The sequence below is a fragment of the Rhodococcus sp. NPDC003382 genome, from assembly GCF_053589135.1.
Genome location: NZ_JBSFRH010000048.1, coordinates 1 through 49,885, shown reverse-complemented (window position 1 = coordinate 49,885; position 49,885 = coordinate 1). Strand labels below are relative to the sequence as shown.

The following is a 49,885-nucleotide window of genomic DNA, read 5'->3' as shown; positions in this document are numbered from 1 at the left end:
GCCAAGCCCGACACGAACGAGGTGAACGCCCCTGACCCCAACCCCCGAAACACCCACGAGGCGGGGACTTTCACCTGGCCAAGAGCGGGGACATCACGATGGCCGTTGACAGCCCCTTGCCCGGTGGTCGCCGCGCCCGGTCCACCAGGCCACGCCGACCGACCGAGGAACCCGCTCCCCAGCGACCCGGAACGACCCCGCGAGCACCACAAAACCGCATTTCAGGCCATAAAAAGCAGTGACACAGGTCACCCGAAAAACATCAAAAAAACATCAAAAAAGCACCAAAACAGATGTAAACTAAGATCATGAGCAACGGAGAGAACAACCCCGCCCCGACCACCCTCAACCTCGGCGAACTCGTCGCCAGCATCCCGGCGATGCTCGGCATGATCCCCAATAACTCGATCGTCATTGCCGCCATCACCATCACTGGCCGCGTCGGAGCCGTCGCCCGCGTCGACCACGACCCCGCCACCGTCATCAGCGCCGTCGACAAGCTCAAGCAGACCGTCCAGGCCGACGCCGTGAACGTCGCACTCGTCAGCGCTCACCCCGACGGCGACACCGCCGAGGACACGCTGCTCGTCGCCACCCGCCGCGCGCACGCACTCGGCCTGGAGGTTCCCATCGCGACCGTCATCAGCGAGTACACCGCCGGAGCGTTCTACTTCGACTTTCCCAGCGCCACGAGCGGATACCTCACCGACCCGCACACCAGCGCCATCGCCACCGAACGTGCCGTCGAAGGACGCGCACCCATCGCCGCCAGCCGCGACGCCCTCGCCGCCGAACTCGCCGTCATCGACAACACCCCCGCACTGTTCGCACGCCAGTGGGAAGCACGCCACACCCGCGTCGAAGCGCCCCAGGCCACCGACGCCGAAAACCTCGACACCTACCGCACCGCCATCCGCGACCGCCGCGCCCTCACCGCCACCGAAGCCGCAGCCCTCGCCGTCACCCTCGCCGACAACCCCAAGGCCCGCGATATCGCCCTCTACTTTTCCCAGCGCGACGGAGCCGAGGCCATCCTCACCGACGCCGCCCGCCACACCGCCGGTTACGCGCGCTTCGCGATCCTGTCCATCCTCGCGACCGTCACCTACGCCCACGGAGACGGAGCCCGCGCCGGAGTCGCGATCGAAGCTATCGAGTCCGAAGCCGCCCACGAGACCCAGATCCCCAAGCTCGCCACACTCATGCGTCAGGTCCTCGACCACGCGATGCACCCCGACGGCATGGCGAGCATCCTCGACTCAGGTCGCAAAATCCTGCCCGACTTCGGACTCACCGACGAGGACTAGCCCCACCCACACACCAAGGCCCCGCACCACCCGGTGCGGGGCCTTGCCCAATCTCATATCCACAACTCGGCATCACGCCGTGCGCGGATCGCCGCCCATCGGGGCATCGAGCCCCTCGGTCGGCCACTCCCGTGGCTCCGGTACAAACGCCTCGACCCGCCGGTGGCCTGTCGCAACGCTGCGCGACAGACCGACTCGGACGACGACGCCGCGCCGTGGCGTGGCGTGTCGAACCCGTCGGTCGCGGGCCGGTCGGATCAGATGTCCCAGCCGTCCTTCGACACCACCACATCGACTCCCGAGGGCTTGGGAACGTCGAGAACCGGGATGCCGGCCACCGCAGCTTCGAGTGCCATGTCCGACACCGGCATCACGTCGAGCACCGCATCGAGCAACGCCGACTCCACTGCGCTCCGCTGCATGACATACCCCTCACCTCAGTGACCGCGCTGCCGGACGCAGCACGGTCGGCTTCAACATCCATGTTCGCCGATCCAGAATCCTGGCATTGGTTTCGACCTTGCGCGCTTACAGCATCCGCTGTCGGCTAGTTTCTCTCCCTCGCGAGGCCATTGGGTGAGCCAGCGAGGGGAATCCTGTTCTAACGAAGCTTCGGGGGCCAGCCAGGACTGGGGACAATCGAGCTCCAGATGTTCAGAATCTTCCACCCGCCTGGCCCGTACTTCAACAAGAACGGGATGTAGGGATCACCGTTGCCTTGGATCAGACTGCCGGTCTTCCCTCTCCTGTCGTATAGCCAGAGTTCTTCCACGTCGGCAGTGACGGGGCGGTCATGTCCCCCTACTGCCCAATCGTTGGTACTCAGGTCCGGCCAAGCATCGAGCCCCTTCATCTGCACTCGCTCGAACGACGACCACAACGGATGCGAGTCATCCAGGTTGGCCAGAGCCTCGGCAACTTCGTCGGGATCGAATCCTTCCGAGCGCACAACATCCAGAATCGGGTGTAGCCAGTTCTGCGCCAGGCAGAGCCGCAGGACCGGATCTGCAAACGAGAGTGCCGTCTTGAAGGAGCGGTTCTTCCAGATCTCCTTGTTGAACGCAAATAGGACGTCCCGAGGATCTGACGTGGGGTCGGTGAGATCCATAAACCCTCCGAGGTCTTTTGTCTGAATCATCGTGCTGACGATGTTCCTAGCACGGCCGACGGACAAACCTTTGAGATGTCGCGCGATAACGCGCCCAGGCGACCAGTCCCGGAGAATAGGCGCCGAACCGATCTGACGATCTGACGCTGACTTGTCTGACAGGCATCCGCTGTGCGGGCTCGAACGACGCAAGCGTCCGCCGCAAGGGATACGGCCGGGCGCTCTGTAGCAATCCTTGCAGTGGAAGAAGTAGGTTCGCTCAACACATCACCGGTCTTCCACCGCGCGCCGTTGCCGATCTCTACACGGTCGAGACGGACACCGCATCCAACGATGGCTCAGTCTCCGATTTCGATTGCTCCGGCGCGGACAAATCCGAATCTCCGTCGGCTCCATCCTCGGTCAGCTTCACCAACCGCCGCACGGTCACCGCGTCGAGCCCGACGAGCTCCGCGATCGACGCCGAGCTTTCGCCCCGGCCGACAACCAGTGCTAGCGACTTACCTGCAGCCAGTTCCGCGGCGTGCTTCTTCTTCTCGAAGTCATCGGTAGCTTTGGCGATCGCCGCGTCGCGTCGCGTCGCCGCCTTGTCGACCTTTTCGAGTGAGGCCAAGGCACGCTCGAGATCGCGCTGATTGTCACTGATCCGCTTGAGCAGTTCCGCCCGTCGCTCCGACAGCTTCGACCGTGCCTGACTCCGAGCCGAGACCACCTTCGATTCGGCGCTCACTGCTTCCCCCGATTCGCTCACCCGACCAACCTTCCAACGACGGCAATATCCAAGATCGTAACCGAGCAAGCCGACAGTCAGCCGCAGCGACGCAAGCCCGCGAGCACAGCTCGCGGGCTTCGCCACCACACACCTCACCTAGCGAAGCGTGAATGCAGGCAGATAAGCGGGACACACCTCTTGCAGTTTTACTGACACTCGGGAATCTTGCTCCCAAACTGCGCGTTCGCACCGCTACGATCGAGCCCGTGATGACCCTCCACGTCCTGCACGCCGCGGACGGCTATGAGTACCTGACACGTCAGGTAGCTACGGCCGACCGCGAGCGTGAACGTGGAGCAGAACTGACCGACTACTACACCGCCCATGGCACACCGCCCGGTGAATGGTTCGGCTCAGGAGTCGCCGGTTTGAATGAGGTTCTCGACGACCTTCACGTCGAGAATGCCGATCGAATCACCGTCGGTGATGTCGTCACCGAGGCGCAGATGAAGGCGCTGTTCGGCGAAGGATTGCACCCGAATGCCGACGCGATGATCGACGAACTCATCGACCGCGGAGTCCCATCTGACGACGCAATTCGTCTCGCCCGACTCGGCCGCAAGTTCCCGACATTCAAGAACAATGTCGAACTGTTCGACCGGCACGCCGCCGAAATCGCCGAGTACACCGACACCCACGGACACGTCCCGAGCAAGGAACAGTCCGACGCGATTCTCGACCGTATTGCCGGTGGCATGTTCCAGGACAAGCACGGCCGGCCGGTGGCAAACGAGGCCGAACTGCGGAACTGGATCGCCCACGAAAAGGGCAAAGTTCGCCACCCCGTCGCCGGTCATGACCTGGTATTCACACCACCCAAGAGCGTGTCGAGTCTGTGGGCACTGGCACCGAACGAGACGCGCATCGAGATCGAGCGGATCGTCGATGCCACCGTGAAAGACACCCTCCGGTGGCTCGAGGAGAACGCCTGCTTTACCCGTGTCGGTCGCAACGGAGAGGAGCAGATCGACACCAATGGCTTCGTCGCCACGCTCTACAAGCACTTCGATTCCCGCTGCGGTGACCCCAATCTGCACACCCACGCGGTCGTGTCGATCAAGACCCAGGCCGCCGAAGACGGCAAGTGGCGCGCCGTCGATGGCTCGACGCTGTTCCGCTTCGCCGTCGCCGCCTCGCAGCGCTTCAACGCCGAAGTGATGCAGCGCCTCAGCACCGAACTCGGCCTCGAGCTGACCACCCGCGAAGTCGAACAGGGTAAGCAGCCCATCGTCGAGCTAGCCGTGATTCCACAAGAGATGCTCGAGATGTTCAGTTCCCGCCGCACCGAGATCGAGGTCCGCCGCGACGAACTCGTGGCCGAATACCGCGCCAAGTACCAGCGGATGCCCGACGCCAAGACGATGTATCGGCTCTACCAGCAGGCCACCCTGGACACCCGCGAAGGCAAGGCAGACCCGAAGTCCCTTGCCGAAATGCGCGCCGGGTGGCGCGAGAAGGCCGCTGACATCCTCGGCGGCCGCGAGGCCGTCGACTACCTGATCCGCGATGCCTTCGCCGCCGATCACACCCCGCAGCCACAGCACCGCAGCCTCGACGACGATGCCCGAGCAGTGATCACCAAGCTCGAATCCAAGCGATCCCGCTGGCAGCTTCCGCACGTCATCTCCGCTGTCCAGGCGCACCTCGGTGGCGAACAATTCCCCAGCATCGACGCGTACCGCACCGCCGTGGACCGGCTCACCGACCGAGTATTGGAGTTGTCGGTGACCACCCCGCGGGCTGAACTACCTGCCATCCCGAGGCGCCTGCGCCGCCGCAATGGAGACTTCATCCTGTCTCACCACGGCAGCCACAAGCACAGCTCGCAGCGCATCCTCGACGCCGAAACGATGCTGGTCTCGGGCACCAGCGAGCCCACCGTGTTCACCGCCCGCACCGCCACGATCCACGAGGTCTACGAGGCGATGTGCGCCGAAACCGGCCGCAGTCTCAACGCCGGACAACGCACCCTGACCGAACACTTCCTGCAATCCGGCGCGCTGCTGGCCGTCGGTGTCGGGCCGGCCGGTACCGGAAAGACCACCAGCATGAAGGCCGTCGTGCAGGCATGGCAGGCCGAAGGCCACAACGTCATCGCCCTTGCACCGTCCGCCGTCGCCGCCGAAACACTCGGTGAAGAAGTCGATGTCACCGGTCTGACCCTGGCCTCACTGACCTACCCGTGGCGCGGTGTCATCGGCGGACGGCCCGGAACCCTCCCGCCGGGAATCGACATCACACCGGGCACGATGCTGCTCGTCGACGAAGCCTCCCTTGCCTCGACTCTCGACCTCGCCGCCGTCGTACAGATCGCCAAAGAGCGAGGCGCAATCGTCCGATTGCTCGGTGACCCGGCCCAGCTCGACGCCGTGGAAACCGGCGGAATGCTGCGCTATCTGGCCGAGCACACCGATGCCCCCGAACTCAGAACCGTGGTCCGGTTCGGCGACGACAACGCCCAGGCCGACAACTCCCTACTGCTGCGATCCGGAGATTCTGCAGGACTGGATCTGATCTACGAACGCGATCTGGTCCGCGAGGGAACCCGAGAAGAAATGATCGGCCAGGCCGTCGAGAACTACCTCCACGACCTCGCCGACGGCAAAGAATCCATCGTCATGCTGCCCACCCGCGAGGACGTCAAGGCGGCGAACATCCAAGTCCAGGCCGTGCGCCGCCGCCACGGAATCAGCGACGAATCCGCCACCGTCAGCCTCGCCGACGAACTCACCGCCGGTCGCGGAGACATCGTTCTCACCCGCAGCAACCGCCGCGATCTGAACCCCTCCGGCGGGAAGAAGGCCGGATCGTTCGTGCGAAACGGTGACCTGTGGGAAGTGCTCGACGTGCTGCCCGAACGCGGCGCGCTTACCGTCCGGCACCTCGAACACGGCGGCATCCTCACCTTGCCGGCCGACTACATCAACGCCCATGTGCAGCTCGGTTACGCCTCGACCGTGCACCGCGCCCAGGGCGTCACCGTCGACACCGCCCACGCCGTCATCACCCCCGACATGGACCGCTCCGGCCTGTATGTGGCCGTCACTCGTGCCCGCACCGACAACCGCTTCTACGTCCCGGTCGACGTGCCCGTCGGCCTCGACACCGAGCGTTCGCACCTGGCAGACAAGAACGTCTCCACCGGCCGGATGCTCCTCGAGACCGTCGTCGCCACCGACAACAGTCACCGCACCGCCACCGAAGAACTCGCCGACCAAGCCGCCCACGCCACCGACCCAGAGCGGCTGCGCGAGGCATATCTGGTCGCACAACGCCGCCTGCGCGACGACGCGCTCGAAGCCGAGATGCGCCGCACCCTGCCCGAGAACATCGCTGCCCCCATCGAGGGCACCGGAGGCTGGGCGCAGCTGCGCCAGGTTCTCGCCGACGCCCACGACCACGGTCGCAGCGCCCGCACCGTCCTCGGCTACGCCCTTGCTGAAGGCTCGCTCACCGGAGCAAAGGACATGGGAGCGGTTCTCGCCCACCGCGTCCGCGCCATCGTCGGCCAGTTCACCGAGGATCCGGTGTTGCCGCCGCTGCCGATCCGTAGCCCACTCGACACCGACGCGGAGATGTACGACTTCGCGGTCGAGTGCGCCCGCCGCTACACCGAGGCCACCGACCGCGCCGCGGCCGCCGACACCGGCATCGGTGAAGTCATCCGCCGCTACCGCGACACCTGCGCACTGCTCGAAACGCAGCGGGTCCGCACCCTGGCCAGCGCCGCATTCGGAGAAGAACTCGGTGCCCGCATCGCCGAGGAAGCCTCCACCCGCCTGCTCGCCCGCCAGCTCCACCGCGCCGCCGAAGTCGGTGTTGACCCGATCAATCTGCTCACCTGGCACCGTGATCGCCTGGCCGAGAACGACGTCGAGGTCACCGCCGCTGCCCTGCGGACCGACATGGCGAAGCCGCTGACCGAACTGATCGCCCGACGTAATACCGAATGGCTCGAACAGCACCAGGAGACGATCGCCGAGCACCTGCCGACGCTGGCATTGCAGACCCACGACGAACGCGCCCTGACTACTGCCAGCCGCATCGCGCATATCCAGCGCCTCAGCGATGCGAGTGTCGAGGAGATCGTGGCCGACCTTGCAGAGCGGGCCGGAGCCACCGCCCCGGTAACCGTGTTGCTCGCCGAACTCGACCGCATCGCCGCCGACGGCCGGGACTTCACCAACCCCGACGCCCCCGAATGGATCGTCGCGCCTGTCTCCGACGCCGACCACATCGACCCCGAACTCGCCGAACAGATCCGCCAGGACTACCAGACCATCACCGAGCTGCACGGCAGCTTCCGCGACCGACTCACTGACGACACTGCACCCGAGTGGGCACGGTCCACTCTTGGCTCCTGCCCCGAGAATCCCGAGCACGCTGCCCTGTGGCGGGCCACCATCGCGGACGCGGCTGCCTACCGCAGTACCCACCATGTGACCGATGAGGACACGCTGGTCGGGGACCGACCGAAGGATCGCCGTGCCGCACTCGATCGGAACCACATCGATCGTCAGCGTGAGCGGCTACACGAGCGGCAGCGCCAGCATGAGCACCACCGACCGGAACCGGAAACCCAGCGACGGCCAGAGTTTGAGCATGACAAGCAAAGGAGCAGGCGCCTCTAGCTCCCGAAGACAAGCAGAAGCCGCGGCGTAGAGTGCCGCCGCTTACGTGAAGGGGCCTGTCACGTTAAGACGACTTGCGAAGGGTGAACCTGCGAACGTTCTTAGGCATGTGACCTGTACGGCGGATTTCGCGTAAGCCCGATTTGAGGTTGGCGAAGTTCGGCATGTCCGCATCGACGGTGTCGATGCTTGAGGTAGAGACTGCGGAGGTCTTGGAGATGCGGCGTACTTTCCCCTGGCTGCTCTGCTTCTTGCGAGTTCCCATCAGTGGCTCCTTACCTAGGGCTCAACGCGCCGGTTCACCGGCTGTGAGGGTGCCTGCTCCAAAGCGTAGGGAATAGCGGCGACAACGGAGAGCAGCTGGAGCAGGTACTCATCGTCCTCGGTGATGTCCCCCACCTTGGGGGAGTCGATGGAGAGAACGCCGTACAAGTTTCCTCCCGCGATGATCGGATGAGTCATATAGGTGCTGTAGGTGAGCTTCTCGTTGTCGACATCCTCGACGAATCTCGGATCGCCTTGGAGCGCGGCCCGTAACGTAGCGGTTTCCTTGTCGTAGACTCGCCCGGACTTGTCACGTCTTCCGACGAAAGCGGTGGGGTGGGCAACCATCTTGGTTGCGGCAGTGTCTGAGTACTCGAACACGCTCGCTCGAACGGGGGCAGACCCCTGTCCGATCATCCCGGACGCAGCATTGACTACAGATTGCAGCACGGAAGACTTATGCTCCCGTCGCTTAGGAAGACTTGTCTCCGCAACCGTTTCCGCAACCTTCTGGAGCAACGGGGATAAGTGGGCATCGATATACCTAGCCATCGTCGCCTCAACCTTCTCGTCGTACTTCTTACGCGCTACTTGGACAATAAAGTTCAGCACCAGGAGAACCGCGCCGATACCGATGGGGATCAGCTTCCATGCCCCCGGTACGAGCGCGGTGGTTGCCCCACTTACCGCTGCGAGTACCCCAAGTCCAGGAACGATCCACCAAGGCCCGCGGGCAAAAAAGGGACGATCACTGTTTTTGCTCAACATCTCTCCGCCGCGTGACAACCACATGGACTATGGGGCCGAGACTTCATAGCTGACTCAGCGACCCAATCAGATGTCATATCAGAGAGAACAACCCACCCAGGCCTGTCGAAAGGTTGCGGTGACGGCCGCGGCGCCTGGGCGGGCACTGCCGCGGCCGCCACCCCGCCGAGGAACGGCTGGGTGGTGAGTCCAGCCCTGTGTCCCTCGGCAGTCTCTAGGTCCGCACGTACCCCTCCGTATCGTCGGACCACTCCCAAACGTGACCGGCATACGACACCGGTCCGAAGTCGTCGTCGGGGTCGGCTGGTTCGGCATTGCCGGAGTCGATCAGATCGACCATCCGAGCTGCGTCGATCACCGCAGGCGCCGCCGATCCGATACCCGAGTCCCGGAGCGATCCGGTCGCAGCAACCGCCGCCGCAACCGGCGTCGGCCGCGAAGCGATGTCCGCCGCGATCCATTCCCGCATGCCCTCGAACAGGGTGACCTGTACTTTCGGTGGCTCGCAGCGCCCGTCGATGCAGTCGGCGAACTCGTCGGCGTTGGCCGCCAACCGCTGTAGAAACGGCTGATAGACCTGATAGTGCCAGCTTCCCGGCGACCATGAATGCACCTGGCCGTCACCGAGCTGCTCGTAGGCGATCTTGTGCGCCGACATCGCCGCCGTCAGTTCCTCGACCATTTTCGGGTGCCGGTACCAGCAGCCCTTGATCCGGTCGGTGAGCCGGTAGCAACCGCGGAACCACTCCACCCAGTCGATCAACTCGTCCCACAGCTGTTGCGCTTGTTCCTGATCGAGATGCCGCCACGACAGCCGGCCCGGTGTGTACCCGCTCATCCGAGCACCGCCGCTTTCGTGACGCGTGACCAGGCCCAATCAGGCAACTCCCCCGTCTCGCAGACCCAGTTGTAAACCTCTTGGGAGTCGAGCACCCGCTTCTTCCAATGCGGAATGTCCCACACCAGCGGCAGATGGACGAGGGCAGGAGCCGACCCTCGGTAGACCATCAATGCCTGGTCAGCGGGCATCCCGCGAATCTCGGGCGCGGTCATCACCTTCGTCTGCCGAGGAGCCTGCGTCGGAGACCACCACTCTTCACGCTCACCGGTCAGCCGGGAAATCTGCTCGAGTTCGTTCACGTCACCGAGGCCGGGAAGGATGATCCGCACCGGCGAGTTCGTCGTGAACATCTTTCCCGCACTCGGACCCCACCGCCGGATGTTCTGCTCCTGACCGTGGCAGAACGCCCAGATCGAAATCCCCCGCCCGGCGCTGTCGGATACCTTGTCGGGCAGGTCCGGGATGGGAGCGACGTTGTTGACTTCATCGAGGACGAACCGCACCGGAGGGTCGATCCGTTCCTCCGGGTACTCCCGGGAAATCTCTTTGGCCAGGTAATACGCCTCCGCTGCCAAGGCCGTGACGATCGGCGCACTCGAGCCGTAGGAACCTTCGGAGAGCAGATACAGCGTTCCCCCGTCGCGGATGAGCTGCGCGAGGTCGACCGACTCCGCCGCGGTGACATTGACCGCCGCCATCAGCTTCGGCGACGCGAGAGGATCGAGCAGGGTCGAGACCGTCGACATCACATCGTCGACCGAATCCGACCCCGACCCTCCGAGCTGCGAATACTCCACGCTCCACGTCGGCAGATCCCGATCCAGAATCTCTTTGACCTTCGGCACCTGCCGTTGCATCGCCCAACGGTAGAAGGTAGTCACATCCCCACCGGAGACCGCCGCCGCATACAGGCAGCACCGCAGATACTTCGCCGCGTTCGTCGAGAAGTACCCGCTGTTCTTGGTGTCGCCGAGCGGAACAGCCTGCACCAGCGCATCGGCACGCCGGATCGCGGTGTCCGGGTCAGCGCAGCCGGCCAGCAGGGACCACCGCATCGGAGTCGGCCACCGCGTGATGCCTTCGGGGTCGAACACCTCGACCGGCCCGACTGCCAATCGCTGCCCCACCGAGGACCACAGCAGGTCCGGTTTCGTGGTCGTCGCCAGCACGAATCCCACCGACTCGACGATCCGTTGCCAGGCCAAACGCCAGCTCTTTCCCGATCCGGTCGGCCCCTCGACCAACGTGCCGTCCCGGTACTGGATGAACACCTCGGAATCTTTGCCGTGTTCGCCGTAGAGCGTGCCGATCCGGGTCGCGACCTGGTGCGCTTCGATCTTGCGGGTCGGAGTATCGCGCAGGGTCGATCGGTTCGTCTGTGCCGCCTTGACCGCACTCTTGCGGTCGAGGCCCCGCTGGCGTAGCTCCGCCGAGTCCGCGAAACCCTGCTGCCGCTTGCGCTTAGCGCGCCGACGCACCGAAATCTTCCCGTCGATCACGAGGGCGGCGGTGGTGTAGGCCAGCATCGCCACGATCAGACACACCCACACTGCCACCGCCGACCCCGGCCGCGACCCCTCGGGCCAGCCCACCGTCGGATCGCCCGGCGAGACCACCAAGGCCCGCAGCACCGACAACGTGCCGTACAGACCACCTCGAGGCCACACCGGGCCCGCCCCGGTCACCAGACCGGCGATCGCGCCACCGACGTAGACCGTCCACAGCACCCCGCCGATCGCCACGACCACCGGGCCGGTGCCGACCGGAAACACCGGCCGCGTCGGCCGCTGCTGCATCCGCTCGTCCACGTCGTTCACCGCTCCGCCCCCACCAGCTCGGCCATCGACTCGGCATCGAGGGTGTCCGGCAGACGGGTCTTCCCCACCAGCGTGGTCGCCTCGCCTCGAATGACCTCATCGGTGTCCGTGAGAATAATTTCGAGCGGGGACCGCTCGTGCTTCATCAGCACCGGATCGGACTTGCCCATCACCACCAAGCACTGCCCTTTGTGCATCGACATCAGCAGGTCGACGCAGTATTCAGGCAAGTGGTACATCCGTACCGTTTGCTCGGCGTCGTCCACGCGATCCTGCCCGTACAGGAACACGATCCCGGCTTCCTGCATCAACGCCCGCGCCGGAGAATTTGCCGGCAGATCGGCGATGTGGTGGAACGCCGACACCGTGGACAGGCCCAGGCCGCGAGAGAGCTTCATGTTGTCGCGGAACACCCGCCCGGTCGATCCCTCCGCGATGTGCCAGCCTTCCTCGACGATGAGGATCGTCTGCTTGTGCTCGGAGGCGCGAGCAGCGAGAACGTTCGACAGCCACGTGTTGATGACCGTCATCACCACCCGCAGCGCCGGTCCCTTGTTGGGCAGCTCGGACACGTCGAAGTGCACGAGCGGATGGTCGAGCGCGTGACGCACATCGTCCGAGGTCGGCTGATCGACCAATCCGCGCAGATCCCCCTCACAGAGCTGCCGCAGCGCCAGGCCCGGATCACGACCCCACCGGCACGCTTCTTTCTCCCACACTTCGCCGAAGGTGGCCGTCGCTTCCTCCGGCGTCGACAGCAGCAGATCGGCGACATCGTGCAGCACCGGCTCGGTGCCCTCGCTGCAGGCGCGTTCGTTGACCAGCCGCAGCGCCAGATTCAGTGCTGCGATTTCCGTCTGCACCAACGGCCGCTGCATGGTGTCCTCGAGCACCGCCGCGATCAGCACCTCCTGACCGGCCGGAACGATTCCCCCAGAAGTGGTCACGGACGACGAGATCGCCGGGTCCATGATGTTCAACCGCGCCCCGTCACCGCCGGTCTTGAACCGGATCGACGGCACCCCCAGCGACTTGGCGAGCTCGGTGTACTCGCCGCCGCGATCACCCTGCCGTTTCTTGTCGATCACTACGACCTGACGGCCGGCCGCGATCTGCCGCAGCCCCAGGGTGGTCTTGATGAGCGAGGACTTCGCCTTGCCGATGTCCCCGACCACCGCGACGTTGATGTTTTCGATCTCACTGCCGTACAGCGCGAACGGATCGGTGATGACCAGCGCATTCGACATCAGGTTGCGGCCCGACACCAGCCCTTCGTGACGCACGTTCTTGCGGGTGGTCGCCAGATTCAGCGCCTCGGCCTGCCGGGTCGTCGACCACACCCCTTCAGGGCGAGGTTCGTACCAGCCCCAGCGATCGAGCCACCTATTACGCTTCGGCGGCCGCCGACGAGGGACCGCCGGTGCATTCACCTGACCCGCCTCCGGCGGTATCGGCGCAGGTGCGGCGCCCGTCTTGCGGTTCAGCAGTGATGGCATCAGACCCCCTTGACCCGGGTGTACTTGGTGGCCGCGAGTCCGCGGCCGAGCGGCAGGGTGAGGAATTGAGCGACATCGTGGCTGTCGTCGAACCAGTCGAACTCTTTGATGGCGGCTTGGTCGGCGGCCTGCTCGAGCCGCGCACACGCCCGCATCACCGCATCCCCATCCGGGGCGGTGACCGCCACCGCCATCGACCAGATCACCCCGTGGTGCCCCGATCCCGGCTTGAGATCTTCCCGCCGCCGCAGCGACGCCGACGCCATGACCTCCGAGGCACCGTCGGTGACCTGGCCCTTCTTGCGTTCCTTGTACTGACGCGCCGCGTCCTCGGTTGCGTCCTTACGCGCCACCTGGCGAGCCTTGACCGCATCGACGAAATCCATCCGCACCTTCACCGTGCGGATCGTCGGCTGCGCCGGCATCCCCTCGACGGGATCGCCGGGGTCCGGGTCGACACCGGTCAACAGCGGCGAGAGCCATTCAGCGTGCAGCGGGATCGGTTCGATCGAACCGGGTCGGATCAACCCGACTCGGGTATCCCATCGGTCGGACACCCGTGTCGACAGGTCTCCGCCGACATACGACGGCCAGCAGTTGCCCCAGTTCGCGCCCCGGTGGGCGTCGAGTGCGTAGGACGGATCGAGCATCGACCGGAACACCGCACAGGCACGCTGCTGACCGAGCACCTGCACCTGGCCGAGCCGGGCCGAAGTCAACGCGCCGACCGCCCGCATGGTCTCTTCGACGATGACCTGGCCGATACCGGCCTTCACGCTCACGTCTTTACGTTTGGCGACTGCTCCGGCCGCCGACAGCAGCTCGACCGACTTCGGGAAGATGAGCGTCGCGTAGGAGCGATGTTCTTCCGATTCCGGTGCCAAACCGTCGATGAGCTGGCCGTAGGACTCGATCGCGGGCAGCACCCGAGCCGCATTCGGGTTGGCCCTCACTACCGATTCCATCCACGCCACATGCGGAGTCAGATCGGCCGGCACCGACCGGTGCACCATTTCCAGGCCCCGGATCAGCGAGGATCGGCGAGCGAACGACGCCAGGGTGCGGGAGAACGCCTGCGAGGTCACCGCCCATTCCTCCGCACCGCGCAGCCCTTCGGCTAGCCCCTGAATCGACAGCACCACCGAGTAGTAGTTGTTGTCGCCGGGCGTGGTGTGCTCGAGGATGAACATGTCATCGAGGCCCGTTCCGGTCAGATCCAGCGGGGCGACATCTCCGAGCGGTACCGGAAACTCCCAGCCCGGATCGACCCCGGCCACCCCGTACAGCTCGTCGCCGGGTGCCCGGTGGATGTGCTCGCCGCGCTTGCGACGCTGCCGGTCCCGGAGCCGGTGCAGTCGCTCCGCTGCCCACGACCGGTGGCCGTTGATGTCGGTGGTCGCCCACAACGTCCCACCCACGACTAGCACGACACCGGCCAGCGTCCAGATCGTCGATCCGAAGTACAAGAACAGGAAGATCGAGATGATCAACGCCACTGCATACGCAGCGAGCACTGGTTCGGGAACAGGGATCAACCCCCGGCGAGCGATTTCCGAACCGAGGATCGAGGTGCGCTGCTCACTGTCACTCATCACTGACCTCCCATGTCGTCGGCCTGCTCGGGAGCGTTCTGCGCCGCCTGGGCCGCCTTGTTCAGTGCTGCACCGCCGACGGTCCCGGCCACCATCACCGCCCCGACCCCGACCGAAGCGACCGTGCCGGAGACACCCTTGGCCGCGGACATGAACTTGCGGGCGTTCGCCCCACCGTGTCCGCTGCCGCTATGACCTGCGGTGACACTCGGATGCTGGTGCGAGGTGGACCCGGCGGAACCGTGCGATGCCAAGCCGTTCGACGAGGACGAACCCCCGCCACCGGTACCGCCGCCACCAACGGGATGGGAGTGCGCGGCCCCTGCGGAACGGGCCGCAGCGACCTCCCCGCCTCCCCCGCCACCGCGGGCCATCATCGCCATCTGTGCGGTCTGCAAGGTGCTGCCCAGTCCCTCACCGGCCGCCGAGCCGGTGTCGCCGAAGCCCTCCGAGTCCTCGCTCGACGGCATGAACGGCGCGTACTTGAGCAGGGACCACGGTGCGAGTCCGACCAGTCCGATGCACACCGCTGTCATCGCCAGCGCCCCGAGGGAGGCGAGTTCACCTTCGACGTAGGCCCCGGCGCTGCTGTCGAGCAACACTGCGGTCAAGAACCCCAGGCCGAGGAAGATCACCGGCTTGGAGAACACAATCGAGATGAACACGAAGATCGGGCGCATCGCCTTTTTCCGCTGAGTCGGATGCCCCCAGAGCCCGAACGCGATACCAGCCAGGCCGGCAAGGAGCGGCAGGGCAGCGGCGTGCATCAACTCGCCGAAGAACAAGGCCAACGAGCCGAGGAACAGCAGTCCGAAGAACACGATGCCGGTCAGGGCACCACCGACGAGGGTGTCTTCGGTGATGTCGCCGAGCATTGCCGATACCGACACCACAGCCTGTTCCATGTCCTGCTTGAGCAGGCCGGACAGCGAGGTGGTCAGCCCGTGCGAGAGCTGGACCAACAGCTCGGCGGCAGCTGGCGCGAACATCATGGACAGCACACCCAACGGGGCGTATCCGATGAGATTGTGCGCCAATTCCATCCGGGTCGACTTCTGCGCCGAAGTCCGATAGATCGCGAACAGTGCGGTGATCGACATGACGAAAATCCCGATACCGCAACTGATCGCGTACCACCGCAGAAAGTGGTCGTCGCGCGGATTGAACTCGCCGATGTTCGCCAATCCCTCGAGGACCGAGGTGGTCAGTGACACCGCGCCTTCTTTGGTGCTGTTGGCCCAGTCGTCGATCACGCTGCCCGGATCAGCGATGAAGGCGACCACATCGCTGGCCTTGTCGAGAGCCGCCATGCCGAGGCCGACACCGAGCTTGATGTGCAAGGGAGTCACGGCCTTGAGGACGACCCCGCCGAGCTTGGCGACGTCGACGAACCTGTCGGCGAGGTCCTTGTTCTGTTCCTTCCAGTTCCAGATTCCGCCGAACATCGCGCCGACCTGCTTGTTCCAGGCCCGGCACTGCTTGAGTTCGTCCGGTCCCGAAGCCTTGTCGCAGTCGAGGAAGTAGGCCCTGTTGCACAGCATCTCGTGGTCGCTGCACGGATTCTCGAAGATGTCGTCAGGCAGGTTGTCGACGTACGGCTGCTGCTTCATCAGTTCGATGGAGCCGGCGTCGGGTTTGGCAGCCCAGGTGAAGCCCCAGGGATTTCCGGCCGACTCGGACCACTTCGCCAGATCCGCGGCGCACACCTTCGAGGATGGCGAGTATTTCTCGTCGCCTCCGGGGAAGGACTTGGGCCAGTCCGTCGGAGCCTTGCCCTCGAGAACGGCTTGCTTGGCTTCTTCTTCCGAGACGCCCATCAGGTCGGCGTACTGGGCGATGCGCTGCGTTACCGGAGAAGCCCAGTACAAGATCTGCTGGTCGAAGCGGAGGTACTGCCCGAGATACAGGCCGTAGTCGCCACCCTTGTCCGCACACGCCGGATCGGTCGACCACCCGGCCGCCTCGAACTCCGGGTGACCTGGAAAGAACTCTTTGAGTTCGTCGGGCATCCCGGCAGGCCAGCCCTCGGCAGCGCCGCTGAGCGGCTGCGCCCATGCGGGCGTCGCACTCGAGGCCAACGCCAGCACCGCCAGCAGCGCTGCAAGAAAAGTCCGGACAAGGGATCGCATCGTTTACTCCACGAAGAAGGTGTAGAGGCCGTTCGCGCCGAACTCGGCGAGGGGGGAATCCCCTTCAGGGAACGAGACCTCTTCGGGCTCAGGGCCGGAACGGAACGCCCAGTCGACGGCCTTCCAGTCGCCGTCCTCCCACTGCAAGGTCACCGTCGTCGTCGACCAGAACGTCGTGATGCTGACCTTGCCGGTGCCGCTCAGGTCGTCCTGGCTGGTCGAGACCGCCCACACCGACACCACCGCACGGTCATCCGAATAATCGGTGACGTTGACCAAGGCCGGGATGGTGTTCATCACCGTCTCCTCGGAGTGAGACACGTTGTCCTCGACAATGGCGATTAGAGCATCGCTGGCGTCGCCACCGACCAGGCCGTTCTTCACGTCCGCAGCGGTGATCCGCCCCAGGGCAACCTGGCTGACTGCCTGCACGAAGTTGGCAGCAGCGGTCTGAGCTCCGGCTTCGGTGTGGTCGTAGCCGTGCGGGACACCGTTGGTGATCGAGTTGGGGCCGTGCCCGGTCCGCACCGTATCGGACTCCGAGCTACCGCGGCCCAGCCCCGCGAGAATGCTCCCAAGGACCGTCACCACGAGCAGCACCACCAGGCCGTACTTGAACCATGTGGGCAGCCTGTCGAACGCCGCCTTCCATCCTTTTGTCTCGGCTGTCTTCGCCGTGGATGTCGGAGTCGGTGCTGCTGCCGGGGGCGATTGCTGGGATCCCGGCTTGATCGAGCTGAAATCGGGTGCCATCTGACTCTCCTAACAGTGCTGGTAGATCGGCTGTCAGCCGTTGACGACGAACAGGATGGCGCCGACGATGATCCCGGCTCCGGCCACGCAGCCGAACGCGACGACGGCGGTCTTGGCCGAATCCATCGACTCGCTCAACTCGCTCTGGTAGCCCCCGGCGCGAGCCCTACGGATCTTGTAGAGCGAGACGATCACGTTGAGCGCGGAAGCAGCCAGGAATGCGCCCCAGATACCGCCTGCGATCCGCGTCCAGGTGTCCTCGAAGGTGTCACCGAACACCCCCAAGTCCGGGGTGACGCCATCGAGCGGATTGTCGGTCTGCGCGGAAGCGGTACCGGCGGTGAGCAGCACCGCGCCGATCGTGGCCGTCAGCAGGGACATAGCGCGAGCCACACGGCGAGGCAGCGACGGCACGGACAAATTGCGGGACATCAGGTTTCCTTAAGTTCGTAGGTGCAGTTACTTCGTGAGAGTTACGTTGAGCTGTAACCCGGGCGGGCCGGGCGAGGCTGCATAAGGTTTGCCCACTCTCGAGTGGGGCTTGAAAGGACTGGCCACCCGACCTGTCTGGACACCTCGGACCGCTGATTGAGATCTGCGAATGATCGCTTGTTTAAGGAAATGCCGGCGGAGGCGTCCATCGGGGCCAGGCCGGAACACAAGCGAAAACGAGGAAATCCGATGACCGGTTCGCAACTGTGGGCAGGAGTCGACGTCGGCAAAGAACACCACTGGATATGCGTGCTCGACGCCTCCGGGACGGTGGTGCTGTCGCGGCGATGCGACAACGACGAAGCAACGATCCGTGCGGTGATCACCGAGATCGACGCACTCGGCGAGACGGTGTCGTGGACGGTGGATCTGACCACCGCCTACGTCACCTTGTTGCTGACTGTGCTGGCCGACGCCGGGAAACCGGTGCGCTACCTGTCCGGACGTTCGGTGTGGCAGGCATCGTCGGTCTACCGCGGCGGCGAAGCCAAGACCGATGCCCGCGACGCCCGGGTGATCGCCGATCAGTCCCGGATGCGTTCGGACCTGCCCGTTCTGCGTCCCGACGACGAGTTGATCCGTGAGCTGCAGATGCTCACCGGCCACCGCACCGATCTGGTCGCCGACCGTACCCGGACCATCAACCGGCTGCGTCAGCAACTCGTCGCGATCTGCCCCGGGCTCGAACGCGTCGCGCAGATCTCCTCGGACCGGGGCTGGGTGGTGCTGCTGGCCCGCTACCAGCGACCGAAAGCGATCCGCCGCGTCGGTGCGGCCCGACTGGCCACGATGCTCACCGGGGCCGGGGTGCGCCACGCCGAATCGATCGCCCGGGCCGCGGTCACCGCTGCGAAGGCGCAGACCGTGCGGTTGCCTGGGGAGGATGTCGCTGCCGAGCTGGTCGCCGAATTGGCGCAGGCGGTGATCGACCTCGACACACGTATCAACGTCGTGGACGCGGAGATCGAGGCCCGATTTCGCCGGCACCCTCTGGCCGAAGTGATCCTGAGCTTGCCGGGTATGGGATTCCGGCTCGGCGCCGAATTCCTTGCCGCAGTAGGTGACCCCGACTTGATCGGGTCGGCCGATCAACTCGCTGCCTGGACCGGGTTGGCGCCGCGGCCCAGGGATTCGGGTAAACGCACCGGGCGTCTGCACACCCCTCAGCGCTACAGCAGGCGCCTGCGCCGGGTGATGTACATGTCGGCGTTGACCGCGGTCCGTTGCGATCCCGCCTCTCGCGTCTACTATCAGCGCAAACGTGCCGAAGGTAAGCGTCCCGTCCAGGCCACGATCTGCCTGGCTCGGCGGCGCGTGGATGTTCTCTACGCGCTGCTCCGCGACCACCGCACCTGGCAACCGACCGTGCCGGTTACCGCGGTGGCGGCTTGACAGGATCATTGAGAGTCCTTTCACACGCAGAAGGTCAGGCGTAGGGGTCGAAGCTCGACGGCTTCGGTGGTTGCGGCCGCCGCGTCCGGGCCGGTGGCTGGTGCACCTCCACGGTCGAGGCATCCTGTTCGGCTTCCAGCTCTGCCTCAGCCTCGACAGGAGGGCGGTAATCCAACGGCAGGTATCGAGCCGGGTCCGTCTCAGCCACTCGAACGGCAGGAGCGGCAGGCGGTTCCGCTTCCGGCTCGGGTGCCGGAGCCGGCTGGGGAGCCGGGAAGCTCGGAACGTCCGCCGCGAAGGTCGGCACGGCCGGCTCCGGTGCCGACTCGGGTGCCGGTGCCCACCGCTGCCGGTATCCCGCCTGCCGGTCGACGATGGCCTCGGCCAGTGCATCGGTCACCATCGCAGCGACATTCGTCCACGCGATGATCGAGCTCTGCGACAACGCCTCGAGCGTGATCCGCTCTCCGGTGGCGAACACCGGCTCGAACGGAACTCGCACGTAGGTCTGCACACCGAGGGCATCGAACTCGTCGACGATCGCGGTCTCGAGATTCGGATCGGACCCCGGTGTCGCGCACAGCAACACGACCGCAGAGCACACCAGATGCTCGAGGCCCCGCTTGCGAAGCCCGTCGAGCATCGCGTAGGCGTGTTGGGCCATGTCCCGGCGCATCGGCAGCGGCACCACCAGCACATCGGCATGACGAACCGCCCACTGCCACGCCCCAGCCTGCGGAGTGGTGGCCGTGTCGACAATCAGCAAGTCACGGTGACGCCGAAGCACTGCGCCCAACGCTGCGCACTCGTTCTCCCCGATCACGTTGTCGTAGGAGGAGTCGGTGTCCCCGGCCAGAATCTCGTCGTGTGTGGGCTGGAGCCGCAGATACGCCGCCAGCTCCCCCGCCTCGACATCGGCAGACATCAGCCGCGATGCGTTGTCGAGGACATCCCAGACCGTTCGCTCGACCGGAGCCGTGCGCGCTGCCCGGATGCCGAGGGTGCCGCCCGCCTCGCTCATGTCCACCGTGACGACACCGCGGCCGCGATGCTTGCCAAGCATCGCCGACAGCGCAATCGCTGTCGGAGTCTTGCCCGCGCCGCCCTTGGTGTTGACCACGGCGACCGTGCCCGAACCCGGCAGGGTCCGCTGGATCGCCTCGACCGCCGCCCGGTGACCGGTCTCCGCAGATTCCGGCTTGGGAGCCAGTTTCGTGCCCAGAGCTGCATTGATACGGCCCCGCCAACCCCACTGGGCAGGCTGTGAAAGCGTCGGCGATGCCGCCTCGTCGAACAATGCACTGTGCACGGGGCCTGGTGCCGGAGCTACCGGTTCGTCGACGGACGCAAGAGCATCCATCCCGACCCCATACGGATCGGCGGTGTCCTCGGCAACAGGCTCGGGAGCCGGGACCGGTTCGGGCTCGACGGCAGGACGGTTCGGGCGCAACCGCAGCCGCCGCGGATCGATGGTCGGTTCGTGGTTGTAGTCAGCGATGTCAGCCATCACGCTCGCCTCACAGGGTGGTGACGGACGACACGCGCCATCCGTCGCCGTCGTCGGTCAGCACCACGGCGACGTACTGGACGTCGCTGCCGATCTCGGTGCCGCTGGAATCGGTGACCGTGCTGGTCACCTCGTACATGCCGTGATACCTCGTTGCGGTGTTGGCCTGTCCCTGGTTGGGAACCTCAACCGCCACGGCGGTGACCGTCGCACCCTGCGACGCCCACTGCGCCCACTCGCCGGTGGCCTTGACCGGGATCTCGGCATCGGCGCGGACCTGCGCGTCGAGTTCCGCGGTCAGCACCCCCAGATCGGCCGCCCTCACCGGTGCATCGTTGCGATTGGCGTCGGTGCGGGTGTCATAGGAGAACCAGGTTTCGACGACCGTGCGGCCGAGCTCGCCTGGATCGTCGGTGTCCACCGACGGTGCCTCCGCAGCGGTCGACGGTGAGGCGGGCGCAGCCGGTTCGGTGGGGGGCCACGCCGCCGTCGAGGTCGATGGCGGCGCCGACGTGCTCGAGATTGCCTGATCCTGGTCGGCCTCGGAGCTGCACCCGGCCACGGTCACGGCCCCGGCGATGACGCCGATCAGCGCCAGTCGGCGGATCATTCGGCCACCACCAGGTCCGACAGGCGGATCGCCCGCCACTCTCCGTAGCCCGGCTCGAGGCACCACTGCTCGGCCGGGGTACCGGTGGGCACCACCTCGAGATCGAGGATGACCTGCTTTTTCGCTGCGAGATCGGCCAGCTTCACCCCGTCGATGCGTTCACTGCTCACCCGCAGGCGCAGCCGCACCGCCTCGACGTCGAGGTGTTCGCGCACCTTCGCGGCGAGGAACACTGCCTTGCCCGCGCTGGCCTCATCTGCCGAGTCCTGATCGCCGGGCCGGAAGATCCGGTCGTCCTTGTGGAACGAGCCGTACCAGGCGACATCGCTGGTATCGGCGTCACCGACGACGGCGAACGATCCACGGCCGTCGCCGGCCGAGGACAAGGACACCAGCGGGGCGGTCGCGGCGGCCGCCTCCAACTTCTCGACCCGTTCGCGCTGCTCACGCTCCCGCAAGGCGTCGTAGTCCACATCGAACTGCTTGTAGAGTTCACGCTTGACTTTCGGCCACTGCGTGCGCGTCATCAGGTTGTTCTCCGACGCCCAGGTCCGCAGGTCCGCGGCCGTCAACTCCTCGACCGCCCGGGTTGATCCGAGGCTGCGGACCGCGGCCTCCGCCTTGTCCCATTCTTCGCTCACGGCGTGGTGTTCCCTTTCTGGTGTCTCATCGTCTCCGATGTTCTGGCGTGTGAAAAGCGTTGTGTATCAAGTGAATCGCATGGCTCTGACATTTTCCGGTGGTGTCCATGCGGTGATCTGGACCTTCCCGCCGGACTGGGGTGCCTCGACAACTTTGTTGTCCCCCAACCAGATCCACACATGTCCTGGATAGGGCTGCACGATGTCGCCGGGCTGCAAGTCCGCCGCTGCGGTGATCGGCGTTCCTCGAGGGTCGTTGACCTGGGCGGAATCCTGGTGTGGCAGAACGATTCTTCCGTCCGTTGCTTGTGCGACCGCGTACAGGACCAGACCTGAACAGTCGAACCCGACCTTGTTGTAGTCGCCGTGCGCGTCGGCCGCACCGCCGTCGGTGACGCCGCGAGTCGGGCCGGCGACATCACCGCCGCCCCAGGAGTAATCGGTGCCCAGCCACCCGAGAGCCGCATCGACGACCCGCGAACCGCTCGCCGACGGAGGCCGAGGCTGGTCGACCCCGGCGAAGTCGGCGCGCCCGGCAATGATCTTGCGGACGTAGCTCGTCGTCTCCGCATTGACGCATACCCCGCCGGAGGCGAGCGTGTTGCCGGGACCGCAGTTGTAGGCCGAGAGCATCAGTTCGGTGCCGTCACCTGAGACTTTGCCCTCGCGGAGCCACTGCTGCGTCTGCTCCCACACCTGGCAGTCGTAGTCGGCCATCGACATCACCGAGTCACCGATGGAGTTGACATCGGCCATGCCGTCGCCGTCGTGGTCCTGGCCTATCGAGGCCCAGGTGCCGGGCATGAACTGACCCGGACCGCGTGCCCCGGACGGGGAGACCGGCGAGGACGGGCCGTAGCGGAACTGGTTTTCGGCATAGAGCTGGGAGGCCAGCAGCGGAGCGTCGATCGCATCGCAGGTCTGAGCTGCCTTGACTATCCACTCGCGGAACTCCTCGGGGACCGAGCCTGGCGCAAGGGACCTTCCGCCGGGGCGAGCCAGGCCGGTGCAGCCTGCACCGAGCGGAGTCTCGGCCGCGACCAGTTGTACGTTCGGCGAGCTCGGACGCTGCTGCGGGGCGTCGAGTTCGTTCGCATCGGCCAGCCACGGCATCGGATCGATGGGCGAGCCCCCGTCGAGCCGGCCGCCGGGCCAGACCTCGAAATGCAGGTGCGGGCCGGTCGAGCCACCGGCATTGCCGACCAAGCCGATCAGGTCCCCGGCGCGTACTTCGTCGCCGACGGAGACGAGAACCCCGTCCGGAAACATGTGGCCGTGGACCGTCGAGATGGTCGAGCCGTCCGAGGTGGCCGAGTCGATGACGATCCAGTTGTCGAAGCCGTTCTCGTCACCGGGGCCGGAGTCCCCGGCCGCGACGACGATGCCGTCGAGCGGTGCGTAGAAGGGCGTGCCGATCGGGGCCGCGAGGTCGACACCGTTGTGTGAGGTTCCCCAGCGCGGGCCGAAACCGGAGATGAACGTGTACGTGCCGGTGACCATCGGCTGCACTTTCTTGCCGGTGGCAGCACGCAGGCTGTTCGGCGACCGGGACGGTCCCTGCGTCGGCAGGCAGTTGTCCGGCTCGGGATTGTCGCTGCCGCACATCACCAGCGCGCCCATCAGCGCGACGACGCTGGCGGCCAGCGTAATTTTCGTCGTCGAAGAAGCCACGTACTCACCCCCTTTGCATGAGTGCTTGTCGATAGCCCGCCCAGGCCATGCACTGTGAGTGACTTCGCATCCGCCTGCCCGAGGTCGGATGCCGCGTGAGTGGAAGGCTTCGGTCCTGGCAGCGGCACCACCCGTCCGCCAGGACCGTCCGGCCCTACCCGATTGCTTTGGCGAAGATGTTCACCATCGTGTCGATCGCGTTGTCCTTTCCATCCGGGGACCAGCTCGGATAGGTGATGTGCGAGTTCGAGGCGTAGAAGCTCGCCGCGGTGAACCCTTCTGAGACCAGCTGACCGATCTCGGCCGCGCCGTCACTGCTTGCCAGTGCCATCACCGACTGGCTCAGGCCGGCCAGATCACTGTCCTGCGGATGCACCGCCATCAGCGATCCGATTGGATCGCCCGGGTCGTGCAGTTGATCGGGGCTCATCTTCTGGCCCGGGGTGAGGACCCCGAGAGCCACCTGTGCCAGTTCCAGCGCGACCGGCATCAGCCGCGACAGCTCGAGCATGTTGCCGGTTTCGGCGACCGACCAGGCAATTTCCTGCATCTCACCGACGTTGCGAGCCAGTCGGATCACATCGACGTTGCCGAGCAGATCGAGCACCAGGCCTGCGATCGCGGCCGTGCCGGACGGATCCGGCACCATCGCCACCAGACGCGACAGGGTCTTGAAGTCCACCCCGGCGGCCATCTTCACCAGCGGGGAGAGCTGATTGTTCAGATCCCCCGCGACCGCGTGCGCGCCACGCACATCACCGGTGGCGATCTTGATCGGGAGCTGCTGCAACCCGGCCGCCACCGCTGCGTAGTCGATCGTGGTCACCCCGGAGACGACATTGAGCAGCTGATTGATGATCGTCGTCGGCTTGGCGACCGAGAGCACCTGTGTGGCAGTCCGTAACTCGGTCGGACCCGAGGCTGCCAAGGGCGACAGGCCCGCGACCAGCGTGTCCGCCGAGCTCGCCAGCGTCGACACGTCGATCGACTCACCCGAGGCCCGCGACTTGAGTAGGGCCGTGCTCATGTCGGTCACCGCTTCGGCGGCCGAGAGCACCGCCGGAACATCGACCTGCTCGAGCGTGTCGAGCACGCTCGCCGTCGTCGCCTCCGGCGATCCCTCGGGAGCCGAGGTGAACGACTCCCGTGCACCCGGATTGCTGTCGATCCACTGCCGCGCCTGGTCTACCGGCGTCAGAGTCTCCGACACCAACCGCGCCTGCTGCGTGATGCGGGCAATGTTCGCCGCCGAGGTCGTCGATGTCGGACCTGCGACATCGAGCGCGGCCACCGATTCGGCCAGCCGAGATGCCGCCCCGAACACTGCCGACAGATCAGCATTGCGCCAGTTGCCCGGTGAGGACAGCTCATCGACCAGCGACGAATGCGCCACTGTCGACTCACCGGTGATCGTCGGAGTCTGCGCGGTGGCGGTCGAGGCGAGCTCGGCAGAGACGTCGACCGCCCCCGGCGGATTGGCGATGATCCGACCCAGCGACGCCAGGAACGGTGTCGACCCGCCATCGGTGTTGCAGTACGCATCGTCCGGGTGGCAGATGTCGAACACCTTGCCCGCGAGCTTGCCGAACCCTTCCGGGGCCGGCCCCGCGATGCCCTGACCGTCGAGCGGCGGGCCGATCAACGTTGCGCCCTCGGTGCCCCGCTTCGGATTGGCGAGCAGAATCACCGCCTTGACCTGTTGCGGAGTGACCGGTCCGAGACCGTGGCCGATGTTGACGGCCAGATCGTTGCCGATCTGCGCGCCCTGGCTGTATCCCGCGATGAGGTACTTCGACGACGGGCACCGCTCCATCAGCTCCGACGCCGCTTTGTCACCCCGCGACTTCGATTCGGCATAGGAGGTGCCGTTGAAGAACGCCTCCCCCGGATACGGCACGTACACCGCGTCGACGTTCTTCCCGAACCGCTGCTCGAGCGCGTCACCGACCGCCGCGAGCATCCCCGTCGGCACCTTCGGATCGGCGTTAGCCGAGGTCTCCGTCGTGCCGGGAATCATCAGCGCGATCGTGCGCGCACAGCCGTTCGTCTCCGCAGCATGAGCAACGGTCGGCGTGCTCACCGCGGCCGCAGTGGTTACTGCCGCCGCTGCCAGAGCTAGACCAGTCTTCCTCATCCGGACTATCCCCTGACTTCTTCGATGGAGCGGATCATCACCCGGCCGTCCTCGGCCGTGGTCGTCGTGATGCGCTGTTTGAACTCGCTGCGCCGATCCGGGCGGACCTCGGTGATCTGCGCGCTGTAGGCGTTCGGCCCGATTGCCGTCACCTCAAGGCAGTGCGTGGTCCCCAGCGGCACGGTGTCGATGCCCTGCTGGATCGTCGCTGCATCGGGTAACGGCGCATCCGGGGCCATCAACTCCCGCACCGACTCACCCGAACGCAGCAGGTAATAGCGGTGTTCGAGCGCCGCGATCACCCCTTCACCCGATGACTGGTCGCCTTCACCGGGCGAGCACGGATCATCGGCCGCCGCAGACGCCGTGGTCGAAGCCGGCGCTGCTGTGGCCGGAACCAGATCACCGAAGTCCGGGTCGGCGTCGCCCCCGAACAGTGCCGACACGCCCCAGCCGACCATTCCCACCACTGCAACAGCGGCGAGGCCAAGTCCGGAATAGGTCACCATCCGACCGGAAGGCCGGGGCATCGTCGGGCCGCCGACCTTTTCAGACGGGCAAGCAGCGCGGCGGCCGATGTCGGCCGCCGCGACCACCCGAGACTCCGACTCACGTGTGGGCGCTGCCTTCACGGAGGAAAAGCGCTCCTCGGCCGCCGGTACCAGCACCGACGCCCGAACCATGCGGGTCCGGGGCGCGGTCGCATCGAGCACCCGCGGCGAACCTGCTCGGTTGTTCCGCTTCATCGGTTCGTCTCCCTTTCGACCGGAACTCAGGCGTCGACCGCCGGAGCCTGCGTGCCGAGACCCTGACCGACCGCTTCACTGACCAGGCGCGATGCCAGACCCGGCGTCGCGTCGGTGAAGAACGATTCGAGTGCCTGGTCGACCTGCTCGATGACCTGCTCGCCGCCCGGCTGTGCCTGCACGAAGTCACGGACCTGTGTGTCGATCGACGGAGCGGTCTCGGTAGCGAAGGTCTGCACCGCCTCGGCAGCGGCCGCACCCACCGGATCTTCCGACCACTGTGCGAGCGTGGTGTCGACCTGCTCGGCGATCTGCTCGGCCTCGACATCGGGCACTTCGGCCTCGATCGGCGTGGCGTCCTCGCCCGCACCGTAAGCCGTGCCGACCCCGTATCCGGCCAGGCCGCCACCGACCGCACCGAAGGTGCCGCCGACCGCGCATCCGGCCGCGAAGCCTCCTGCTGCGCCCGCTGCCGTGGCAGCAACACCGGAGGTGACCAGAGCCACCCCCGGAATCGGCACGGGCACCATCGTGCCCATGCCAGCGCCGACGATGCCCGAGACCGTGGACACCGCCAGGGCCGTCGGGACACCGGCCGCCAAGCATCCGGCTCCGAACCCGGCCGCTGCGCCCGCCGCCGTGCCTGCGACCTGTGCGGATGCGATCTTCTCGGCTTCTTCGGCTTCCATGCCGGTCGACCGGTGGTAGTCGGTCACCATCGCCTCGACCACGGCGGTCGTGCGGTTGGTCTTTTCGGCGTCGGCATCGGAGATCCAGTTGGGCTGATCGAAGATCACCCGACCGAAACGCATCTTGTTGGCCGGGGCCTCGATCGGCAGGGTCGGCCCCTCGACGACGACCGGCACCTGCGGAACGGGAGTGTTGTAGCCCGAGTTGCCGCCACCGGAGTAGCCGGAGTTTCCGCCACCGGAGTAGCTGTTGTACTGCGTCATCGACACGCCGCCGCCGGTCTGCGGGTTGTAGGCACGGGTTCCGCGGTTGTACTCGGCCGGAGGCGCAACCCAGAAGTTTTCGGCCGGCTGCGGCTCAGGGGACGACGGGGCCGGAGCCGGAGCCGAAGGCGGCGTGGACGTGATACCGGCCTGTCCGCCGCCGGACTGCGGCGGGGACGTGATCCCCGCCTGACCGCCACCAGAGTCATCGGTCGGAGCCGCTGCTGCCGTCGGCGCAAAGGCGATGAGCAACCCGGCCGCCGCCGGTGCCAGGGTCGCAGTGCTGAGCACCGCACTGGTCGTTCGACGGCGCCGGTGTCTGCCGGTGCGGGAAGCCAACCGATCTTCGTTGGATACGGACATATACATCGCCTTTCGTGCGGATGAACCGAGTCCCGTGTGCGTGAAGGACCTGAGCGAGATAGGGAAACCGCCGGTCCGAGATCCGGGAGAGGGTGAACCTCGGCTCGGCGGTAGTCAGTGGTCCGAGCGCGTTCACGGCAGATGACGCAGGTGGGAATCGGGACTCGAACCCATGCCCTGCCCGCCCGTGCCGAGATGGTCGGGCAGGTCACCGCAGGAAAGAAGAAGTCCGCTTGTGCACGTGTCCGTGGTGCCGGACATGCGCGGAAACGCTGCTGCCGGCGCACAGTCGAGTAACGCAAGAACAGCAGTGCCCGAAAAAGAAGTGGGCTCTCCTCGTCGGCAGCGACCTGGTGCCCGAGCTTGCGTAGCACGCCCGGATGGGTCGTTACGTGAGTGGTTCAACCCCGGATACGTGACACCGACGCCAATCACTGACACGTGTCCGGGGTTTTCCCTCTTTGCCGGTGGCCTCACCGCGGCTCCGCACTCTGGTTGCCAGCCAGAGGCGCACACCCGGCTCAGCCGATAGCTACCTCCTTCGCAGCGAAACCCTTCGGTTGAAACTCTATTCCGGAACACTACAACAAACTTTATTCAAGTGGAAGATGACGCAGGCCATTCCTGTAGGGCAGTGTTATCCGTCGTGGAAAGGTTGCGGGCATGACGAGACGGCCTCTTCGGGGTTTCGACCGGGAGAGGCTGATCGATCTGCGGACGAAGAAGGGCTACACCCGTGGCGACCTGGCGAGATTCGCCGAAGTGAGCGTGGCGGCCGTTCGCGCCTGGGAATCCGGGCAGGCCACTCCACAGGTAGACCGGTTGGCCCGAGTGGTCAAAGCCCTCGAAGTCCCGATGTCCGAGCTGGTGCGGATACCCCCGCACGAGCGGTACCTGGGCGATCTGCGAGTCCAGGCCGGCCTGACCCAGCCCCAATTGGCGCTCGAGGTCGGCATTTCCACGGCCTCGCTCAGCAGCCTGGAACTGGGGGAAACGTCGCTGCGCGAAGCGATTGCCGAGCGACTGGCCAAAGCCTTGGGTGTGGACACAGCCGAGATCCGTGCCGCCTACGAACGTTCCCGAACCCGACCGCCGGGCACGCCGGTCTGACGCGCGCGACACGCTGTGTGTCGACATACGGAACGTACGGATTACCACGTCTGGACTCCCCCCGCGGAGATAGCAGCCCGCCTCACGCAGACATGCGGAGACGGCCGAAACCGGCTGTGCTACATCCGAGGCCGAGTCGACAAGCCTCAGGAAATCCCCACGGGCGGGGACGCGCAAGACAAACTACCAGATCACCGCAGGTATCTGGGGGACCGACCTACCCTCCCAGGCGCCCCCGATCGGACCCACGCAATTCCCCTGCGGGCGCACCGAACTCGCCGGCCGGCACCGCCACCTGCACGAGCACGAGACGGTCGCTGAGAGGTCCGGGATACGGGCTGATCGACAATTGCGCTGTTCGCCATCCAGATTCGGAGCGAAGGCGAGCCCGAGCAGATCGAGGACCGGCATCACCCGAGCGAAAGGCCGCGAGCGCTTCCGCAAGAATGGACCGGTCGTCAGGGTGAACGATGTCGTTTCCGCCACTGACGTTCCGCCAAGTCACCCAGGGCGGAGCATCGGGAAGCCACATGGTCAGAACAGCCAACTCGGCGGCGAACACGCCGGTGTAGACCCCAGCGGTTCGCAGCATCTCCTGCATTCCGAGCTCGCTCAACGTCGGCAACTCCGGCGGAGTCGCATCGGACACGTCATGCCAGAGCAGTCGAATGCCGACGTTGCCCGGATCGGTGCGACCCTTGCCCCAGCAGTACCAGCGCATTACGCGGCCGTCGGCGTGGAGAACCGACATCGGTGCCTCCCACTTGCGACCGTGCACCGGATCGATCCCCAACTCGAACAACGAGGCCGAATCGTCGAACTTCACGGCCTTGGCGATGTACTCCGCAGGGGTCCGTTCCGGGACATGCGCTTCCGGCAGCACACCCGACATCATCGACGCTTCGACCGTCTGACCGATCACCATGCGTTCCAGTTCCCACGCGATACCGGCCACGATTCGAGGCGGGCTCGGGACCTGGCCGGGTTCACCGACCCACACCTGGACGCCGTGCGCCTCACCACTGGGGCCGAGGACCGGCAGTGCTTCGATGTGAAACGTCTTCTGCGCCCCCTTGCGGGAGCGCACATCGATCCTGACCGCCCGGCGAGTGCGAACCGCTTCGTGAATGATCGGCGTGATCGGAAGATCCGGGGCCGGCTGAACTTGTCTGGTCACCGACGCCCAGTCTCGAACCGCTCCGCCGCAGCTGACAACGGACATCTCCTCGTCAACCAACGTCTCGACAAGATGCCACGTGTTGAGAATTACCATTAACTTATAACCTCCCCCGAGTTCGGGCACAGTGCAGCTGCCCAGGGAGGAACATACCGGCCAACCCGATTCGTCAACGAAGCGAGAGCATGACCTGCAACCCTCGCGGCTTGAGAGTGATCGCTTCGTGAACGTCGAGTTCGTAGCCCGGTTCGGGAGCGAAGTCGTATCGCCGGATCAGCGACGCGAGCGTGAGCACCGCTTCGTGCAGGGCGAACTGCCGGCCGATGCATGCCCGGATTCCGGTGCCCCACGGCTTGAAGATGTGTGCCGGCCGCTTCCGCACCGCCTCGGGTTCGAATCGGTCCGGATCGAACCGCTCGGGGTCTTCGCCCCACAGAGGGTCGCGGTGCAGCTGCGGCAGCAGCACGAACACCCACGACCCCGGCGGCAGCGTCCGTCCGCCGAGCGACGTCTCACCGCGCACCTTGCGGAAGTAGCCTGGCGCGGCCGGCCACAGCCGCAGCGTCTCGTCCACCACCCGCCGCACATAGCGCAGCTTGGCGACCTGCTCGTAACCGATCTGCCCCTCGACCCCGACGACCTCGGCGATCTCGGCGCGTGCCTTCGCCACGACCTCGGGATTCCGGCTCAGGAAATGGATGGCGAAGCCCAGGGTGGCCGCCGTGGTCTCGTTGCCCGCCACCAGGAAGGTAAGCACCTGGTTGCGGATCGCTTCGCGATCGAGCTGCTCACCGGTGTCCGGGTCGGCGGTGTGCATCATCAGATCCAGCAGATCGGGGTGCCTGTCGTCCGAGCGCATCCGCTCCTCGACGATGCGATCGACGGTATCCTGCATCAACGCGATGTCGCGGGCGTGCTGCTCCCGAGCGCTGCGGCCGAACAGGGCGCGCAGGATCGGGATGTCGTTCGAGGAACGGTTGATGTACTCGAGGGCCCGGCTCATCGCCTCGATGAACGGATCGGGTTCGGCCCGGTTGAACGAGTCGAAGTCGTAGCTGAACCCGCATCGCCCGATCACGTCGAAGGTCAGCGACGTCATGCCCTGCGGCACGTCGACATAGCGGCCGTCCGAGGCTGCCTCATCCCAGGAGTGCAGCAGTTGATCGATCACCGTGAGCATCGAGTCGTGGTAGCTGCGCATCGCGGCCTGGCTGAAACCCGGGCCGAGGATGTTGTGGGCCTTGTGCCAATTCGGTTCCGAATTGAATGCCGTGAACAACCCATCACCAGCGATAACACGGAGTTTGCGGAGCGGCTTGCCGAGGAACTTCGCCCACTTCTCCTCGTCGTTGACCTCCCGCACCAGGTCGGCCCCGGAGACCACGACCAGCCGATGCTGCAGGATCTTGCGCTCGAAAATCCCGCCGAGTTCCCGCGCCATCTGCATCTCGTGCTGGACCGGTTTGGCGACGTCGATGCTGAGCAGATCACCCAGCAGCGGCAGTCTCCACCGAGGTCGCGGGATCGGTTGGGGGTCGGTGGTGCTCGCGGGGCTGCTCGCTGAAAGCTGCGGTGACGCCATTTCTGAGAGTGTGCCCCACAGTCTGTGTGACCCACACCGCACCCTCCCGTCGTCCCCCTCCCACGCCTCGGCCCATGTCCCACTAGTCGACACGCGCCACGCCGATGCACGTGGGTAACTGACAACGGCGGGCCGGCCCGCTAATCTGAGGCAGATTCATGGGCCGATCTTGAAGAACGGGGGTTTACGCATGGCACAGCCACATAAGGGTGACCGCGCCGCGATGACTCTTCGTATCCCGGCTGAGCTGCACGAACAGCTCCGCAAGGACGCCGGGGACGCCAAGGTTGCGCTGTCCCAGTACGTCGCCGACCTCCTCGCCCTTCAGGCGGGTCGGCCGGACCTTGCTCGCGAGATCAAGGCGGTGCCCGTGTAAACGCCACCAGAGAGGGACGCTAGCCGCCAACTAGCCCGCCCTCAGAAGCAGAAAACCCCCCACCTGCCAGGGTGGAGGGTTTCCCAACCAAATATCTGCCCGATCGGTCGCCAAACGTTTCGGGCATTCAACTTTCCGCTCAGAAAGTCTTCGCTATGCATATTAGCGAGCACTGCTCGTTTGGTTCAACTTCCCCTTCAAATCACATCCCCGCGTGTCGCCCCCGACGGAGCACGCATGCACCGCGCGACCGCGGCCCGGGCCGCGCCGCCCCCAAGACCCGTCGCGGTCGCCGTCGCGGCAGCTACAGCCTCCACGTTGCCGATGGCGCCTACTCCCCCATCCCCGTTTGGGACTCCCGCGCCGGCTGGATGCGCCAGATCATCACCTGGGCGCGCAGCGAGAGCGGCATCAAAATCTGCAGCCAACACCACATCGCGCCGGACAAGTTCATCGCCGCAGCCGGAGCCCACGCCGCCTACGCCGACGAAGCCACCGGCCGCAGCCTCACCGCCGCCCGCGACACCCTCGCTGAATACGCAGGCATCAGCACCGACGTTCTCGACCGCGCCCGCCGGATCCTCCGCCGCATTGGAGCCGCGGTCGAACTCGTCCGCGGCCGCTACCTCACCATCGCCGAACGCATCGAAGCCAGCCTCACCCACGGCGGTAAACAACTCCGCGCGGCCTCCGTGTGGGCCTTGACCAGCGGGTTCACCGCAGATCTTTCGGTTTATCCACAGTTTCCGAATCATGCGGATCTACCGGAGAACCCCTTGGGTTCTACGGGTATCTCTTGTTCTCGAGTAATCACCAACGCGCGCGCTTCGCGCCGCGCACGGGCCTCGACGAAGGCGCCGGGACAACCGCGGCCGTTGCACGCTCAGATCGCCGCTGCACGCCTGGCCGACCGGATCGCACCGGTCATGCCCGGCTACCGAGGCGTCGACCGCCACGGCCACCACGTACCCGGCACCGACCACCAGCACATCGGAGCTATCACCGATGCCCTCATCGACGCGGGCATCGACACCACCCGCTGGACCGGCGACGCCATTGCCGACCGGATCACCGAATTCCGCCGCGACCGCACCATGCCGCACCTAGCGTCCCCGACGGCCTTCCTGCGCTGGCAGCTCGGCGCCCTCGCCGACGTGTGGTCCGGACCCACCCCCGCCGAGCGCCGCACTCAGATCCAGGCCGAACGTGCCGCGGCCCGTGCAGCCGAACTCGCTGAACGTGCCGCCAACCCCCCGGCCAGCGAACAGACCCGAACCACCGCCTACGCCGAGATTCGCCGCGTACTCGAGGCCCGCCGCGGCACCACCACGGTGAGTACCGCCCGTAAGGACCGTTTCGGACGTCGCATCCGCTGATAGGTCCACACCCCGAGGCCACCGAGTCGAACCTGCACCCGAAGTTACGATGAGAACCATGACCGGGAAAAAGCGCATGGCCTTCGACATCAGCGAAGCCGACGCCAACCGGATACGCGCCGCCTACGTCGGCACGCGCGCCGTCTTTCCCCCGGCCACCCTCAGCGAGTTCATCACCGACTTGTTGCTCGAGGCCACCGGACGTCTCGAGCGTGCCCACAACAAAGGCCGGCCCTGGCGCACCCCCAGCCGGGGCGAGCTCAAGTCCCTTTCCCAGACCGGTGTCGGACGCAACGCCCCCGGCCGCACGGACGAGAAGAACCAGCGATGACCAATACCTCGCGCACCCCACGCCCCAAGCTCGGTTTCCACACCGATCAGGCCGAACGAATCCGCGCCGCCTACCTCGGCACCCGCGCAGTCCTCCCCCCGAGCACCTTCGGCGAATTCCTTGAAGCAGCCGTTCTCGAGAAGATCGAGCGGCTTGAAGCCGAACACAACAACGGCCGCCCGTGGGACACCCCGGCCGCCGGAGAAATCAAATCCACTGCCCAGACCGGCGTCGGCCGCTGGAACCGCGCCTGACCGCCAGGCCGTGCAGCCGCTCCGCGGCCGCCGAACACGATAAGAATCGCTGCGCTCTCATACCGGCCCCGGACTCGTGGCCGGTATGAGCATGAGACTCTCAGAATTCCCATTGTTGCTACGGGAAACGTGACAACAAGCAGTGCGGCGGTGAACACGCATATGCGAACACGCCGAGAAACCCGGCGAGAACGGCCCCACCGTCGAAAATCACGCAAGGAACGGGCCGAACGTGAACCATCGCGATCCCGCTCGTCCTTCTCGCAGCTGACCTCACCTTCGAACCGCTGCGAGAACCCGCGATCCTGGCCGGTACACCCATCCAGCCTCATTCGCATTCCCCATCCGTGGAGACGCAGCCGGACTCTCGCCGTCGTCACCGTCCCCACCTGGCAGCGCCAGATAAGACCGGCCCCGCAAGAACCGGGCCGTCGGTACCTCATGACACAGTGCCGACCGGAACGCCCATCAATCCAGCGAGGGGGGACGAACACCGTGGACGAGCTCTACCTGTATGCCCAGGCCGGCGTGACCGTCGAACCGGAGGCTCCGCCCTTCCTGCGCGAGCTGGTCGGGAAGGCCGACGCATTCTGGTGGCTGCTGCTCATCGCAGGACTCGTCACGATCGGTGTCCTCATCGCCGGTCGGCAGCGAGGATCGCAGGCAGCCGGCGCAGCCTTCTTCGGCTACTGTGCGGCCGTTGCCGCCGCGATCGGCGCCGGCGCGCTGTTCTTCGGCATCTGACCCGGGACTGCTCGCGGGAGACGCGATGTTCGCCTCCGGTCCGGGCCGGAGGCGTTCTCGGAGAACCAGTTCTGCCGGCTGGAGACATCCCGGCCCCGCCGGTGCGACTCGGAAGCCTCCCGACCGACTCACACGCCACACTCGGTCGGGACGCAGTCCTCTCACTCCGCGTTCTCGAATGAGAACCGTGCCGTGACCTGCAACTCTTATGCGAGACAGCACTTCTCATTTCATGGTTCCCATTGTTATTATGGGAACCATGAAAGCGATGAAGCGACGCAAGAACAAGAACGCCTCCGCACCCGCGAATGCGACAACAGTCAGCGGCTTCATGTGGTGCGCAGGAATCGCCATCACCGTGGTAATCGGAGCAGCCGGATTCATTCTCAGCTTCATCGCGCTCCGCGACCTGTGCATCCAAGCCGGCCAACCTCGGGAAATCGCCTTCTTGTTCCCCGTCATCGTCGACGGAACCATCCTCCAAGCGACGATGGGCGTCGTCTCCCGCCGCCACGACCCGGATGCGCGCCGATTCTTCTGGAAGATTCTCATCGGCGCCGCCACCGTCTCCATCGCAGGCAACGCGATCCACGCCGTTCTCACCCACGCCCCCGGCTTCAACCCCGTTCTCGCCGCCGTGATCGCCACCCTCCCTCCGATCTCACTGCTCGCATCCACGCACGCGTTGACCGTTCAAGGCCGTCGCGCCACCTCCCCCACCGAGACGGTCACCGAGACTCACACCGAGAGCGCAGCCGAGGCCTCTTCGCAGCACAAGACCGTGGACGAGAATGCGACCGTGCCCGAGGCCCGCACCGAGAACACCGACCAGAACCGCGCAACCACCGAGACCGTGTGCGAAGCGCCGGCCGTCCAACAGAACCGCACCACGACCGCCGACACTCTCACCCCCCAGCTCGAAGTGCCCCTCGCCGAACTGCTCGAGACTCACCACGAGGCCGACCCGACCCCCACCTTCCACTCCCACGAAGAACGCCGCGAATGGGCACTGGCCCGACGCAAGGCCGGGATCGAGGTCCCCGTCATCGCGCAGGAAGTCGACCGCTCCATCGCCACCGTCTACCGCTGGCTCTCCGAAGCCGACGAACCCGCCACCATATGATCATCACAAACACATCAGAAAACTGATTCTAAAACGTCAAACCAGAATCAATCAGAAATCAAAAAGACATCGCAAAACAGTGATGTCTGATGCACAACAGATTTACCTCGGCGCATCGAGCTCGGGCAGCCTCCCGGTTCGGTGCGCCGAGTCGCGTTTGTAGGTCGTTGACCGGGGGGCGATCCGCCCCCGGACCCCCTTCGGGTCGAGTCCGGCGTGGACGAGCGATGTGCTCGGGGGTCGGTGTGACAGTCGGATGATGACCCCCTCGGTACCGGGGCCGGGAAACGTAGGCTCCCGCGGCCGGCGGACGGTGCCCCCTCGCCCTGGCCAGGAGCGTGCCCGACCCGTCTGCCGTGAGCATCCGGTCCACCGATCCCAGGGGCGCCGCCCCCGGACCCCCGGCCTCCCTCCCAAGGTTTCCCGCCGGTGCACCGCGTGCACCCCGCCCGGTCGCCACCCACGGCCCTACCGGCCCCGCCGACCACCGCGCAAGGGAAAACCCGCCCTTGCCCGGCGGCCGCCGCGCCCGGTCCACCAGGCCGCGCCGACCGACCGAGGTACCCGCTCCACCCCCACCGCCACCGCACCCCGCGACACCCACAAAACCGCAGGTCAAAGCCCGAAAACGTGTGACCACCGTCACCATAAAAGAACCATAAAAGCACCAATAAAACATCGAAAAAGCATCAAAACAGATGTAAACTTGAGTCATGAACAAAGAAGAGATCACCTCCAAGCTCCGCGACCTCGGCCGCGACGTCGAGGACCTGCTCGAGAACGTCTCGACCGGCAAGGACATCTCGGTACTCCTCGCCGAGTCCCGCGAGATCAAGGCCGCCGCCCGCGCCGCAGGCATGACCGAAGACGAAATCAGCGAAGCCTTCCAGGCCGGTCTGAGCTGACCACCGACGACACAGGGAAACACGCGATGAACAACACAACCCGGCCGACGCTCGAGCTTCCCGACCCCTACTGCGACTACAACGGCTGCCTCACCGAAGCCACCCACACCGACGGCGAATGGGTGATGTGCCCCCACCACGAAGAAACCGCCTACAGGACCAGCACCTACTGGCGCCCCATCACCCGATGGATCCCGGTTCCCGGCCCCGATTGGCCCTACTACCTCGCCGAGTACTGACCGCACGAAAACACCAGGTGGGGAGCCGCCCCGGCTCCCCACCCCACCACCGACCGGGACAGGACACCGCACATGCTCACCATCACGCACACCCCCACAGGCGGAACGATCGTCGACGGCACCGCCAAGGGCGACGGCACCGCCCCGATCCTCAAGGCCACAGGCTGGAAGTGGGGACGCAGCATCACCGCCTGGTACCTGCCGTTCAGCCGCGACCGCGCACCCCAGCTCGCCCGCATCGACCGCACCGCCGAGGCCCTGCGCGCCGCCGGGTTCGAGGTCGAAACCGACATCGACACCACCTTCCGCGACGCCGCCGACGCCCACCGCGACCGAGACACACGATTGGCCGACCGCGCCGAAGCCCTCGCAGCCAAGGCCGACCGCAAGGCCGCCGCCGCCGAAGCCGCCCACGCCCGCCACCACCGCGCCTGCAACGCCCTGCCCGAAGGTGGAGAACCCATCAAAGTGGGCCACCACAGCGAAGCGCGCCACCGTCGCGCACTCGACCGCGCCCACTCCACCGCCCGCGCCGCCATCGAAGCCGACGCCGCCGCCCGGTCCGCCGCCGAATCCGCACGCATCGCCGCCCGCAGCACCGATCACCGCTACACCCCCGCAGTGATCCACCGCCGCATCGAACGCCAGAGCGCCGAGCTCCGCAGCATCGACCGCCGCCTGGCCGAATACCACCAGGCCGGACACACCGCCGCCACCAGCAGTCACGTGCAACAACTCGAGCTCAACAAAGCCGAACTCGAGGCCGACATCGACTACTGGACCGCAGTACGCGCCGAACAGGACGCCACCGACGGCCCCAAGCTCTACAGCCGCGCCGATCTGCGCCCCGGATGCTTCGTCAGTTGCTCCGGCTCCTGGCACAAGGTAATCCGCGTCAACGCCAAGTCCGTCACCGTCGCCACCGCCTACAGCTGGACCGACCGACTGCCCTACGACAAGATCACCGACGCCCGCGCCGAGGATGCCCAAACCCCCATCCGCCCAGGCCAGTAACCCGCCCCCGGCGGCCGCGACCCGATCGCGGCCGCGGGCCCCACTCGCCGCGAGGACACCATGACCGCCGAATCACTGTTCGCCGAATGCATCATCCCCGGATGCAAACAACCCGTCGCAGACGAACTCACCCCCTGCGACACCTGCCGCACCATCTTCGGACCCATGCTGCAGGAACACGACCGGCCGCCGAGCTACACCGCCGCCGACCTCGCAGAACGCGACGCAGAAACCGCCGCCGCCTACCGAATGATGCTCGGAATACGCACCGCACCCGAGGACATCGACCCCGAATCCGACCGATACCGCCTCGCAGTCAAACGCGAACGAACCGCAGCACAGAAGCGCGGCGAGGAAGAAAAGCCCAACCAGACCTGCTGGCTCTGCGAGGAACGCCGGACCTGCATCCTCCGCCCCCGCGGATGGGAATGCCGCACGTGCCGCGAGATCCGCTGACCAGCACTACCGATTTGGGGAGACAGACCGCAATGACCACCACGATCGAATACAGCGACGGCACCGCCCCGCGCCTGGCCCTGTTCGCACGAGACCCCCGCCGTGAGCGCGTCCAGATGCCCTTTACCGAAGCGCACCGCACCGCACTGAAAGAAGTCGCCGCAGGCATCGCAGGATGCGAGCGCATCGACGCCGACATTCACCTAGACGACCGGCTCGAGATGTGGACCGATCTCGAAGACGGGATGCTGGTCTGGGATGCCGGAGACGACCGGCTGCGCTTCGCCGCCGTCGAAGGAGTCGACGGGACATACGTCGAAGTTCTCACCGGCCCCAGGGACGCGCCCACACTGACCGTGGAGGCGAACTGGCCCATCACCATCGAGTTTCCCCGCGAGACCGCCCGGACCATCTGGCAGTTGATCGGCTTGTACTCGAATTGATGTCACAAGGCCCGGACCGGGGCGGACCTAGCGCCCCGGTCCGGGCCCGAGGCCACCCTACCGACCGCGACGACCGCAGAACAGCGGCCTACCCCACGGCCAGCCGACACCCCCGAGGCCGGCCGAGAACATCACCCAAAGGAGCGGCTGCGCCGCGCCGACCTCTCGCCCCGACCACGAGCCCGGACCAGACGCCGGCGATCCCCAGTACGCCGCCGCCGCCGCAGATAGTGTTGGATGTCAACAGCGCCGCACACACCCAGCTCCCAGGGGCCGGAAACCCCGCGAGCGCAACCAGACTCACTCCACCGCCCCTGCACACACAGTCGGCGGTAGCCGACGGCCAGGGCATCGAGCCCTGGCCGTCGCCATTCCACCCCTACGGACACGAAAACCGCGCCTGAGCAGGTGCAACAGTCACCCGGAACCAACACGCACGAGAAGAGCACCAAATAATCATCATAAAAACACGGGTTGAGAAGCAGAAGTGATGTAATATCGCATCAAGAAAGGGAGGCCATGAGCGCGACAGTCATCTATATCGGCAACGAGAAAGGTGGAGTGGGTAAAACCACCACCGTCCTCAACGTCGGCGAAGCCCTCGCCCGCGCCGGTGCGAAAGTGCTCCTGGTCGACATGGACAACGCCGGGCACCTCAGCCACACGCTCACCAAGTCGCGGCCCGAGCTCCGGACCAACGCAGCAGTGACCACCGATCACATCATCGAGATGCGCCCGGAGGTGCCGAGAAAACCCGCGGCCGAGGCGATCATCGAGGCGGTGCGGCCCGGAGTGGATCTCATCGCCGCCCCGACCAATGATGCGTACCTCACCAGTGCGGAAAAGTACATCACCGACGATCCCATCGACGGCCCCTTCGTCCTGCGTGAAGCCCTGCAGCCCATCCGCGATCGCTACGACTACATCCTTCTCGACTGCTCCCCCACCAGGAACGCCCTCGAGATGGCCGCACTCGTGGCATCCGACCAGCTCATCGTCGTCAACGAGCCGATCGAATTCAGCGTCTTGGCTATGCAGAAGATGACCGCCTTCGCCCAGAAGATCAAGAAACGCCAGAATGCCGGCCTCTGGGTACGCGGAACCATTCTCAACCGATTGTCAGCGGGCACCCAGCTCGCCAAGAAGTGGACCGCCAAGTTCGACGAGGCCGGAATTCCCGTCCTCGGCATGGTGCGCACCGCCGAGGTGATCAAGAAGGCCGTCGAAGACGGAGTATCTCTGGCCGACGTCAAGGACGGCTGGCGAAACACCATCGACTACGACGACATCGCCAGCGCCATCACACAAAGGAAGAAGTCATGAGCGACATCCGCAGCATGTTCGACGCTGAGGCTCCCGACGAGGAAACCGCAGCACCGGCCGCCGCACCCAAGAAGGTCGTGCAGCAGCCCGTCCTGGTCCGGCGCACCTTCACCCTCGCCGAATCCGTCATCGATGCCGCGACCAACGCCCAAAAGGGGTTGCGAGGTGTCTACCCCGGCGCACATGGCAGCCTCAACAGCTTCATCGAGGCCGCGATCGCGAAGTACACCAACGAGCTCGAGCAGGAGTACAACGGCGGCGAGCCCTTCCCCGACGTCGAGAAGGTTCGCCGGCGCCGGGCACGCGGCAGCAAGAACGACAGCACTGACGAGGACTGACTGAGCCAACCGTTGAAGGCCCCGACCCAGGTCGGGGCCTTTGGTCTATCCCGGCCCCCGCTCCGCCCGCGTTCAGACGCAGAGACCCGAATCCGGGTCGGCGCCCATCGCCTCTACAGATCCCGGAGGCTCCGCCCCCGGACCCCGGCCTCCCTCCCACGGTTTCCCGCCGGTGCACCGCGTGCACCCCGCCCGGTCGCCACCCACGGCCCTACCGGCCCCGCCGACCACCGCGCAAGGGAAAACCCGCCCTTGCCCGCCGGCCGCCGCGCCCGGTCCACCAGGCCGCGCCGACCGACCGAGGTACCCGCTCCCCCAGCACCGCCACCGCACCCCGCGAAACCCACAAAACCGCAGGTCAGAGCACAAAAACGTGTTACCTTCGTTATCGTAAAGAACCATAAATTCACCAATAAAACATCGAAAAATAATCAAAAAGTATGCAATTTTGACGCGTGAACGACAACGCGAACGACCACCAGCCCACCGCCTCTCCAACTCGACGTCTACCGAACCAACCGCGACGGCGACTGCACCCACGGTGGCATCAGCGCCGCCGCCGACACCCTTCTTCTGGTCGGTCTCATCGACGAGCGCTGCACCCGCACCGGACGCGTCGAGCCCCTGCCCGCCGGATGCACCCCCATGGAGCGCGCACCTGTGTCGGCGGGAGGGGGAGGTCGCCCCATCGTGGCCCTCAGGGTTCGGTGCCACGGATTCATCGAAGGCAGCTACGCCGCCCTGATCGGAGTCGAATGGAACGCCGAGCTCGGCCCGGTACGAGCTCGGCCAAGCGGGTCGGGTGGGATGTTCGGAGGCAACTACGCCGGAACCTCGGACTCGAGATTCAGCGCGCTGTCCGACCAGTATCTAGGCCACCGGTCCGCGATCCTGCCCATCCACGACCGCATAGAGCGCTGACACCACCCGCCTCCGGCGGGGCCGACGTCTTTCGGAAGCAAAACCGCAGTTCAGAGGCTGAGACGTGTGATTAACGCCACCAGAAAATCATCAAAAACAACTCAAATAAACATCGAAAAAGCATCAAAACAGATGTAAACTTGAGTCATGAACAACAACGGAAGCGCCGCCGAATTCGTCACCCTCAACCCCGCCGACCTGCTCGCCGACTCCAACATCCGCCACGACCTGCGCCTGACCGATGCCTTCCGCGAATCCATCGCCGAACAAGGGGTCCTGATCCCCATCACCCTCTGCCGCACCGCCGACGGAGTCCTGCGCGTGCTGACCGGACACCGCCGCACCGCCGCCGCACTCGAGGCCGGCCTGACCCAGATCCCCGCCCTCATCGTCGGCGACGAACGCGACGGCGCCGAGGCCACCGTCGATCGGCTCGTGACCCAGTGGAGCGAGAACGAACACCGTGCCGCCATCACCAACGGTGAGCGCCTGGCCCTGTTCGAGACCCTGGCCGACCACGGGCTCGACTCCGCCAAGATCGCCCGCCGCACCAAAGCACCCCGCACCGAGGTCGAGGCAGCACTGACCCTCCGCGAGACCGAGCAGCGCGACGCCGTACGCCGAGGCGAGCTGACCATCGAGCAGGCCGCAGCCATCGCCGAATTCAGCGACGACCCCGCCGCCGTCGGCCGCATCGAATGGGCCATCCGTGGCGGACGACTCGACCACGCCCTCGCCGCCGAACGGCTGCGCCGCACCGAACGCAACGCCGCTCTCGCCCGAGCCGGGGCATACCTCGCCGAACACGGCATCGACGCCGTAGCTCTCGGAGCCGTCAACGAGCGAGTAGGGGAGGGGACCAGTCATCTGATCGAACGCGTCACCGACGAAGGAGGCAATACCCCCACCATCGAAGAGGTTGCCGCCGCCGGACACCTCGGTCTCTACATCTCCCTCCGCACCTCATTCTTCGACAGCGAGACCGGGCACGAGATCGAGGAAGAGGACATCGTGGACGAGCTGCCCGAGGGTGACGCCCGCGAGGACTGGATGATCCTCCGCGAGAACGTCGTCGAGGACACCGAGACCACGCTGTACTGGCACGTCATCGGCTGCGAAGAAACCCCCTGGCGCACCTGGTGGGAACACCGCGCCCGCACCACCCCGGCCGAGCAGGACGCCGAGGAACGCGCCGCCCAGCGCCGCGAGGTGATCGAGAACAATCGCGAATGGCGAGCCGCGACCGAAGTCCGCCGGCAGTGGATCGCCCAGCAGACCACCCGCAAGACCGCTCCCAAGGGCACCGCCTCATTCGTGGCAACCGTGCTGATGAAGTGGCCGCAGATCCCCTCCGCCTATCACGCCCGCACCCTCGCCGAGCAAATGCTTCCCACGTCCGACACCCTCGCCAAGCTCGCCACCGCGACCGACTCCCGCGCCCTGGTCCTGCTTCGCGCCCACATCCTGACCGCCCTTGAGTCTCAGGTCGGGGCCGAGCACTGGCGCAAGCCTTCCGACCTGTCGCAGTTCTACCTGCGCGCCATCGAAGCCCAGGGCTACACCCTCGCCGACATCGAGCGTCGCGCAGCCGCACTCGCACCCTTGGCTGTCGAGCAGTAACCCCTTCCCGGTGGGCGGCCGTACCGGTCGCCCACCGGGATCCAGCCCCCCGGCGCGCATGGCCGCCGACCGGGGCATCGAGCCCCGGTCGACGACTCCGGCGCGCCATCACCTAGTCATCGAACATGAATCAAGAAAGAATCAAAAAAGCATAGAAAAAACATCGGAAAAGCTTCACAAAACATGTCTATCAAGCAACAATGGACCCGTACCTGGGGAAATCCCGCCAAGCCGAAGGAGCGCCGCCATGATCGTCTGGACCGCCACCCTGACCGCGACCGCCGTCATGCACTCCGATTCCGGCTGCGCCTTTACGCACTCCGCCGCCGCATCCGACGCCGCCGAAGCAGCGCGCACGCTCGCGCTCGCCTACGGTGCGCCCGCCGGTAGCGAAGTCACCATCACCATCGACGGCCGCACCGTCACCCGTGCCACCATCGCCACCTCGCCCATCGGCCACCCCGACCCGACCCCGGTACTCGACGCCGCCGACGCTCTCGACGAACGGATCAGCGCATGACCCTCACCGACCAGGCCGACCTCGACCGCTACATCAGCGCCGCCGAGTTCGCGCCCCCGGATGCCGACACGGAAACCCTGCTGTTGTGTGCGTTGCTGTTCGCCGGCCGGGATGCCGCCGCCGACATCGTGGACCTGCTCACCACCGCCGACTTCCACCAGCCGCTCCACGCCGAACTGTTCGACGCCATCGCCGCCCTGGTGACCACCGGCCAGCCCCACGACGCGGCAATGGTCCTGGCCCACCTCGAGCGCCACGGCCAACTCGCCGGACACCACGGCCGCCGCCTGGCCTACGCCTTGACCACCGCCACCACCGCACGAGCCGACCCCATCGCCGCCCCTTACTACGCCCACGCCGTCATCAGCGCCGCATACCGCCGCAGCTTCCGCACTGCCGGAGCCGCCATCACCGAGGCCGCCGAAACCCTGCCCGAACACGAACTGTTCGAGTACATGGTCACCATCGGCCGCGCCCAGCGCGCCGCCACCTGCCGACTCGAGCACGTTCGCGCCCGCATCGGCACCGCGCCTACCGTCGGAGCCATCAAGTAGACATACCGGTGGGGGAGGGGAGCGGCAGTCGCGCCTGCCTCACGCACCGACCGACCGACACCACAAGGGGGACACCATGACAGACAACGACAACACCACCGAGCGACAGTCGCTACGAGAACGGCTCGCCCCATTCGGCGAGGAGGTGGTGCGCGAGACCGTCGCACAGCACATCCGCGCCGCCTGCGCGATGGCAGGGGAGTTCGGGGGTGAAGATCCCCGAGCAATCATCGACGAGCTCGAAGGTGGTCTGACCCGCGAGGACATCCTCAACGCACACCGTCGCGTGGAACGGCCCGCGGAGTGACCACAGCATCGTCTTCGCTCGAGGGCTACATTCCCGGAACCGATACGCGAGTGAACCTGCTCGGCATCACCGATGCGCAGGAACTCGCCGCAGTCGAGAAACGACTGTTCGCCGAAGCGATGTGGCATTTCGCTGGCATCCCCACCCCGGACACGTTCACCGGAGAGTTCCTGCGAGAGATACATCATCGAGGGTTCGATGGTCTGTACTCATGGGCTGGCCAGTACAAGACCGTCCCCACCACGCAGGGCAACCTTCCGATCACGCACTCGAGCCCCGAGGACACCGCCGCCGACGTCGAGGAACTGTTCGCCGACCTTGCCGCCGAGAACAACCTGATCGGACTCGACCACCACACCTTCGTCACCCGCCTGGCCGACTATTGGGCACGGATGACGGAGATCCACCCCTTCGCTGACGGAAACTCTCGTAGCCAGTACGAACTGTTCCGGCGCATCGCAGACAACGCCGGATGGCAAATCGACACAGCCCGTGTCGATCTCGCCGCTTTGTCCGCGGCCCGCTACATCACCGCCGCGGCCGGAGACCCCCGACTGCTCGCCGATGTCCTCGCCCCCGCCGTCGTACCGAACGCGGGATACGTACCCGAACGGCCCGCGCCCGGACGCCCCGTCCTGTCCCTGGTCAGCCACCTGGCGATGATGCGCGACTACGACCGCGACCGCAGCGGCCCCTACACCGCTGTGGAGACATTCCGCCAGGTTCCCCGCGAACGAGTCCTACGCGGAGCCGAACTCGACAGCGCGCACGCCCTGGTCCGTCTCGGTCTGGCACTGGCCGAGCGCGCCGACTACGGCCCCGAACACGATGCCGCCGTGCGCCGAATCCTCGAGGGCACCTCAACCCTCGCCGCCGAGCGCACCGCCGCCGCACTGCCCGCGCCGAACGACCGCTACAAGGATCTGTTCGACCCCACCGCGGACAAACGGACCATTTACTACGACACCGGAGCCCCGGTCAACGCGTTCGACGAACGCGACCCCGCCCGGCTACGCCGCCTCATCACCTGGGAGCTGGCACTGCGAACCGCCGACTATCTCGCCCACCGCGAGGTCACCGGCGACGGCAGCGAACTACACGCGAGTGTCATCCACCGCGAGCTGCACACCGACTTCATGCCGATCATCAGCGACACCCCCGCCTACACCAGCCCGGTGATCGCTGGCCCCGACGCGCACACCCTCGCCGACCCGCACCGGCTCGGCCGCCACATCGCCGCCATCCAGGAGGAAACCGAAGGCGTCCAGTCGGTCGCAGTCCTGCTCATGGCCGACCAGCTCGCCCACAGCGGCCCCGACCGCACAATCGACTGGCGCGTCATCGACCCCGAAGCGCTCCGCGCCGCCAACCACGCAGCGAACTACCACGACGATCCACCCGAGGACGCCGAGGCCGACCTGCCGCTCGAGGCCGCCATCCGGACCGCCGGCCGAGAAGCCTTCGCCGCCGAACTCGAGCGGGCCTTCACCCCAGAACTCCCCAGCACACCAACGGGATTAGGCACCGCTGACGCCTCACAACGGTACGACAGGCACTGGGATGTACTGAGCTATCGCAGCTATGCCCTGCTGGAAAACTCCCCGGACCGCAACGAGATCCACGAGCCACTGACCACCCCCACCCTGGCGCCAGAAGAACCCATCGAGGTCGAGCGCGACGAAGAGCTTTCCCTCGAGCTCGCCCACGAGAAGTTCCAGCGCGACATCACATCGGTGATCGACCAGATGAACGCCGATCACTGGGCCGAGCCGACCGCGGACATCGACGCCCCCGAACCGGAGAAGCAGAAGCACATCGACCACGAACCGCACAACGAACTCGCTCCCGAGACCGAGGCAGGGAAGCAGCAGAGCCAACACCCCACAGCGGAGGACACCCACAAGCCGCCGCAGGCGCACCACACACCGCCGCAACCGAACGGCCGCCCCCCGGCCACGCACGACCACCAGCCACCCACACACGGCCCGCACCTCGGGGCCGGAACTGTAAGGCCGGAGCCATAATCCTGTGCTTGTGCACGGATTTCCCTGAGGAACCACGCACCGACACATGAAGCTGGCCAGACCGATGTGGCTACTACTCACCCAGAGCGGCGTTGCACGGCTGACCCGCCACTGCCATGCGGTGCCCGCTTCGCTGCGGCCGACACGACGGAGCGTCGCTGGCGCGCCGCACCGAACCTGATGGGGCCACCGATGTCGTTGCGTAATCCCCTCATGGAATGGATTTCGTTGACCGCTCTGGTCTTGCCGCTGGTCAATCTGGCGCTGATCCTCACGCTCCACTGCCGACTGTCCACCGACCCCATCGACTAGAGAAGGGGAATGGGGTCGGTGCAGACCCCTGGTCGCATCGACCCCCGGCCGGGGCGGAGGTATACCGCATCGGACGGAATGTAAGAAAACGCCGAATACTTGCTTTGCTGCAACACGGTAAGACCGTAAACGCATAGAATGCGTCTTCTCGCGCTTGCTTGGGAGAGGAATCCAGGACTTAGGTGGATGGTTTCGAGGCATTGTGGCCCCTTCTGCTAGCAGGGCTGACTGCAGCGGGTAGTGGTCTCTTTGGAATGGTGGCCAGCCAGATCAGTCGTCGGCTCCGCAAGAGTGAGCCCGGGCACGAACCTGAGCCGCCGACCCTCGACGACAAAATGCGCGAACTTGCCGTCAACATCGCAAGTTCGCGGAGGCTCATGGCCGAGGTGAACCTTGAGCTAGACGCTCAGGTAGCCGCAGCTCAGAAGCTGAAGCTCGAAGCGGAGCACGCAGAAGTTCTAGCGGCTCTGAACAAGAAGGAGCGGGATGCGGTCGCAGCTCTGATCCGAGAAGAAATTCGGGAGGAGGGTGAGGAGCGAGACAAAAAGCAGATGAAGGCAAACGCTTTCTTCTTCATTGCCGGTTTCCTACTCTCCAGTACGGTTTCGATCGTCCTTTTCATTCTTTCTTGACTGTGAGCGTCCACCTGGTCACTCCACCAGCCTCACATAGGCCGCAGAGTGGCGTCACGTTGCCGATCGACAACCGGACACAGCTTTGAGCGGCAACAATGACACCGTGTGGATCGCCCAGGACTGGTTGGACCAGCCGACGGCAACCGTCCTCGCTGGATGGGGGTTGCTGGTGTCAGCTATCCTCGCCTTCTGTGCCACATGGCTTGGGCGTCGGCAGGCTGAGCAGCACTTTCAGATAACGAACCGCCGCGATCGCTTCACCACGATTGCCGGGCAACTCGCGGACCAGTCCGCCGCGGTGCGGCTAGCTGGGGTTTACGCGATGGAAGCCCTGGCCGTCGACTGGCTCCAGTGCCGTCGGTACACCCTGCCTAGGAAGAGGGCGGTGGGGAAGCATGAGGCTCAGACCTGTATCAACGTCCTGTGCAGTTATCTGCGCATGCCGTACGAACCAAGTGCCCGCGACCAAACCCACACCAAGACGATCATCCGCTCCGGAACAGCAGACGACGTCGTCGAGAAGCACCTCGAATACCGCACTGAAGACAGCCAAGTCCGACAGAGCATCCTCCAAATCATTGCCTCGCACCTGCAGCCGAAAGCGCGAAGTAGTTGGCATCATCTAGATTTCGACTTCACCGGCGCCTACCTCGAAAACGCAAACTTCGAAAACTGTGTATTTCGTGGACGGGCAAGATTCGACCGGGTGCAGTTCCACAGCGAGCGGACCACGTTCAAGAACGCGGAGTTCCACGGCGAGCGGACCACGTTCAAGAACGCGGAGTTCCACAGCGAGGAGACCTCGTTCGAGGAGGCGGAGTTCCGAAGCCAGTGGACCACGTTCGAGGAGGCGCAGTTCTGGGGCGGGGGGATCTCGTTCGAATGGGCGCAGTTCCACAGCCAGCGGACCACTTTCAAGAAGTCGCAGTTCCATAGCCAGCGGACCACGTTCGGCGGGTCGCGTTTTTATGGCGAGGAGACCTTGTTCGAGGAGGCGGAGTTCCACGGCGAGGAGACCTGGTTCCATGCGCAGTTCTGTGGCCAGCGGACCTGCTTTGAAGCTGCGCAGTTCCACGGACCGCGGACCTCGTTCGATGGGTCGCGATTCTACGGCGAGGTGACCTTGTTCGACTTTGCGCAGTTCCAGGGCGAGCGGACCACGTTCAAGAACGCGGAGTTCCACAGCGAGGAGACCTCGTTCGAGGAGGCGGAGTTCCGGAGCGGGGAGACCTCGTTCGAGGAGGCGCAGTTCCACGGCGAGCGGACCCGGTTCATCGAGGTCGACTTCGTCAGTCGGCAGACCTGGTTCAAGGAGGCGCAGTTCCACAGCGAGGAGACCTTGTTCGAGGCGGCGGAGTTCCATAGCGTGCGGACCTCGTTCATAGGGGCGCATTTCCGCGGTAAGCAGACCTCGTTCAACTGCGTGTACCTCCACGGGGGGTTGATCGACTTTTCTGCTCCGGCGGCATGGAACGGCGTCGCTGCCCCCTGGGATTGGCCACTAGCCTCCGGGGAGGAGGGTCCTGCGCGGGCTCAGCCTGGGGGTGTCTTGCCGAAGGATTGGCCACCAAAAGTCCCGGCTCCCGACTGACCAGCTCACCTCACCTCCATGCCAGTGTCAGAATATGGAGATCAGGGAATTCAGCTGGCAGTCCGGGCTCCGGCCTACCAGATCGCGGCGCCTACCTGCCGACTCTGATCCGGCGAAGCCGCCCGCACCAGCCCCCTACGCCCGGTCCTCCCGAACGTGTCCCAGCAGCGGTGCTCGGTGCGGACCACCCGGACACCCTGGCCACCCGCAACAACCTGGACTCCTAGCAGGGGAGAAGACACTGACGCAGTGTGAGTGCTGTCTTGATGCTTGTGTGAACCCAGACCGCACTTCGTAGGCCACACAAGAGGCCTTTCGGCACTCGCACGACCGAATGACGTGCAGGCCGCGCTGTCTCACTGATAGAAAGGCATGTCATGACTGACCTGATCACCGTGCACACCGACTTCGGATCGATCACGATCGGAAACGAGTTGCCCGACACGGTGACTCTCGCCGTGGACGACCGGATCGGTGCGCAGCGCGTGCTCGTGCTGCAGATCGACGAGGCGTACCAGGTGATGATGCGGCTCAGCGAAGGTGCTCGCTTGTGCTCAACGAAAGTGCCCACTCGTGGGCGTGTTCACTGTAGCGGTTGCCGGGTCCCGGTGGTGGCCTGACGG

Annotated in this window: 46 protein-coding genes; 25 read left to right on the top strand and 21 right to left on the bottom strand. The window is 65.7% G+C overall.

Translation table 11 applies throughout. The features are described from left to right. Nucleotides 1-308: 308 nt before the first annotated feature. On the top strand, nt 309-1,307 hold the full coding sequence (locus tag ACWDUD_RS25235) for a DUF4192 domain-containing protein (RefSeq protein WP_450111081.1): 999 nt from the start codon (nt 309-311) through the stop codon (nt 1,305-1,307). A 257-nt stretch (nt 1,308-1,564) separates the two neighbouring features. Here the strand turns inward: ACWDUD_RS25235 and ACWDUD_RS25230 are convergent, their stop codons facing one another. The 3 genes from ACWDUD_RS25230 to ACWDUD_RS25220 form a co-directional block, all read right to left on the bottom strand. Next, nucleotides 1,565-1,729 (bottom strand): hypothetical protein, encoded by a 165-nt coding sequence (locus ACWDUD_RS25230; protein WP_450111080.1) that lies wholly within the window; start codon nt 1,727-1,729, stop codon nt 1,565-1,567. Nucleotides 1,730-1,908: 179 nt separating this feature from the next. Continuing rightward, entirely contained in the window at nt 1,909-2,415 is a 507-nt protein-coding gene (locus tag ACWDUD_RS25225) for a hypothetical protein (protein WP_450111079.1), read from the bottom strand. Between the two features lie 301 nt (nt 2,416-2,716). Then, nucleotides 2,717-3,271, bottom strand: coding sequence for a hypothetical protein (locus ACWDUD_RS25220; RefSeq protein WP_450111078.1), 555 nt, complete (start codon nt 3,269-3,271; stop codon nt 2,717-2,719). Nucleotides 3,272-3,396: 125 nt separating this feature from the next. Between ACWDUD_RS25220 and mobF the strand changes: the two genes are divergently transcribed. Beyond that, nucleotides 3,397-7,818: a MobF family relaxase gene (mobF, locus tag ACWDUD_RS25215; RefSeq protein WP_450111082.1), complete on the top strand. Its 4,422-nt coding sequence runs from the start codon at nt 3,397-3,399 to the stop codon at nt 7,816-7,818. Nucleotides 7,819-7,882: 64 nt separating this feature from the next. Here the strand turns inward: mobF and ACWDUD_RS25210 are convergent, their stop codons facing one another. From ACWDUD_RS25210 to ACWDUD_RS25170, 9 genes are all read right to left on the bottom strand, one after another. Continuing rightward, nucleotides 7,883-8,083 (bottom strand): hypothetical protein, encoded by a 201-nt coding sequence (locus tag ACWDUD_RS25210; RefSeq protein ID WP_450111077.1) that lies wholly within the window; start codon nt 8,081-8,083, stop codon nt 7,883-7,885. Between the two features lie 14 nt (nt 8,084-8,097). Further along, nucleotides 8,098-8,850 carry a GAF domain-containing protein gene (locus tag ACWDUD_RS25205; protein WP_450111076.1) on the bottom strand — a complete coding sequence of 251 codons (753 nt, stop codon included), beginning with the start codon at nt 8,848-8,850 and terminating at the stop codon, nt 8,098-8,100. Nucleotides 8,851-9,064: 214 nt separating this feature from the next. Next, complete coding sequence (locus ACWDUD_RS25200) at nt 9,065-9,688, bottom strand: hypothetical protein (protein ID WP_450111075.1); 624 nt, start codon at nt 9,686-9,688, stop codon at nt 9,065-9,067. Continuing rightward, a complete protein-coding gene (locus ACWDUD_RS25195) occupies nt 9,685-11,508 on the bottom strand; it encodes a type IV secretory system conjugative DNA transfer family protein (RefSeq protein WP_450111074.1) in 1,824 nt (607 codons plus the stop codon). Before ACWDUD_RS25195 ends, ACWDUD_RS25200 begins: the two co-directional genes overlap by 4 nt. Next, nucleotides 11,505-13,004, bottom strand: coding sequence for an ATP/GTP-binding protein (locus ACWDUD_RS25190; RefSeq protein ID WP_450111073.1), 1,500 nt, complete (start codon nt 13,002-13,004; stop codon nt 11,505-11,507). Before ACWDUD_RS25190 ends, ACWDUD_RS25195 begins: the two co-directional genes overlap by 4 nt. Further along, the gene (locus tag ACWDUD_RS25185) at nt 13,004-14,596 is read right to left on the bottom strand and encodes a hypothetical protein (RefSeq protein ID WP_450111072.1); all 1,593 of its coding nucleotides are present in this window, start codon (nt 14,594-14,596) and stop codon (nt 13,004-13,006) included. The genes ACWDUD_RS25190 and ACWDUD_RS25185 overlap by 1 nt, the downstream gene beginning before the upstream one ends. Beyond that, complete coding sequence (locus ACWDUD_RS25180; protein WP_450111071.1) at nt 14,596-16,725, bottom strand: hypothetical protein; 2,130 nt, start codon at nt 16,723-16,725, stop codon at nt 14,596-14,598. The genes ACWDUD_RS25185 and ACWDUD_RS25180 overlap by 1 nt, the downstream gene beginning before the upstream one ends. Before the next feature lie 3 nt (nt 16,726-16,728). Further along, nucleotides 16,729-17,478: a hypothetical protein gene (locus ACWDUD_RS25175; RefSeq protein ID WP_450111070.1), complete on the bottom strand. Its 750-nt coding sequence runs from the start codon at nt 17,476-17,478 to the stop codon at nt 16,729-16,731. Between the two features lie 33 nt (nt 17,479-17,511). Further along, a complete protein-coding gene (locus ACWDUD_RS25170; protein ID WP_450111069.1) occupies nt 17,512-17,910 on the bottom strand; it encodes a hypothetical protein in 399 nt (132 codons plus the stop codon). Nucleotides 17,911-18,159: 249 nt separating this feature from the next. Here ACWDUD_RS25170 and ACWDUD_RS25165 point away from each other — a divergent pair, with 249 nt between their 5' ends. Further along, nucleotides 18,160-19,362 carry an IS110 family RNA-guided transposase gene (locus tag ACWDUD_RS25165; RefSeq protein ID WP_248676038.1) on the top strand — a complete coding sequence of 401 codons (1,203 nt, stop codon included), beginning with the start codon at nt 18,160-18,162 and terminating at the stop codon, nt 19,360-19,362. A gap of 34 nt (nt 19,363-19,396) precedes the next feature. Here the strand turns inward: ACWDUD_RS25165 and ACWDUD_RS25160 are convergent, their stop codons facing one another. The 7 genes from ACWDUD_RS25160 to ACWDUD_RS25130 form a co-directional block, all read right to left on the bottom strand. Further along, a complete protein-coding gene (locus tag ACWDUD_RS25160) occupies nt 19,397-20,869 on the bottom strand; it encodes a MinD/ParA family ATP-binding protein (RefSeq protein WP_450111068.1) in 1,473 nt (490 codons plus the stop codon). Nucleotides 20,870-20,879: 10 nt separating this feature from the next. Next, nucleotides 20,880-21,479 (bottom strand): hypothetical protein, encoded by a 600-nt coding sequence (locus tag ACWDUD_RS25155; RefSeq protein WP_450111067.1) that lies wholly within the window; start codon nt 21,477-21,479, stop codon nt 20,880-20,882. Next, the gene (locus tag ACWDUD_RS25150; RefSeq protein WP_450111066.1) at nt 21,476-22,120 is read right to left on the bottom strand and encodes a hypothetical protein; all 645 of its coding nucleotides are present in this window, start codon (nt 22,118-22,120) and stop codon (nt 21,476-21,478) included. Before ACWDUD_RS25150 ends, ACWDUD_RS25155 begins: the two co-directional genes overlap by 4 nt. Before the next feature lie 66 nt (nt 22,121-22,186). Continuing rightward, nucleotides 22,187-23,791, bottom strand: coding sequence for a peptidoglycan DD-metalloendopeptidase family protein (locus ACWDUD_RS25145; RefSeq protein ID WP_450111065.1), 1,605 nt, complete (start codon nt 23,789-23,791; stop codon nt 22,187-22,189). Nucleotides 23,792-23,945: 154 nt separating this feature from the next. Beyond that, the gene (locus ACWDUD_RS25140) at nt 23,946-25,871 is read right to left on the bottom strand and encodes a cutinase family protein (RefSeq protein WP_450111064.1); all 1,926 of its coding nucleotides are present in this window, start codon (nt 25,869-25,871) and stop codon (nt 23,946-23,948) included. A 59-nt stretch (nt 25,872-25,930) separates the two neighbouring features. Continuing rightward, the gene (locus ACWDUD_RS25135) at nt 25,931-26,671 is read right to left on the bottom strand and encodes a hypothetical protein (protein ID WP_450111063.1); all 741 of its coding nucleotides are present in this window, start codon (nt 26,669-26,671) and stop codon (nt 25,931-25,933) included. Nucleotides 26,672-26,697: 26 nt separating this feature from the next. Then, nucleotides 26,698-27,915, bottom strand: a complete 1,218-nt coding sequence (locus tag ACWDUD_RS25130) for an insoluble domain protein (protein WP_450111062.1) — start codon at nt 27,913-27,915, stop codon at nt 26,698-26,700. 735 nt (nt 27,916-28,650) lie between these two features. Here ACWDUD_RS25130 and ACWDUD_RS25125 point away from each other — a divergent pair. Continuing rightward, nucleotides 28,651-29,097: a helix-turn-helix transcriptional regulator gene (locus ACWDUD_RS25125; protein ID WP_248676062.1), complete on the top strand. Its 447-nt coding sequence runs from the start codon at nt 28,651-28,653 to the stop codon at nt 29,095-29,097. Nucleotides 29,098-29,314: 217 nt separating this feature from the next. On the opposite strand, the gene ACWDUD_RS25120 is transcribed toward ACWDUD_RS25125, so the two are convergent. After that, on the bottom strand, nt 29,315-30,400 hold the full coding sequence (locus ACWDUD_RS25120) for a GAF domain-containing protein (RefSeq protein ID WP_450111061.1): 1,086 nt from the start codon (nt 30,398-30,400) through the stop codon (nt 29,315-29,317). 43 nt (nt 30,401-30,443) lie between these two features. Further along, nucleotides 30,444-31,856 carry a cytochrome P450 gene (locus ACWDUD_RS25115; protein ID WP_450111060.1) on the bottom strand — a complete coding sequence of 471 codons (1,413 nt, stop codon included), beginning with the start codon at nt 31,854-31,856 and terminating at the stop codon, nt 30,444-30,446. 190 nt (nt 31,857-32,046) lie between these two features. Between ACWDUD_RS25115 and ACWDUD_RS25110 the strand changes: the two genes are divergently transcribed. The 21 genes from ACWDUD_RS25110 to ACWDUD_RS25010 all read left to right on the top strand — a co-directional run bounded on the left by ACWDUD_RS25110 (nt 32,047) and on the right by ACWDUD_RS25010 (nt 49,882). Continuing rightward, nucleotides 32,047-32,232: a toxin-antitoxin system gene (locus ACWDUD_RS25110; RefSeq protein WP_248676052.1), complete on the top strand. Its 186-nt coding sequence runs from the start codon at nt 32,047-32,049 to the stop codon at nt 32,230-32,232. Between the two features lie 371 nt (nt 32,233-32,603). Further along, on the top strand, nt 32,604-33,608 hold the full coding sequence (locus ACWDUD_RS25105) for a replication protein (RefSeq protein ID WP_450111059.1): 1,005 nt from the start codon (nt 32,604-32,606) through the stop codon (nt 33,606-33,608). Nucleotides 33,609-33,666: 58 nt separating this feature from the next. Then, nucleotides 33,667-33,939: a ParB family protein gene (locus ACWDUD_RS25100; RefSeq protein ID WP_450111058.1), complete on the top strand. Its 273-nt coding sequence runs from the start codon at nt 33,667-33,669 to the stop codon at nt 33,937-33,939. Further along, nucleotides 33,936-34,193, top strand: coding sequence for a ParB family protein (locus ACWDUD_RS25095; RefSeq protein WP_248676056.1), 258 nt, complete (start codon nt 33,936-33,938; stop codon nt 34,191-34,193). Before ACWDUD_RS25100 ends, ACWDUD_RS25095 begins: the two co-directional genes overlap by 4 nt. Before the next feature lie 495 nt (nt 34,194-34,688). Further along, the gene (locus ACWDUD_RS25090; protein ID WP_450111057.1) at nt 34,689-34,937 is read left to right on the top strand and encodes a hypothetical protein; all 249 of its coding nucleotides are present in this window, start codon (nt 34,689-34,691) and stop codon (nt 34,935-34,937) included. Nucleotides 34,938-35,196: 259 nt separating this feature from the next. Beyond that, nucleotides 35,197-36,060: a DUF2637 domain-containing protein gene (locus ACWDUD_RS25085; protein ID WP_450111056.1), complete on the top strand. Its 864-nt coding sequence runs from the start codon at nt 35,197-35,199 to the stop codon at nt 36,058-36,060. Nucleotides 36,061-36,773: 713 nt separating this feature from the next. Continuing rightward, complete coding sequence (locus tag ACWDUD_RS25080) at nt 36,774-36,965, top strand: hypothetical protein (RefSeq protein WP_450111055.1); 192 nt, start codon at nt 36,774-36,776, stop codon at nt 36,963-36,965. Nucleotides 36,966-36,991: 26 nt separating this feature from the next. Continuing rightward, nucleotides 36,992-37,204 carry a hypothetical protein gene (locus ACWDUD_RS25075; RefSeq protein ID WP_450111054.1) on the top strand — a complete coding sequence of 71 codons (213 nt, stop codon included), beginning with the start codon at nt 36,992-36,994 and terminating at the stop codon, nt 37,202-37,204. 72 nt (nt 37,205-37,276) lie between these two features. Next, entirely contained in the window at nt 37,277-38,218 is a 942-nt protein-coding gene (locus ACWDUD_RS25070; RefSeq protein WP_450111053.1) for a DUF3560 domain-containing protein, read from the top strand. 60 nt (nt 38,219-38,278) lie between these two features. Further along, nucleotides 38,279-38,674, top strand: coding sequence for a hypothetical protein (locus tag ACWDUD_RS25065; RefSeq protein ID WP_450111052.1), 396 nt, complete (start codon nt 38,279-38,281; stop codon nt 38,672-38,674). Beyond that, complete coding sequence (locus tag ACWDUD_RS25060) at nt 38,647-39,117, top strand: hypothetical protein (RefSeq protein ID WP_450111051.1); 471 nt, start codon at nt 38,647-38,649, stop codon at nt 39,115-39,117. Before ACWDUD_RS25065 ends, ACWDUD_RS25060 begins: the two co-directional genes overlap by 28 nt. Nucleotides 39,118-39,636: 519 nt before the next feature. Continuing rightward, nucleotides 39,637-40,440 carry a ParA family protein gene (locus tag ACWDUD_RS25055; protein ID WP_248675609.1) on the top strand — a complete coding sequence of 268 codons (804 nt, stop codon included), beginning with the start codon at nt 39,637-39,639 and terminating at the stop codon, nt 40,438-40,440. Beyond that, a complete protein-coding gene (locus ACWDUD_RS25050; protein WP_450111050.1) occupies nt 40,437-40,778 on the top strand; it encodes a hypothetical protein in 342 nt (113 codons plus the stop codon). The genes ACWDUD_RS25055 and ACWDUD_RS25050 overlap by 4 nt, the downstream gene beginning before the upstream one ends. 1,068 nt (nt 40,779-41,846) lie before the next feature. Next, complete coding sequence (locus ACWDUD_RS25045) at nt 41,847-43,319, top strand: ParB/RepB/Spo0J family partition protein (protein WP_450111049.1); 1,473 nt, start codon at nt 41,847-41,849, stop codon at nt 43,317-43,319. Nucleotides 43,320-43,566: 247 nt separating this feature from the next. Next, entirely contained in the window at nt 43,567-43,839 is a 273-nt protein-coding gene (locus ACWDUD_RS25040; RefSeq protein WP_450111048.1) for a hypothetical protein, read from the top strand. Then, nucleotides 43,836-44,393, top strand: coding sequence for a DnaB-like helicase N-terminal domain-containing protein (locus tag ACWDUD_RS25035; protein ID WP_450111047.1), 558 nt, complete (start codon nt 43,836-43,838; stop codon nt 44,391-44,393). The genes ACWDUD_RS25040 and ACWDUD_RS25035 overlap by 4 nt, the downstream gene beginning before the upstream one ends. Nucleotides 44,394-44,469: 76 nt before the next feature. Then, the gene (locus tag ACWDUD_RS25030; protein ID WP_450111046.1) at nt 44,470-44,700 is read left to right on the top strand and encodes a hypothetical protein; all 231 of its coding nucleotides are present in this window, start codon (nt 44,470-44,472) and stop codon (nt 44,698-44,700) included. After that, a complete protein-coding gene (locus ACWDUD_RS25025; RefSeq protein WP_450111045.1) occupies nt 44,697-46,724 on the top strand; it encodes a Fic family protein in 2,028 nt (675 codons plus the stop codon). Before ACWDUD_RS25030 ends, ACWDUD_RS25025 begins: the two co-directional genes overlap by 4 nt. A gap of 494 nt (nt 46,725-47,218) precedes the next feature. Further along, nucleotides 47,219-47,668, top strand: coding sequence for a hypothetical protein (locus ACWDUD_RS25020; protein WP_450111044.1), 450 nt, complete (start codon nt 47,219-47,221; stop codon nt 47,666-47,668). Nucleotides 47,669-47,774: 106 nt separating this feature from the next. Further along, nucleotides 47,775-49,262: a pentapeptide repeat-containing protein gene (locus ACWDUD_RS25015; RefSeq protein ID WP_450111043.1), complete on the top strand. Its 1,488-nt coding sequence runs from the start codon at nt 47,775-47,777 to the stop codon at nt 49,260-49,262. A gap of 377 nt (nt 49,263-49,639) precedes the next feature. Then, nucleotides 49,640-49,882: a hypothetical protein gene (locus ACWDUD_RS25010; RefSeq protein ID WP_450111042.1), complete on the top strand. Its 243-nt coding sequence runs from the start codon at nt 49,640-49,642 to the stop codon at nt 49,880-49,882. The last annotated feature ends 3 nt before the right edge of the window (nt 49,883-49,885 follow it).

What these genes read in the sequence shown, in the direction of transcription:
- ACWDUD_RS25180 (WP_450111071.1), bottom strand. Translation starts at nt 16,725, where the DNA reads ATGCGATCCCTTGTCCGGACTTTTCTTGCAGCGCTGCTGGCGGTGCTG.
- ACWDUD_RS25050 (WP_450111050.1), top strand. Translation starts at nt 40,437, where the DNA reads ATGAGCGACATCCGCAGCATGTTCGACGCTGAGGCTCCCGACGAGGAA.
- ACWDUD_RS25115 (WP_450111060.1), bottom strand. Translation starts at nt 31,856, where the DNA reads ATGGCGTCACCGCAGCTTTCAGCGAGCAGCCCCGCGAGCACCACCGAC.
- ACWDUD_RS25110 (WP_248676052.1), top strand. Translation starts at nt 32,047, where the DNA reads ATGGCACAGCCACATAAGGGTGACCGCGCCGCGATGACTCTTCGTATC.
- ACWDUD_RS25055 (WP_248675609.1), top strand. Translation starts at nt 39,637, where the DNA reads ATGAGCGCGACAGTCATCTATATCGGCAACGAGAAAGGTGGAGTGGGT.
- ACWDUD_RS25225 (WP_450111079.1), bottom strand. Translation starts at nt 2,415, where the DNA reads ATGGATCTCACCGACCCCACGTCAGATCCTCGGGACGTCCTATTTGCG.
- ACWDUD_RS25010 (WP_450111042.1), top strand. Translation starts at nt 49,640, where the DNA reads ATGACTGACCTGATCACCGTGCACACCGACTTCGGATCGATCACGATC.
- ACWDUD_RS25160 (WP_450111068.1), bottom strand. Translation starts at nt 20,869, where the DNA reads ATGGCTGACATCGCTGACTACAACCACGAACCGACCATCGATCCGCGG.
- ACWDUD_RS25210 (WP_450111077.1), bottom strand. Translation starts at nt 8,083, where the DNA reads ATGGGAACTCGCAAGAAGCAGAGCAGCCAGGGGAAAGTACGCCGCATC.
- ACWDUD_RS25125 (WP_248676062.1), top strand. Translation starts at nt 28,651, where the DNA reads ATGACGAGACGGCCTCTTCGGGGTTTCGACCGGGAGAGGCTGATCGAT.
- ACWDUD_RS25170 (WP_450111069.1), bottom strand. Translation starts at nt 17,910, where the DNA reads ATGTCCCGCAATTTGTCCGTGCCGTCGCTGCCTCGCCGTGTGGCTCGC.
- ACWDUD_RS25060 (WP_450111051.1), top strand. Translation starts at nt 38,647, where the DNA reads ATGCCGCACGTGCCGCGAGATCCGCTGACCAGCACTACCGATTTGGGG.
- ACWDUD_RS25185 (WP_450111072.1), bottom strand. Translation starts at nt 14,596, where the DNA reads ATGAGTGACAGTGAGCAGCGCACCTCGATCCTCGGTTCGGAAATCGCT.
- ACWDUD_RS25100 (WP_450111058.1), top strand. Translation starts at nt 33,667, where the DNA reads ATGACCGGGAAAAAGCGCATGGCCTTCGACATCAGCGAAGCCGACGCC.
- ACWDUD_RS25190 (WP_450111073.1), bottom strand. Translation starts at nt 13,004, where the DNA reads ATGCCATCACTGCTGAACCGCAAGACGGGCGCCGCACCTGCGCCGATA.
- ACWDUD_RS25040 (WP_450111048.1), top strand. Translation starts at nt 43,567, where the DNA reads ATGATCGTCTGGACCGCCACCCTGACCGCGACCGCCGTCATGCACTCC.
- ACWDUD_RS25030 (WP_450111046.1), top strand. Translation starts at nt 44,470, where the DNA reads ATGACAGACAACGACAACACCACCGAGCGACAGTCGCTACGAGAACGG.
- ACWDUD_RS25095 (WP_248676056.1), top strand. Translation starts at nt 33,936, where the DNA reads ATGACCAATACCTCGCGCACCCCACGCCCCAAGCTCGGTTTCCACACC.
- ACWDUD_RS25235 (WP_450111081.1), top strand. Translation starts at nt 309, where the DNA reads ATGAGCAACGGAGAGAACAACCCCGCCCCGACCACCCTCAACCTCGGC.
- ACWDUD_RS25155 (WP_450111067.1), bottom strand. Translation starts at nt 21,479, where the DNA reads ATGATCCGCCGACTGGCGCTGATCGGCGTCATCGCCGGGGCCGTGACC.
- ACWDUD_RS25200 (WP_450111075.1), bottom strand. Translation starts at nt 9,688, where the DNA reads ATGAGCGGGTACACACCGGGCCGGCTGTCGTGGCGGCATCTCGATCAG.
- ACWDUD_RS25085 (WP_450111056.1), top strand. Translation starts at nt 35,197, where the DNA reads ATGAAAGCGATGAAGCGACGCAAGAACAAGAACGCCTCCGCACCCGCG.
- ACWDUD_RS25075 (WP_450111054.1), top strand. Translation starts at nt 36,992, where the DNA reads ATGAACAACACAACCCGGCCGACGCTCGAGCTTCCCGACCCCTACTGC.
- ACWDUD_RS25205 (WP_450111076.1), bottom strand. Translation starts at nt 8,850, where the DNA reads ATGTTGAGCAAAAACAGTGATCGTCCCTTTTTTGCCCGCGGGCCTTGG.
- ACWDUD_RS25045 (WP_450111049.1), top strand. Translation starts at nt 41,847, where the DNA reads ATGAACAACAACGGAAGCGCCGCCGAATTCGTCACCCTCAACCCCGCC.
- ACWDUD_RS25105 (WP_450111059.1), top strand. Translation starts at nt 32,604, where the DNA reads ATGCGCCAGATCATCACCTGGGCGCGCAGCGAGAGCGGCATCAAAATC.
- ACWDUD_RS25080 (WP_450111055.1), top strand. Translation starts at nt 36,774, where the DNA reads ATGAACAAAGAAGAGATCACCTCCAAGCTCCGCGACCTCGGCCGCGAC.
- ACWDUD_RS25165 (WP_248676038.1), top strand. Translation starts at nt 18,160, where the DNA reads ATGACCGGTTCGCAACTGTGGGCAGGAGTCGACGTCGGCAAAGAACAC.
- ACWDUD_RS25065 (WP_450111052.1), top strand. Translation starts at nt 38,279, where the DNA reads ATGACCGCCGAATCACTGTTCGCCGAATGCATCATCCCCGGATGCAAA.
- mobF (WP_450111082.1), top strand. Translation starts at nt 3,397, where the DNA reads ATGACCCTCCACGTCCTGCACGCCGCGGACGGCTATGAGTACCTGACA.
- ACWDUD_RS25135 (WP_450111063.1), bottom strand. Translation starts at nt 26,671, where the DNA reads ATGAAGCGGAACAACCGAGCAGGTTCGCCGCGGGTGCTCGATGCGACC.
- ACWDUD_RS25175 (WP_450111070.1), bottom strand. Translation starts at nt 17,478, where the DNA reads ATGGCACCCGATTTCAGCTCGATCAAGCCGGGATCCCAGCAATCGCCC.
- ACWDUD_RS25230 (WP_450111080.1), bottom strand. Translation starts at nt 1,729, where the DNA reads ATGCAGCGGAGCGCAGTGGAGTCGGCGTTGCTCGATGCGGTGCTCGAC.
- ACWDUD_RS25070 (WP_450111053.1), top strand. Translation starts at nt 37,277, where the DNA reads ATGCTCACCATCACGCACACCCCCACAGGCGGAACGATCGTCGACGGC.
- ACWDUD_RS25035 (WP_450111047.1), top strand. Translation starts at nt 43,836, where the DNA reads ATGACCCTCACCGACCAGGCCGACCTCGACCGCTACATCAGCGCCGCC.